Below are 56782 nucleotides of genomic sequence, written 5' to 3'. Positions count from 1 at the left end.
CGGGCCACCGTCTCCGCCGCGCGCGGTGTGGAGCGGTTCGCCTGCTACCAGTCGCCCTCGGCCACGGTGGAGTTCGCGCCGAACCGGTTCGCCGGGCTGCGCGAGGAGGACCTGGAGGCCAAACTCGCCTCCATCCACACGCACGGCTCGCAGGCCAGTAGGCGGGCGTACCCGCGGGAGGACCTGCTGCGGGCCACCGCGCGCTACTGGAGTCGTTTCACCCGGGAGCATTACGCGGAACCGCTGGAGCTGCTTCGGGTCAGCGGTGCGAGTTGACAGTACGTCAACCGCTACGTCGGGTTCGAGTACATCACCGCGCGGGCCGCCGCGCGGCGCTCGCAGAACGTCATCGGAGCCGTGGCCTGCCCGGCGGGCGGCGCCCAGCTGCTTCGCTGCTGTTCCCGCTGCTCACCGCAGCGGCCGCCCTCGGTTCGCCTGCCACGCGTTGTGGGTGCTCGGCCTGGCCGGTTGCCTGTTCACCACGCTGTCGGGCACGGCGGTCGACCGCCTCACGGCGCGGCGCTGCTGGCCGCCCGGCAGCTCTGGCTGGTCTGAGCCCGTGAGCGGGGAGTTCGTCGTGCTTTCCGGGCGCTCTCGCGCGTGCGGCGCGGATTCCAGCGCGCGGAGCCGCTTCGTGGGAAGCACACTGGGTCCTGTCAGGAGCTCGTCGGGAGAAGGGAACTCCGCTGAAGGGGCTGCTTTCGCTGCTGGCGGTGGCTTTGCTGGTGTGGTGGATCAAGGAATCACCCGCCGAAGCCGCCTCGGCGGTGCGACAGGGGTTGGAAATGCTGCGGCAGGCGGCCGAGTCGGTGAGGGTCTTCCTCGAACAGCTGCCGTCGCTGTCCTCGTTGACTTCCCAGCGGTAGGCGGTCGCCGCCCGACACCGGGGGTTCGCGGTGGAAGTCGGTAATCAGTCGGTGTAGAGCGCCTCGGCCAGCAGGGCCAGGCGGTTGGCGAGCACGAACTCGCGCAGCGGGGCCGGGCGCAGGTCGATCGTGGCCAGTGTCCCGCCGCGCATGTCGAAGCGTTCCGCCCGGTACTCCCCGCGACCGGGGTCGTCGAACTCCGGGCCGTGGCGCACGGATTCGTCCATGGCGGTCAGGCGTGCCACGAAGAAGTGCTGCACGGTGATGCCGCCGGAGCGGGCGGTGCTGCTCAGGAACACGCGCTTGGCGCCGGTGGCGGTGGCTCCCATCTCCTCGGCGATCTCGCGGTGCATGGCGGCCTCCAGCGAGGCGTCCCCGTGCTCCAGTCCGCCGCCGGGCGTGGTCCAGTAGGGGGCCGTGCCCGGTTTGGTGCGGCGCAGCAGCACCAGCTGCTCCTCGTCGTCGATCAGGATGGCCCGGGCGGACCGGCGTTGGATCCGTACCGCCGGCTGGGACGTGCGCTCTCGCGTCATGCCGGACAAGCCTACGTGCCGCGGGGTGTTCACCTCGTCGTGGCGGTGCGCGTGCGTTGCTTCCTCGTCGCTTCGCTTCACGGTGTGGTTACGCGTCGTGTCGTCCCATCCGGTGTGGTGCTCTTCCCGGCGGCGGGCGGCTTCGCCGCCGTGCTGCTCCGTGGCGTCGTCGTGTCTCGGTCGGGACGCCTCCTCGCGCGGATAACGCGGGTGTGTCCTCGTGATCACGGATCGGCAACTTCGTGAGGTGAATCTCCTGTAAAGCGACCCGACGGTCGGTTTCGTTACGCCGAACGGTCCTGTTCGCACTGCTCAAAGTGAGCATTGTTCGCGTTTCTGGCAGCATCGATGCTGTGTGCTGGTTTGTCTTGAACCGCCCGCCACCGGCGAGGCGGAGCAGCGCGTTGGAGGTAGTCGAGTGCGAACGTCCCGTCCGGGACGCCCGTTCAGATCACTGGGGGTAACTCTCCTGGTGTTCGCGGTACTGGGGTCTCCGTTGAGCCAATCGGCCGGTGCCACCGCACGGGCCGCCGCGGCCGAGCCTATTTCCTCGGAAAGGCCGGCGGCCGTGCACGGCGGTAATCTGTTGGCGGATCAGATCGCCCCCGATACGGCACCGATGGTTTCGTCACCGCTCTATCAAGCGGACAACAGTTGGCACGGTGGCACGGATGTGCCTGGTGAATTCACGTTCAGTGCCGCCGGAGTCGCCGATGTCGACCATTATTTCTACGGATTTCAGGAGCCGCCATCTACCAGGGTGGACGCGGACTCAGAAGGGGGTGATGCCACAGTCACGTTGACCCCGCCCACTGACGGTGCGGTGACTTTGTACGTGCAGAGCGCGGATGCGGCCGGCAACCGCAGTCCAGTCGCTGCTCACCACTTCTATGTTCGCTCGGGTGATGGCCCGGCGTCATACTGGCGACTCGACGGTGATGTGACCGACTCGTCCTCGCTCGGAGGACGGGACGGAACCGCACGCGAAGGGGTTTCATGGCAGCCCGGTGCGATGGAGAGAGCGGTGAGCCTGGACGGAACCGCCGACCATGTGACCGCACCGAACACCCTCCCGACCAACGCCAGTTTCACCGTCTCCGCATGGTTGAAGCCGGACGAAGTCGACGGTAGCCCCAGAACGGCGGTTTCCCAGGATGGTGAAGTGGTCAGTGGTTTCCGGCTACAAGTCACTTCCGAGGGGAACTGGTGTTTCCGGATGCCCGGTTCGGATGTTGCGGGCGGCGGAAGCGCTCAAGCCTCCGTCACTTCGAAGTCGCCAGTCGCTACGCAGCAGTGGACACACCTCGTAGGTGTCCACGATGGGGCTGCGAACGAGATCAGGCTTTATCTCAACGGTTCACTGGTTTCCACTCGGGCTTATACCGGCGATGTGGTGACCGAAGGTGAGCTGGCGATCGGACGTGCGCGGAACGACGGTGCCGCCGCTGAGTACTGGGAAGGCGCTGTCGACGAGGTACGGGCTTACGATCGCGTCTTGACCGGTGGCGAGATTCGTGCCCAGGTCGTCGCGGATGACGTACGTACCGGGTATTGGAAGTTCGATCAGGGCGATGATGCCACGACCGTGCCGAACAGCATCCCCGGTGGACAACCAGCCACAGTGCACGGTGGGGCCAACTACACCGAGGGCGCGCGGGGAGCGGCCTTACGGTTGGACGGAACCGATGATCATGTGGTCGCGGCGAAACGACCGGTACGCACTGACCTTTCGTACTCGGTCTCCTCATGGGTGAGACTTGACGAGAGAACTACTGACCCCGTCACGCTGGCCAGTCAGAACAGTCCGAGTAAGGCCGTGTTCGAGTTGGGGTACTCGGGGGCCGAACGGGACAGTTGGAACTGGACGTTGCGGGGAGCGAATGGTGACGACGATGCCCCGAGCGTCACCGTTTCCTCCGAGCGGCCACCGAGGCTCGGGGTGTGGACTCATCTGACCGGCGTCTATGATGCGGCGGCTGATGAGGCCCGGCTGTTCGTCAACGGTGAGCAGGCCGGGGTCGCCGAATTCGGAGCCGCTTGGCATCCGGACAAGGGGCGGTTCGAGGTCGGCCGAGCCAAGCATGCCGGTGCTTGGGACGGATATCTGCCGGGTGCCGTGGACGAGTTGTGCACCTACGGTCGTGTACTGCGGGGTGATGAGATCCGTGACATCGTCATGGCCGACGAAGTCACGGCTGGTTCCTGGGCGTTGGACGGAGACGTCACCGATCAATCCGTCCGTGGGCTCGATGGAACGATACACGGCGACCCTGAGTGGGAAAGCGGACGGAGCATCACACCGGAGCCGAATGATCAGGCCATTCGACTCGACGGGGTCTCGGAGTACGTCGGTGTTCCCAACGCGGTGGACACCACGAGGAGCTTCTCCGTGTCGGCCTGGGTCAAGCCGGAGCGGATCGGCGAACGTCGTGTAGTGCTCTCGCAGGATGGAGACAGCACCAGTGGGTTCCGTCTGGAACTGACCAGCGGGGGCTTGTGGAGCTTCACCATGGGCGGAGCAGGTGGTGAATCGAAGCGTGTCACGGACGACAAAGCCGCGCGACAGGGTGTGTGGACTCATCTGATCGGGATTCACGACGCACGGAGCGGTGAGATCAGCCTGCACGTCAACGGATCCTCAGCGGGGTCCGCATCGCACACCGCCGCATCGAGTATGCCGGGTGAAATGGCGATCGGACGTGGGCTGCTGGGAGGCGAGCAGACGGCTTTCTGGCAGGGAGCCGTCGATGACGTAGCGCTCTACAGCCGGGCGCTCTACGCGGGTGAGCCGGAGCGTATCGCCGCGCGTGAGCCGGATCTGGTGCACAAGCTGCGGATGAACGAGTCCGGCGGCGACACCGCCTCCGATTCCATCGGCGGTCGTGCTGGAACGCTGCACGGTGATGCCAGCTTCGTTCCGGGCCGTTCCGGTAATGCGGTCTCGCTGGACGGCGACAGTGACTACGTCTCGACCTCGGCGGTCGATCTGCGTACCGACGAGAGCTTCACAGTCTCGGCGTGGGTGTACCTCTCCAGCCAAGAGCAGGGGAGGTCGATCGCGGTGAGTCTGGACGGCGTCAACACCAGTAAGTTCCGTTTGGGGTACTTCCGGGACATCAACAGACCCTTGGGTGCGTGGTTCTTCGAGATGCCCGAATCGGACACCGAATCGGCGCGGGTGACTTCGGCCGCTGAGTCGGTTCGATCGCCTGAACTCGACACCTGGACTCATCTGATCGGGGTCTACGATGCTGATGCAGGAAAGTTGTGGCTCTACGTGGACGGCAGTCGGATAAGTGACGGAACGGTGAACAACACCTGGCAGGCAACCGGTGGGCTGCAGCTCGGTCGCGGTAGGACTTCTGGTTCCTATGGGGATTCCTGGACAGGAAGGGTGGACGACGTCCGGCTCTACTCCGCAAAGTTGTCCGGTGACCGCATCTATTCGCTGCACGACTCCTACGGGACGAACTGAGTTCTGAATCCAATTTCAGAAACGAATTCGCGTCAGCGGTGACCGGTGGGGCACGTGCCGTTCAGCGGTAGTGCTCCACCGGTTGCTATTCTTGACCAGGTTTTTGGTTTTAGTGGGGCGGTTCGTGAGAACACCTGTGTCGCAAGCAGTTGCCGGTACCTACGTCCGCCTCGGTGGTGATCCGCTCGGGTTGGACGAGGTCGGTCCTCCGGAGGAAGATTAAGACGAGAGTGGACAGGAGTGGCTCCCGGCCCCTCGACAACGGGAACCACCGCGCCCGGCCGACGATACGCACCTTCGAGGAAGCCCCGACCGCGTGCTGGAGAACCTGCTCACCGTGCTGCCCACCGGAACGTGGCACAGTCTCACCCGCCCCTGGCCGCTGTCGTCCGGGGCGGAAGTGGTGCTCCGCTGGTCACCGCGCCCGGACGGGCGCCGGGCCGTCATCGCCGATCCGCTGGTGCACGTCACCCAGGAAACACCGCGTCACTCGGCCACCGGGACCTCGCGGTGAGCCCCGAACGACGCTCCCGCACCGCGCCCTCTCCACTACCGCGCCGCCGTGCCGTCCAACAGTACCTTCCGGAACTCGGCCACCAGCGGCCGCAGGTCGATGTGGTGCCAGGAGGCCCACAGCCGCACCGAGGAGTCGCACCAGGGCAGCTCGCGCAGCACCACGTCCGGGGGAGTGCCGCGCAACACGCTGCGCTGCAGCAGCGCCATGCCCAGCCCCGAGGCCACCAGCCCCAGCGCCGCCAGCGGTTCGGGCGCCACCGTGCGCACGCTCGGGGTGAACCCCTCGGCGGCGCACGAGCTCAAGAACTCCCGGAACTCCTCGCCGGCGTCCTCGCGACCGATGGCGATCCAGGGCTGGTCATCCAGATCGGGCGGTTGGATTCGCTCGTGGCTCGCCAGCGGGTGGTCCGCGGGCAGCGCCAGTACCAGCGGGTCCCGCAGCACCAGTTCGGACTCCAGCACCGGGTCGTTCTCGGCCGGTGGCGCGTCCACCAGCGCGACGTCCAGGCTCCGCCTGCGCAGTGCCTCCAGCTGCTCCGCGCCGGTCTGGTTGTGCAGCGAGACGTGCACGTCCGGCCGGTCCCGGCGCAGTGAGCGCAGCGCGCCGGGCAGCACGTCGGCGTGGATGGCGTGTTCCACGTAGCCCAGGCACAGCCCACCCGTCTCGCCCCGACCGAGCCGCTGGCCGAGCGACTCGAGCCGTTCGGCGTGTCGCAGCAGCGCCCGCGCTTCGGACAGGAACACCTCGCCGTCGGCGGTCAACCGGACGCGTTGCCTGCTGCGTTCGAACAGCACGAGCCCCAGCCGTCGCTCCAGGTCGGCGATCCGGCGGCTCAACGGTGACTGCGAGATGCGCAGCCGCTCGGCGGCCCGCCCCACGTGCTCCGTCTCGGCCACGGCGACGAAGTACTCCAGCTGACGTAGCTCCAACATGTCAGACCCTCACCGCAACAACCTTCGCCAATCGAGTCTTGGACAGCTGTAACAGGTGCTTCTAGCGTCGGTGGCGAGGGGCCGGGACCGGCCCGCACCACGCACGACGAGGAGTACACGTGAGTATCCGATCGTTGTTGTCCGGCGAGACACTCGGTTTCGGCGCCGCCCCGGTGGGCAACATGTTCCGCGCGGTGCCGGAGGAGGACGCCGCCGCGACGATCCAGGCCGCCTGGGACAACGGCATCCGCTACTACGACACCGCCCCGATCTACGGAGCCGGGCTGTCCGAGATCCGGCTCGGCAGGGTGCTGTCGCGGTACGAGCGCTCCGAGTACGTGCTCAGCACCAAGGTCGGCCGCGTGGTCGAGTACGAGACCGAGGAGCCCGCCGATCCGGACGAGCGGGGCGGCATCTTCGCGCACGGGCGCCCCAACCGGGTCCGCAACGACTACGGCTACGACGGCACCATGCGCTCGATCGAGCAGAGCCTGCGGCGGTTGGGCACCGACCACATCGACATTGCCTGGGTGCACGACATCTCCCCGGACTTCTACGGCGACGACTGGCTCGACGCCTTCGCCGCCGCGCGCACCGGGGCGTTCCGCGCGTTGACGAGCCTGCGCGAGCAGGGCGTCGTCGGTGCCTGGGGCATCGGTGTCAACACCGTGGAGCCGTGCGAGCTGACCCTCGGGCTCGACGAGCACACCCCGGACGCGTTCCTGCTGGCGGGGCGCTACACCCTGTTCGACCACTCCTACTCGTTGCAACGGTTGCTGCCGCGCTGCGCCGAGCGCGACGTGGAGCTGGTCGTGGGCGGCCCGTTCAACTCGGGCGTGCTGGCCGGTGGGAAGCACTTCGAGTACCAGGAGGCCTCGCAGCGGGTGCTCGACGACGTCGACCGGCTGCGAAAGATCGCCGAGCGGCACGACATCGACATCCGGGCCGCCGCCCTGCGGTTCCCGCTGGCCCACCCCGCCGTGGCGGCGACGATACCGGGCATGTCCCGCCCCGAGCGCGTGAGCCAGAACCTGGAGCTCTCGCGCACCCCCGTCCCGACCGGGTTCTGGCAGGAGCTGCGCGACGAACGGCTGGTCGACCCCGCGGCGCCGCTGCCGGACGGCGTCTGAGCCGTCCGTGCCGGCCCGGCATGATCGCCGAGCACGCCGGGCGGCTCCGGCCCCACCTCTCCCGGTGCCCGAACCGGAGCATCGCTCGGCGCTCGGCACGGCCCGGTGAGCGCTGAGGTGAGGAGCTCCCGGCCGTGCGGTCCAGCCGAGCTGGGGTTCGCGGCGGTGTCCCGGGGCGTCGAGCGCTGCCGCCGCGAACGCGGTCCCGTCCCTCGGCGGGGGGACCGCCCCCGCCGGGACTACCGGCTGTGGTGTTCGCGGAGCTCGTCGACCAGGCTGTCGGCGACACCCCGCCTGGCCAGCAGGGGGATCTCGTCGGTTCCGCTCGCCGGTTCGGTGTCCACGTGCATCACCCGAACGGTGGTCCCGTTGCGTTCGAGCACTTTGGTCAGTCCCGGTTCGTCGAGCGGCTCGTCGGTGGCCAGCAGCACTCTGGTGACCGCCTTCGGGTGAGGTGCCGCGGCGCGCAGCGCCGTGTACACGGCGCCGCCGCCCGCCACCAGCTCGATTCCCGCGCCGCCGTCGAGCTGTCGTTCCAGCAGTGCGCGTACCTGCAGCAACCCGTCGTCGGCCACGGACAACGGGAACCAGTGCAGCGGCAGGGTTTCGGCGAGTCCGGACCACGGACCCGGCGGGCATCCCGCGCCCCGGCCGTCCGGATCCAGTACCAGCACCGCGTTCGTCTCCTGGCCCGAGCCGGTCGAATCGGTGGTGTCCATGCGGACCTCCTGTTCCTCTGCGGCCCGGATACCCGACATCGGCCGGTTCCATGCCCGATCGGCGTGTCCGATTTTTCGCTTCGGGATCGTCGCGGCGCACGCGCCCGCCGCGAGCGACCGCACCGTGGCCGGGGCTCAGGAGAGCTCCCGTCCCAGCAGCCACGCCTGCCTGCGCCGGTTCGCCTCGGCGCACCTGCGCGCGAGTCGTGTCGTGCGCCGCCGTTCCGGGCCCGCTCCCTCGCCGGGGGAAGTGTGCTCCCTTCCGCGGGCGCTCCCGGTCGGCCCGCCCGCTCGGTAACGCTTCTCCGTGCTCATCTCCACCGCCTCCTGCGTTTCACCCGTGAGCGCTCGCCCCGTGCGAGCAGTCTATATAGACAGGTCTGTACAGACAATTGGACCGACTCGGTCGGGACCGTCTTTCCCCGCTCACCGGCCGGAGAGTCGGCCACGGCCGAAGAGGTGTCCGAGCGCCTACGCCTGTTCACCAGCTCCTCGCCGCGTTCCACCGAGCTGGACGGCACTTGCCCGAGAGGGGTGCGCCGCCGTCCGGTCCGGGCCGTGCCGACTCGACGGGGCACACCCGCCCGGGGGCAAGCCGCACCCCGGATCGAGCCGGACGTCGCGGTGATCACCGCGCACGTACGGACCCTGCCGTAGCCTCTGCTGGCGTGAGCTCCTCCGCGATCCTGTGGTTCCGCCGCGACCTGCGACTCTACGACCACGCCGCACTGCTGGCCGCCGCACGCCGGGCCGACTCGGTGCTGGCGGTGTTCGTCCTGGACGACAACCTGCTGCGTCCAGCCGGGGCCAACCGACGCCACTTCCTCTACGGGTGTCTGCGCGAGCTGGACGAACGGCTAGGCGGCGCACTGCTGATCAGGCGCGGCGATCCCGCCGAGGTACTGCCCGAACTGGCCGAGCGTGTCGGGGCGGCAAGCGTGCACGCCTCCGCCGACACCAATCCCTACGGTAGCCGCCGCGACGAACGCGTGCGCGCCGCGCTGGAGGAGAGGGGAATCGACTGGGAAGTGACCGGATCACCCTACGCGGTGACACCGGGACGGATCACCAAGGCCGACGGCACCCCGTACCGGGTGTTCACCCCGTTCCGGCGGGCCTGGTCCGAGCACGGTTGGCCCGCCCCCGCCGAGACCGGCGTGGACACGGTGGACTGGCTACCGAGCGACGGACTCGGCGGGCTCCCCCTGCCCGACGGCGATCCGGAAGCCACACCGGAGCTGCCGCCACCCGGTGAGTCCGCCGCGCTGCGTCGCTGGCACGAGTTCGTCGAATCCGGTGGCCTGGCGGAGTACCACAGCCGGCGCGACCGCCCGGACACGGCGGGAACCAGCAGGATGTCGGCCTACCTGCGCTGGGGGTGCGTGCACCCGCGCACCCTGCTGCGCGAGCTGTCCCGGCTGGACCACCACGGCGCGGGCAGCTATCGCAACGAACTGGCCTTCCGCGAGTTCTACGCGGACGTGCTGTGGAACCGGCCGGACAGCGCCCGGCACAACTTCGACCCCCGTTTCGACCGGATGCCGCTGGACACCGGCGCCGAGGCGAGCACGCTGTTCGACGTGTGGTGCGAGGGGAGGACCGGGTTCCCGGTCGTGGACGCGGGGATGCGCCAGCTGCTGCACGAGGGGTGGATGCACAACCGCGTCCGGATGATCGTGGCCAGTTTCCTGGTCAAGGACCTGCACCTGCCCTGGTGGTGGGGAGCGCGCCATTTCATGCGCCACCTCGTGGACGGCGATCTCGCCTCCAACCAGCACGGCTGGCAGTGGGCGGCAGGCAGCGGCACCGACGCCGCGCCCTACTTCCGCGTCTTCAACCCCACCACGCAGGGCGAGAAGTTCGACCCGTCCGGCGAGTACGTGCGTCGGTACGTGCCGGAGCTGCGGGGACTGGCCGGAGCGCGGGCGCACCGGCCGTGGCGGTCCGACGCTTCACTGGCTCCGGACTACCCCGCTCCGCTCGTCGACCACGCCCACGAACGTCAGGAGGCGCTGGCGCGCTACGAGCGCATCAAGAACCCGTAGTCGGAAGCGGCCCCGCGACCGCGCACCGGTGGGTTCGCCGCACTGCCCGCCCGCCGGGGGCACGGTCGCCGAGCGTTCGGGTCACAGTTCCAGCGGGATGCGGTTGCCGGCCGCGCCGAGCATCGCGGCGATCGCGTCGGCGATGTCGGGGGTGTGGTCGCGGTTCTCGGCGTGGGCCACCCGCAGGTTGACCGAGTGGCGTTCCGCGTCGTGCCACTCGGGCCAGCCGCGCCGGGCCCGTTCCTCCAGCGCGGCGAAGTCGGGCAGCGCCTCGGTGGTGCTGTCGAGCAGCCAGCGCAGGTACTCGCGCTGCTGGGCCAGCGCGGAGTCGGCGTGGCTGACCACCGGCCCGTGGCCCGGCACGAGGGTCTCCGCCCGGAAGGACTCCAACCAGTCCAGCGCCTCGAGCCAGCCCGCGACACTACCGTGCAGCGCCAGCGGGGTAACGCCGTGGAACAGCAGGTCGCCGGTGAACACCACGCCGTCGTCGGGGTGATGGATCACGAGGTCACCGTCGGTGTGGGCACGGGTGGGCACCGGGTGGATCTCGGCGCGGGTGCCCCCCAGGTCCACCGTGGTACGCCCCGTCACGGGGGTGATGTGCTCCGGGGGATCGATCGAGCCCCAGTCGGCGTACTCGAACAACTCGGGGTAGGTGTGCGGGCCCGCGTGGATCTCCTCGACGGCGCTGTCCGCGGCGTAGACCGCGCCGTCCTGCTCCACCACCTGCCGGGCACCGTGGGAGTGGTCGCCGTGGGCGTGGGTGAGCACCGCGGTCAGTGATGTCTTCGGTTCGGGGCCGAGCGCCGCCTCCAGCAGGGCACGGCTGCGGCCCTCGGTCGCGCAGGTGTCGACGAGCAACGTGTGCCGTTCGCCGGTGATCCATCCCGCGTTGTTGTGGAACCAACCGCCCGGAAGCTGCAGGTAGGCGGTGCTGTGAGTACCGGTACGAGTGATCGCGGTAGCCGACACTGAGTGGGTTCCCCTTCCGGAAACGAAGATCAAGGATGCCGTTCGGCCATGCTATGCCGCACGGCCGCCGCGCCGTGCGCTGCTCCGTCCGAACTCGACCGATTCAGCGTGTCGTCGTACCGGAGCCACGCCGCGCCCTCGTACTCGGACGGAGCGTGTGTATCCGGCCATCTCGGTTGGGTTGTTACGTTTCGTAACCAGTGTTGTCTTCGAATTTTCAGTGTAAAACGAAATCAAACAGAACCGAAAAGCACGCACTTTCACCAACGGCCGTCCCTCGAACCAACGCTTAGGATGGCCGGATGGGACACCCCGAGACACCGGACGGGCGTTACCTCGTCGTACGAGGCCGGTTGTGGCGACGCGCGAACCCGGATCTCGATCCGGAGGAACGGGCCGAACTCGTGCGGGACCTGATGGCCGCCCGCAGGTGGAAGCGGGACGCGATGCGCCAGGGGGATGAGGCAGCCAGGGAGGAGGCCAGGGCCGCGGTGGAGACCGCGAAGCGCGCTCTCGGTGAGCGTGGCCCCGTCTGGTGGACCGACGGCGCCCCCGACCTCACCGGGCGCTCGGTCCGTGACACGCCCTACGCGGCGTGGTTCGCCGCGCTGTGGGATCACGACGAGCCCTCGGCCGAGTGAACCGGGATCGGTGAGGTCGAGCTCGACCGCCCTTCAGTGATCTCGTTCGAGGCATTACTTCGGCTGTGCTCTGCCTCTTTCTCGTCCGTGTCCGCAGCACGAGAACTTTCCAGGTTGTCGAGGCATACCGCGTGACACCGATCGTATCTCGTTCGGGCTCGGTCGAGCTCGCCATGTCGATGTCGTGGCTGTCGCCACCTCATTCTTACCGGCGGTTCGAGGGCGGCAGTGGAGGAGCTGTACGCATTCCTGCCGCGTTCTGCGTGTCACTGCTTTCCGGGCGAGCACGCGGTGCCCCCTACCCGGGCCGGGGCGCTGCTCGGAGAGGGGAGCGCGGTTTCCGCGCCCGTCCGATCCGCGCCGGTGTCGAGCCGCGTGCGGTTCTTTCCGGGGCCACGACAGCGCGAGCTGGACGCGGCACTGGACAGGATCGCCGAGGCCCGTCCGGGGTGGTGGGACGACTCGTCCCCGCTGGGATGAACGTTTCGGCCGTGCTGAGCGTGCGGGACGATGGGACGAGGCGAAGGAGGATCGTCCGTTTCCCCGACCGGTCTGGAACCACCAAGAAAACGAAAAGTATTTATTTCGTTGGGAATAGGTCGAACGTGTCAGTTAGGTCAGCTTGCTCCTTCGAATGACACGTAATGACACGTACGGATGTTGTAGCTTGGTGGAAAGGGGGTTCACGACTATCATGAATCCGATAGCGCTTCACGGGCATGGTGCCGAACCAATGGCGTCGTGACTCCGGCGTGTCGGAATCCCCCACCCCGGTTCCATCGACGCCGGTCAGGGCGATGCGAGGTCTTCCCGGGGCGGTAGTGAGTTCCGGACACCGTGCCGCTCGCAGTCTGGAGGAAAACCGTTATGTCCAGTTCCGTTCCTTCACCCGGTGACGACCTTTCCGGTGGCGAATCTCCCGACGGCCGGGGCTCGCCGACCGGACGTTACGTTCTGGTGCTCAGCGACGAGGCCTTCGCCAGGGAGAGCGACCAGGTCGAAGCGCTGCGCTCGCTGAGCGGCGCCGTCAACGTGGCCAGCACATCCGACTACGAGTGGCGTGCTCTCGACGTGGAGCAGGCCGAGGGGGCCGACGCCACGGTGTTCGCCGATCTCGGCATCGGCACCTTCGCCGCCGATCCGGACCGAGCGGCGTCCATCATGGCCGCCGCGGCCGACGATCCCCGTGTGACGGCCGTCGAGGCCGAGCAGTTCATGTACGCCCTGGGCGGGCCGGGGGAAACCCGGAGCGAGTCACCGACGGTTCAGCCACCGAGCACCGACACCGGCTGGGCAACGGTTCGGACCGCGCCGGTCGAATTCGTCGACACCGCAGAGGCGACGTGGGGACTGCAGGCCACCGGGGTCCTCGACTCCGAGCGGACCGGCCAGGGCATCGGCGTGGCGGTGCTGGACACCGGACTCGACCTCCGGCACCCGGACTTCGCCGAGCGCGAGCTCACGGCGCGCTCCTTCGTCTCCGGTGAGCGGGCCCAGGACGGAAACGGGCACGGCACCCACTGCGTGGGCACTTCCTGCGGTCCGTCGAACCCACCGGAACCACCGGGCAGTCGACGCTACGGCGTGGCGGGACAGGCCGAGATCCTGGTGGGCAAGGTGCTCGGCGACGACGGGTCCGGCACGGACACCAACATCCTCGCCGCGATCAACTGGGCGGTCAGCAACGACTGCCGGGTGATTTCCCTGTCACTGGGCGCCGACATCCGGAGGGTCTCCTGGCGTTACGAGATCGTGGGCAGACGTGCGCTGAACCGTGGTTCGCTGATCGTGGCCGCCGCGGGCAACAACGCCGACCGCGATTCCGGAGATCCCGGATTCGTGGGGGTGCCCGCCAACAGCCCCTCCATCATGGCGGTGGGCGCGTTGGACTCGCGGCTCGGCATCGCCGATTTCTCCGCGCGCAGCAATCCGGTGGACGGCGGGCAGGTGGACATCGCGGCACCAGGGGTGGATGTGTACTCTACCTGGCCCATGGACCGCAGGTACCGCGCCATTTCCGGTACGAGCATGGCCACTCCGCACGTCTCGGGCATCGCCGCGTTGTGGGCACAGCGCACCGACGCGCGGGGCCAGGCGTTGTGGTCGGAACTGGTGCGTGGCGCACAACGGCTCGAACTGCCCGGCGTCGACGTCGGCGCGGGCATCGCCAAGGCGCCGTCGTGATACCGGGCCGGTTCCCATGTCCGAAGAAGTGGTGGTCACGGTAGGCGACGAGTGGGTCGACCACATCGGAACCGTCGCCGAGCGACTGCGTCAGGCCGGGATGCGCGTCGAGCGGGTACTGGAGCTGGTCGGGGTGATCACAGGATCGCTGGACGCGGAACTTTTCGACGCGGCCAGCACGGTGCCGGGAGTGGTCTCGGTGGAACGAACCGGCACGATGTGGATACCACCCGGCGAGACCGGGGAGTGAACGGCCGGGTCCGGATCCCCGGGGATTCGCGCGCTGCCGGGCCGTCCCGCCTCATCGTTCCCGGCGCTGTCCCGGGTACCACCAGTCCGGCGGTGGGCTCGGGTCGGCATGGCCACTACCGCCGTCCCCGCCCGGTGAGGCTCCGGGGCGGAGTCCCGAGCCACCCGGCATCAGTTCGGAAACGACTCGCTGGATCTCCGAGGGCGGGACCAGCCCCACCGCCCGACCCTCGTCGAGCACCAGGATCGAACGCCGGGGATCGTCGTACCTAGCGAGTACGCTGGTCACGGTCTCCCGTGCTGCCGCGGTGGTGAACTCCGAGAGGGGATCGGCCAGTTCGCGCAGCGTCCTCCGGTCCCGCTCGTAACCAGCCGTGCCGTGCAGGCGTCGCGGGTCCAGCATCCCCCGCAGGGTGCCGTCGCGGTCCACCACGGCCAGCACGGAGCCGTCGTTTCCGAACTGGGACTCCAGGACCTGCCCCACCGAGAGGTCCGACCAGAGGGGAGTGGAACCGACCGTCACCAGATCGTCTATCCGAGTGTCGCCGAGCGCCATGCCCAGCCGGGCCTGCTGGCGTTCGGCAGCGGCCGCCTGCACCACGAACAGGCCGACCAGCATCGCCCAGATCCCCTCGAGGCCACGGGTGACCACGCTGACGAATCCGCCTGCTATGAGCAGGAAGCCCAGCCCCGCTCCCGTGCGCGTCGCCCACAGGGCCGCCTTGAAGCGCTGCCCGGTGCGGGACCAGATCACCGCGCGCAGGATACGACCACCGTCCAGCGGGGCGGCCGGAAGCAGGTTGAACACCATCACCGCGAGGTTCAGTACGCCGAGGTAGGCCGCCACGATGATCGCCAGCTGGCCGGCCTGCAACGTGGCCAGCACCCACGTCGCCAGCACGAACACTCCAGCCACCACGCCGCTCACCAGAGGCCCCACCCCGGCGATGAACAGTTCAGCCCTGGGCGTGGCGGCCTCGCCGCGCAGCCGGGCTACTCCTCCGAGCAGCCACAGGGTGATCTTGTCCACGCCGAGCCCGTGTCGCAGTGCCACGAGCGCGTGGGCCAGTTCGTGCAGCAGCACCGAGACGATCAGCAGCAGTGCGGCGGCGGTGCTCGCGATCCAGTAGAAGACCGTGGCGTGCCCGGGCAGCGTGGTGGGCAGCCAGTAGGCCCCCAGCATGAAAATGATCAACCCGATGATGCCCGCCACACTCCAGTGCAGCTGCAGGCGTATACCGGCCACCCGACCCAGCGGAATCGTTCCCGTCATCACCGTTCACCGCCTCCGGCGGGGCGTCTTGACCGCGTCCGGACAGCTTGTGCTCGCTGTGCGGTCCTCCCGAACCCAGAGTAGTCGTTTCGCCGGGTGGGGATCGAACACGCCGGGCCAGGGGTCCGAGCAGCGGAGCGGAAATGCTTCCGTCGCCGCGAACGTACGGCGAACCGGACCGTTCCCGGAGCGGTGTGGTGCACCTCGTGACCGGTTCCCCTCCGGAAAGTGGCGACGACTTCCGGCATCGACAGCTCGGTGGGGTCGGTCAGCCCGTGGTGTCCGGCCGCGGCGCGCGTTCGGCCCGTCATCTCGACCGGTCACTTTCAGGAGTGCTCTCGTGCATCGTCATCTCCGCTCGACCGGAGGAGGACGTGGATCGTGCCAGGTGTTACCGCTGGAGCGTGGGGCCGTCCGGGGCGGGATCGCTCGGAAGTGGTGGTCCCGGTCGACCGGTACCGTCCGCGGGTCGTTGGTGTCGCGAGTACCGTCGAGCTCGCGACGGCGAGGGAGGGAAGACCTGCTGATGAGTACCGGCACGGCGACACCAGAACCACGGTCGGGTTCCGCGCGGGAGCGGTTGCTCGACGCCGCTTCCGAGCTGTTCTACCGGCACGGCATTCGCGCCGTCGGTATCGACACGGTCATCGAGCGGGCCGGAGTCGCCAAGATGAGCCTGTACAACCACTTCCGGTCCAAGGATGAACTCGTGGTCGCCTATCTCGAACGCCGGGAACAGCGCTGGAGCGAGTTCTTCGACACCGAACTGCGTGCTGTGGGGGGCGCACCGGGGGATCGGGTCCTGGCGGTCTTCGACATCCTGGCGAGCTGGCTCGAACGGGAGTGTCCCCGAGGGTGTGCGTTCGTCAACGCCGAGGCCGAACTCGCCGACCCCCAGCACCCGGCACAGGCGGTGATCGAGGCGGACAAGGCGCGGTTGCGGGGTTGGTTGGCCGAACTGGTCGCCGAGACCGGAGCGGCGGATTCGGGACCGCTGGCCGAGCAGATCTTCCTGCTGCTGGAGGGAGCGCTCGTCACCACCGGAACCGGGCGGGTGCGTGATCCGGTCGGGGTAGCCAGACAGGCGGCCGCCCGGCTGCTGGCGTGATTCCGCGTTTCGTCCGGGGCTGGATAGCCGCGAGCGTTCGGGGGCGACTGGTTCGGTGTGATACGGATACGGGGAGGGGGTAATCTGGGTGGCGGTTCGTTCGCGTTGACTAGGGAGGTCGTATGCGTGGCTACACCCAGGACAAGGAGGAGTACCTCAAACGGCTGCGGCGCGTCGAGGGCCAGGTTCGTGGCCTGGCGCGGATGGTCGAGAACGACGAGTACTGCATCGACGTGCTCACGCAGGTATCGGCCGTGACACGGGGACTGCAGGCGGTTTCGCTGGGACTGCTGGACGAGCACCTCAAGCACTGCGTGGCCGAGGCGGTCTCGGAGGGTGGCGAGGACGCCGACGCCAAGATCCAGGAGGCCAGCGAGGCCATCGCCCGTCTGGTGCGTTCCTGAGTCATCCCCCGGCCGCGACCGCCCGGCTGGGACCGGTGGTTCGCCGTCCACGAAACGTGTGACAGTCCCCGGCGCGGGAGTCGGTTCCCGCGGACCGTCACGGCCCCCGCAGGGGAGTCGTGCTCACAGCCCCGTCGACGGACTCCTTCCGCTCGCCGCGATTCGGTTCGCGGCGGAGCGAGGCGCTCGGCGCACGTGGGGCTGGGCGCGCCACCGGGCGACTCCGGGGACGTGGCGGTGGGACCCGCTCGATGCGCCCAGCGGCGCGGTCCGGGCGTTCGCCTCGCGGGCGGGACCCGGGCATCGAGCGAGCCGTTCCGCACCGAGTCAGTCACTCACCACTTCCGGAGGTCGTCGCCACCGGCCCCACCGACTCGTCGACCTTGCCGAACAGCGACTCGGAGCGCAGCGCGGCATAGCCCGGCTTGATCACCTCGTTGATCAGCGCGAGTCGCTGGTTGAACGGCAGGAAGGACGACTTCATCGCGTTCACGGTGAACCACTGCAGGTCGTCCAGGGTGTATCCGAAGGTGTCGATGAGCTCCCTGAACTCCCTGCTCATGCTGGTCTGGCTCATCAGCCTGTTGTCGGTGTTGACCGTCACGCGAAAGTGCAGCTCGCGCAGCAGCGCGATCGGGTGTTCCGGCAGCGAGTTCACCGTTCCGGTGTGCACGTTCGACCTGGGGCACATCTCGAGCGGAATTCGCCGGTCCCGGACGAAGGAGGCGAGCCGTCCCAGGTGGGCGGTGCCGCTCTCGTCGAACGTGATGTCGTCGAGGATCCGGACCCCGTGGCCCAGCCGCGCCGCGCCGCAGTACTGGATGGCCTCCCATATGGAAGGAAGTCCGAATCCTTCACCGGCGTGGATGGTGAAGTGGAAGTTCTCCCGTCGCAGGTACTCGAACGCCTCCAGCGACTGGGTGGGCGGGTGGCCGGCTTCGGGGCCCGCGATGTCGAACCCGACCACGCCCTGGTCGCGGTAGCGCACCGCCAGTCTGGCGATCTCGGAGGACCGCGAGGCCTGCCGCATCGCGCACAGCAGCAGTCCGACACGGATGCGCCGCCCCTGCTCCGCCGCACGGTTGGCCCCGTCGCCGAAACCGGCCAGGATCGCCTCGACCACCTCGTCCAGTTCCATGCCCGTCTGCGTGCTCAGTTCGGGGGCATACCGGATCTCTGCGTAGACCACACCGTCGGCGGCCAGGTCCTCGGCGCACTCCGCTGCGACGCGCCGCAGCGCCTCGGGGGTTTGCAGTACCCCGACCGTGTGGGTGAAACGCTCCAGGTACTCCTCCAGCGAGCCTGCTTCGGCGGCGGCCGCGAACCAGTTCTCCAGCTCTCCCGGATCCGTGCTCGGTAGTTGTTCGTAGCCGTCGCGCGCGGCGAGCTCGGCGACGGTTCGGGGGCGCAGTCCGCCGTCGAGGTGATCGTGCAGCAGTACCTTCGGGGCTTGCCTGATCTGTTCGTCGGTGGGGCCGGTGGTCATTCCTCGCAACAGCGGTACCTCCTCGAACCGTGACGATGCTGTCAGACAAGTTTGATTTTTCGAGTGTGTACACGTCGGGGAGCGAACTTGTCAAACCTCTCTCGGGTTCGACGCCCTTCGGTGTGTTCGTTCGTCCTGGCGGTGTGGTGTGCCGGATTGACCGGATGAGGAAGTTCGAACTAGCTTGTCTGACAAAGTTTTGAGCGAGGTGAAGCGTGCCGGGCAGTCGTGGGTCACAGCGCAGACCGTCTGTGGAGCTCTACGAGCGGATCGTGAACGCCATCCGCGCAGGAGACTACCCGCCCGGTTCGGCGCTGCCGTCCGAACCCGAGCTGGCCGGTGAGCTGGGGGTGAGCCGTCCGGCGCTGCGTGAGGCGTTGATCCTGCTGCAGGAGGACGGTGTGATCACGGTTCGTCGGGGAGTGGGGCGCACGGTCAGCACCGGGACACCGCACCGGGGGTTCGAGCGCCTGAACTCCGTCGAGAAGCTTCTGGGAGGCGAGACCGCGGCGGTGCGGGTGCTCGCCCGTTCCACCGAGGAACCCACCGACCTGGTGCTACAGCACTTACCGGTCCCCGCGGCCAGCGAGATCCGGTTCTGGGAGAGCATCGTCGACGTCGACGGCTCACCGGCGTGCCTGGTGCAGGAATGGATTCTGCCGGACGACTCGCTGGCCGAACTCTCCTCTCAGCTCCCCGAAGCGCTGCGCGCCGCCTCGGAACAGCCCAGGACCATGCTGGACGTGTTGACCTCGCGTTTCTCCGAGCTGTCGCTGCGTGGTTCGAGCGCGATCACCGCGAGCGTGCTCGGAGGGCAGCGCGGCGCGGCGTTCCGACGTCCCTCCGACACGCCTGTGGTGCTGATCACCCAGGTGGTCCGCAGCGACAGCACACCGCTGTTGATCGGCAAGTACATGCTGCCCAGCGGAGCGCCCGCCGTGCCGCTGTTGCAGACGCGATAGGCCCGGGAAGTCCCGCCCGGCTGTGGGGGTAGGCACAGTCGTTCCTTCCGGCGAGCCGGTTTCCGCCCGGGAATCGCGGCGTGCTCCTCCCGTGTCCCGCCGGTGAGTGGCGCTCCAGCGGAAATCGCGAGTGTCGGGGACGGGCTCGACGGTGACCACTTCTTCCGTCTACCGGCAGCCGGTTTTCACCGTCTCCGGCTGTGACCGCACGGCGGAGCTGGTCACCGAAGGTGGCGGCGGTGTCGTCATGTACCCGGAGAACGCCGAAGGGGTGGGGCGCTCGGCCGTGTGTCTCGACCGGGCCGGTGCCGAGTTCGTGGTCCTGGGGCCGGAAAGTTGGCCAGGACCCTACCGCGCACCGCGGTGTTCTTCGAGCCGCTCCCGTGGCGAAGCGTGGCGGGACTCGTTCATCGGCGGGGTCGGATGGGAATCCTGCCGATTCGGAGAGAGCACTGCGCCGGAAGGGTGCTCCGGGGTGCCGCCGGAAGGACGCTGTGCGCCGGATTGTGTTGACCGTCACGTAACGCCGTCCTAGCTTGCTTTCGAACGGTGTTCGGTTCTTCGGACAGTCGGTTTCGGGACGATCGGCTACCGCGTTCGGGTGGCTCGCCGACCTCGGCCGGGTGACCCAGCGTGTCACGGCCGGGCGGCAGAACGCGCGATTCCTAGTGTGCCGAGCACGGACGACCTTTTGAGGAGCCCATGTTTACTTATCGAATTCCCCTTCGGATCGCGGGCGTGCTCGCGGCGTTGTTGACCACTCTCGGAATCGCCGCCCCCGGCGCGTCGGCGGCGGATTACCCGATGCCCGGCACCGTTACCGGCGACATCGCCGCACACGACCCGTCGATGGTGCGAACCGAATCCGGTTACCGACTGTTCTCCACCGGCGGCGGAATACAGATGCGCCATTCCACGGACCGAATCGATTTCACGCGCACCGGTTCGGTGTTCTCCAGCGTTCCGTCCTGGGTTTACGACTACAATTCCGCGGGAGACATCTGGGCGCCGGACGTCTCCCACCACGGCGGCAGGTACCTGCTCTACTACGCCGCCTCCTCGTTCGGGTCGAATCACTCGGCGATCGGCCTGGCCACCAGCGCGACCGGTGAGCCAGGTGACTGGCAGGACCAGGGCATCGTCCACAGCACGACCACCAGTGACAACCACAACGCCATCGATCCGAACCTGTTCGTCGACAGCTCCGGAAAGTGGTGGCTGACCTTCGGCTCCTTCTGGAGCGGTATCCGCATGATCAGGTTGGATCCATCGACCGGCAAGCAGCACGGTAGCGATCGCACCCTCTATCACCTGGCCAGCGGTCCCTCCTCGGACGAGGTCGAGGCTCCGGAGATCGTCGAGCGCGACGGCTACTTCTACCTCATCGTCTCCTTCGGGCAGTGCTGCGAGGGTACCGACAGCACGTACCGGGTCATGGTCGGACGTTCCACCTCTCCCACCGGACCTTATGTGGACCGTTCCGGCACACCGATGCTGCAGGGCGGGGGCACACGGATACTCGGAAGCCACGACAACGTCATCGGCCCGGGTGGACAGAGCGTGATGCACGACTCCGACGGCAGCCTGCTCGTCTACCACTACTACGACGCCAACGATTCCGGTGCGCACAAGCTGGGCATAAACCTGCTCGCTTGGGACGCCCAGGGATGGCCCTACGTGATTTGACGGACAGCTCGTCGAACGGGGCCCCTCGAACTCCCGGTTCGACGGAGACACCGGTGGAGCGGCCGGCCTGGCTCGGCAGAGCTCCGCCGGCCGCTCCGCGAACGTGCCGGGGTCACTCCCTGTCGGGATCGGAACCGCTCGTCCCCTCGCCGGACTCCCGGGCGGTTCCGCCGCCCGACTCACCGCTCGAAGTGGTGCGGGGGGTTCTGGCCGCGCTCTGTCGCAGACCGATCAGGGGGCTGGGCTCCTCGGGGCGGGTCAGTAAATGCCGCTCCTGGTTGAGTCCCCTGGTCAGTCCCACACACATCAGCAGCAGCACGATGCAGAACGGCAGCCCGGCCACGATCGAGGCGGTCTGCAGCGCGCTCAGCGCGTCCGCACCGGTGGCCGCTCCGGCGGCCAGCAGCACCGCGGCGATCACACCCTCCAGCACGGCCCAGAACAGTCGCTGCTGCCACCTCGGGCGCGGGTCACCACCGTTGGTGAGGATGTCGACAACCAGCGAACCGGAGTCCGAGGAGGTGGCGAAGAACAGCACCACCACGATGATCGCCAGCACCGAGGCGAGGGTACTGACGACCTCCACCACCGGCAGCTGGTTGAACAGCACGAACATCGCCGTTTCCGAACTCGCCTCGCCGAGGGGGTTGTTCGGGTTGGCGCGCAGCCGTTGCAGCGCGGCGTCGCCGAACACCGTCAGCCACACCATCGAGGCCCCGACGGGGGCGAACAGCGCGCCTCCGATGAACTGCCGGATCGTGCGTCCGAACGAGATCCTGGCCAGGAACATTCCGACGAAGGGGGACCAGGAGATCCACCAGCCCCAGTAGAACAGTGTCCAGTCGGCCTGCCATTCCCTCGCCTCGGCGTTGCCCGGGTAGGTCTCGAAGCTCGTCAGCGGCAGGTTCTGCAGGTAGGTGCCGATGTTGTTCGCCAGCGCGTTGACGATGTCGCGTGATGAGGCCACCACGAACACGAACACCATCAGGGCGAAGGCCAGCCACAGGTTGATCAGTGACAGGTTGCGGATGCCCTTGTCGATACCGAGCATCACCGACACGACCGCGATGGCGGTGATGGCCAGGATCAGGATCACCTGCAGCGTGGCGGTGTTCGGGATGCCGAACAGGGTCTCCAGTCCGGCCCCCACCTGCTGGCCTCCGATACCCAGCGAGGTGGCCAGCCCGAACAGCGTGCCGAACACGGCCAGGATGTCGATCACGTGCCCGATCCAGCCGTAGATGCGTTCCCCGATCAGTGGGTAGAACGCCGAAGCGGGGCGCAGTGGCATTCCCCGGCGGAAGGCGAAGTAGCCCAGCGACAGTCCCAGCACGATGTAGATCGCCCAGGGGTGCAGTCCCCAGTGGAAGAAGGTGATGTTCATCGCTTCGGACACGTCTTGTTCGGTGCCGCCCTGGCCGGTGGGCGGATTGAGGTAGTGCGAGACCGGTTCGCTGACCGCGAAGTAGACCAGCCCGATTCCCATGCCGGCGGTGAACAGCATGGCGAACCAGGCCGTCCGGCCGTACTCGGGTTTGGAGTCCGGCGGTCCGAGCCGGATGTTGCCGAACCGGCTGAGCATGATCACGACGACGAAGATGAGGAACAGGGTGGCCGAAAGGATGTAGAGCCAGCCGAAGTTCGTGGTGATGAAGCTGTTCACGTTGCCGGCGACGGTGCTGACGTTCGCCGGGGCCAGAACCCCCCACAACACGAAAGCCACGGCCACGATCCCCGAAATGATGAACACCGGGGGATTCGTGTGCGTTCTGACATAATCTCGAATCACTGTGGATCACCATCCCCGAGCGCTGCGGGGCGCCCGCGGTGAGTGCACCGGGGCGCTTGGGCCCGCGCACCATCGTCCTCCATCCGGCCGCGCCGCGCAGGGCAGGCGGTCGTGCGTGCCCCTCGGGGCCGTTTCGACTACCTCCTGTATCGATTCCGCGGCTCGTTCGGACGTGCGGCCGGGGTGCGGCTGGCTCGGGCGGTGAACGGGTGCGTTCGGTGGGGTAGCGTGGTGAGAGTCCACCCCCGTGTGAGGAGGCCGGAGTGGTTGAACCGACGGCGAGCGCGCATGTCGATGTCGCCGCCTCACCGGAGGCGGTCTACCGGATGCTCACCGATCTCGACGTTCTCGCTGAGATCTCCGAGGAACTCGAGAGCTGCGCCTGGTTGGACGCGTCGTCGCTACGGCCTGGGGCGCGGTTTCGCGGTTTCAACCGCAATGGTGACAAGTCCTGGTCGACAGTGGCCACGGTCCGTGTCGCCGAGGGCGGGCGGCGGTTCGCCTTCGACGTCGACGACGGGGACACGCCGGTCTCGCACTGGAGTTACGAGCTGGTTCCCACCGACGAGGGATGTCGCGTCGTGGAGAGCACCTGGGACCGGCGTCCGAGCTGGTACACCCCTGTGAGCGCCGAGACCACCGGCGAGTCCGACAGGGAAGGGGCCAACCAGCGCAACATCGAGCACACACTCCGTGCGCTGAAGAAGCTGGCCGAACGGGACTGAAGGACACTCCTTCTTTTTTGCCCCACTGTGGTCGAGGTGGCTCGTGTCGACGCGGGCCGGTGCTCTTCCCGGGTGCGTGACCCGTTCCCGTCACCTGTCGCTCGGATCGGGCTCGATCCGCGCGGAACACACCGACCGCACGGGCCGGAATTTTGAATCCAGAGTGGACAAATACACTTCCCTCCCACTCTAGTGGTAACTCTTTCGTGAGAGGCAGCGGCCACCGCGAGGAGTCCCCGCGGCGGATGCGTACGATCTTGCTCGCGACCACCTCACCGCACCGGAGTTGTGCCGGGCGAGTCCACCGTGGCCCGCGAGTCGCAGCGCGGGCGTGAACTCCGGCGACGGCGGTGTCGTCTCCGTGGCCGCCATGACGCATGGTGCCCCGCACGTTCGTTCACGAGGGACGCATGACAACACAACACTCAATGAGTTCGACCCCCCACCGGTGGAGTACCACGTCAGTGGTGCGATCGGTGGGTGCCGCCGGTTTGACAGCGCTGGCGGTAGCCGGTGCGGCGGCCATCGCTCGCCAGCGACAGCGAATAGTGGAACTCGTCAGGGAACGCGAGCAGTACCTCGCCGAACTCGAACACCTGCGGACCAAGCGATTGCCCGCGTTGGCGGAGTCCCTCAACGGGATGTCGACCGCTCCGGTACCGGGGCCGTTGCGGCAGGCCGACGGCACGGCGGTCTCCGAGTCCCTCGCCGAACTCGTCGACGGTATCGAGCGGGTCGTGCGCGCCACCCGTGAGCACACCGAACAGGCTTCGCGGCGGACCCTGACCGGGGTGCTGGACACCGTGCGGGGCCTGGCCGCCGAACAGCACATGGCCGTGTCGGACATGCAGCACCGCCACGACGACGCCGACGTGCTCGCCGACCTCTACACCATCGACCACGCGGGTTCGCAGCTCAGCAGGAGGCTGCGCGGCTTCGCCGTGCTGTTCGGGGCCTGGATCGGTCAGCAGCGCTCGGCCACGAGCCTGCAGGACATACTCCGGGGAGCGCAGTCGCAGATCAGGGACTACCAGCGTATCTCGGTCAGCGCCAACAACCCCAGCACCGAGGGCGAGTCCGTCGGTGACCTCGGAGTGATCACTCGCGTGGTGGAACCGCTCGTGCTGCTCGTCGCGGAGCTGTTGGACAACGCCGCGCGCTACTCGCCACCGTACGCGCAGGTCGCGGTCGGAGTGCAACCGGCGCACAACGGTGTCGCCATCACCATCGACGACGCCGGGGTCGGCATGCCGCTGGAGGAGCGGCGCCGCGCCGAACGACTGTTGTCGAAACAGGAGGTGGCCCTCGACGAGATCGGTGATCCGCCACGGGTCGGGTTCGCCGTCGTCGGGCTGTTGGCCGCGCGCTACGGAATGACCGTCTCGGTGGACGCCCCACCGCTCTACGGCGGGATGCGAGCCGTGGTGTTCGTGCCGAACGAGTTGCTGACCCACATCGAGACCCCCGAGGAGAGCCCGGTTCGGGAGAGTGCAGCTTCGGAGTCGGCCGACAGTGGCGAGGGAGAGGCCGCACGGTCCCGGCAACGTACCCCCGGTGGGCTGCCCAAGCGCAGCCGCAGGAGACGGGAGACCACCACCGAACAGACCGAGGCGGCACCGCGCGACAGTTCCGACAGCGCGGCGGGACTGGCCGCCTGGCAGCAGGCCAGCGAGTCCAGCAGCGCCGTCCCAGCCGGCGAGAACGAGGATGAGGACACCCACGCATGAGTACGAACACCGTTCGGCGCCCGGAACTACGTTGGATGCTCGACGACGTGTTGCTGCCGGAGGTGCGCAGCGCCGTGGTCTTAGCCAGAGACGGACTGGTGATCACCGCGACGGGGGAGATCAGCGAGGCCGACGCCGACCGGTTCGCCGCGTGCCTGGCCTCGCTGCGTGGTTCCTCGGCCGCCGCCACCGAGTTCTGTGGCGATTCGTCGGAGGCACAGCCCGCGTGGAACCAGACGCTCATCGAGTTCGACACCGGCTACATCTTCCTCATCGCGGCCGGACCACACGCCTACATGGGAGTCTCGACCACCAAGAGGGTGGATATGGGACCCGCTACGCAGCGGTTCCACGCGGTGGTGCAGAAATTGGGCACCGAGCTGGGAACCTTGCCCCGTTCCGGGGACAGTGACCGCTCATGAGTCCGCCACGGCGGCGGGACCGGGAGGCGTTGGTACGCCCCTACCTGATCACGGGAGGACGTGCTCACCCGACCAGGAACACTCTCGATCTCACCACGCTCATCCAGGCCACGCGGCACGCCGATCCGTCGCTGCTCTCACCGGAGCAACGCCGGACACTGCGGCTGTGCTCCGGTGGATCCCTGTCGATCGCCGAGATAGCCGCCCACCTCGAGTTACCCGCCAGCGTCACCAGGGTGATGGTGGCCGACCTGGTGGATCAGGGACATCTGGCCACACTGTCCACCGAGTGGCAGCAGCACGGGCCGGACCGCGAACTACTGCAGGAGGTGCTTGATGGGCTCAGAGCCCTCCGGTGAGGTGTACCTGCCGGACACCGTCCGTACCGCCGTGAAAGTGCTGGTCGTGGGGCCGTTCGCGGTGGGAAAGAGTACCTTCGTGAACACACTGTCCGAGATCGAACCGCTGCACACCGAGGAGACGATGACCCGGGACGGGGCAGTCGTCGACGACCTGCACGGGATCACGGACAAGACCACCACCACCGTGGCGCTGGACTTCGGCCGCCGAACGCTCAGTGACAGGGTGGTGCTCTACATGTTCGGGACGCCGGGACAGCAGCGTTTCCTGTCGATGTGGGAGGACCTCGCGCACGGAGCGCTGGGAGCACTGGTGCTGGCCGACGTGGCACGTCTCGAGGACTCCTTCGACGTGATCAGCGTGCTCGAGGACCGAGGGTTGCCCTACGGAGTGGCGATCAACGATTTCAACACCGTCGAGATACCACCTCACGAGGAGTTACGCGAGGCCTTCGACCTGTTGCCGGAGATCCCGCTGGTCACCTGCGACGCCCGTGACCGTTCCGCCACCGCGCGGGCGATGGTCTCCCTGGTCGAGCACGTGCTCGCCTCTCCTCTCCAGCACGCCCGGGAATCCGCTTGACCGCTCTCCGCGCCGGGGTTGCGGTTTTCCGTCGGGCTCTTGGCCCGGCGGTTCCCGCTTCGTCGCCGCCCCGTCCGGGAGGACTCCCGTTGAGCTCTGAGACCGGCTCCGCGGGCCGATACCGCCGACCCGACGACCTGGCTTTCCGCTCGCCCGGTCAGAGGGATTCCCCGGAGCGTTTCCCTCCGCTCGGCGATCGCGAGGTCGCGACGTGGTATCACCCGCCGCCTGTCGGTGACACCACGCGCGGGGCCTGATTCCGAGGGCGGGGTCAGGCGGCCTCGCCGGACGCGGCCGAGCGTGCGTCGTGGCGCGTGCCGTCACCCTCCGGCGGGGGAGCGGCACTCGTACGCGCCTGGCTCATCCGTGTCCGGCCCGTGCCGCACAGCGGCGATCTCGTTCGTGAATCCCGGTCTCGGGAAGTCACCGGACGTGACTCGGGGCCGGTTCCCGGCACGAACCCCCGGGGTTCCCGCCAGCCGAATCCACATAACCGAAAGGAATTCACATGGTAGAAACCGCCCACGGCGGAGCGGCGGCACCGTCCGGTTGTCCGATGCACGCCGCGCCCACCCCGATCCACGACCACGCCTTCGCCGCCGACCCGGACGGCGTCTACGCCGAGCTGCGCGAGCAGGGGCCGCTCGCCTCGGTCGAACTGGCCCCCGGGGTGCCGGCCACGCTCGTGCTCGACCACGAGACCGCCCTTTCGGTGCTGCGTGATCCCGACACCTTCCCCAAGGACTCCCGCGCCTGGCAGCGCGAGGCACCGGCGGACAGCCCGGTCGTGGCGATGATGATGTACCGGGACAACGTGCTGTTCCAGGACGGCCCCGCCCACGACCGGCTGCGCCAGGCCATCACCGACAGTCTCGGCAGGATCGATGCCTTCACGCTGCGCCGCTACGTCACCGAGAGCGCGGAAAGCCTCATCCGGGACTTCGGACCCGACGGGCGCGCCGACCTGCTCGCCGACTACGCGCGGGTGCTGCCGCTGCTGGTGCTCAACCGGCTGTTCGGCAGTCCACCGGAGCTGACCACACGCATGGTGGACGCGATCACCGCGCTGTGGGACGGGGTGGACACCGAGCGGGCCAACCTGGAGCTCGGCAAGTGCATCGCCGAATTGGTAGCGCTGCGTCGTGACCAGCCCTCGTCCGACATAACCACCTGGTTGCTGCGGCACGAGGCCGACCTCGACGACGAGGAGATGGTGCAGCAGCTCGTGGTGCTGATGGGAGCCGGTGCCGAACCGATGCAGAACCTGATCGCCAACGCGTTGCGGCTGTGGCTGTCCGACGACCGCTTCGCGGGTGACCTGTCCGGAGGGCGACTGCCGGTGGAGGACGCCATCGACGAGGTGCTGTGGAAGCAGCCGCCGTTGGCGAACTACGCGATCACCTTCCCCACCCGCGAGGTGGAACTCGCCGGAACTCAGCTCCCCGCTCACCAACCCGTGGTGATCGGAATCGCGGCGGCCAACACCGATCCCGCACTGCGGGACTCCCGCCGCGACGGCAACCGCGCCCACCTGGCCTGGAGCGCCGGGCCGCACACCTGCCCGGCACGAGGCACGGCTCGTTTGATCGCCTCTGTCGCGATCGAGACCATTTTGGATACGTTGCCCGATATGGACTTGGCTGTGCCCGCCGACGAGTTGGAGTGGCGACCCGGGCCCTTCCACCGTGCTCTGACCGCGCTGCCGGTGCACTTCCCGCCTGTCCAGGAACCTGACCGTCGTGACGAGACACCTGGAGAAAGCGGCCAATGGAGCACTCGTCCTGCCCGCACGTCCTGGATCCAGCCGGAGACGACATCCACACCGAGGCGCGCCGGCTCCGTGAGCAAGGCCCCGTCGCGCGCGTTGAGCTACCTGGGGGAGTGGTTGCTTGGTCGGTGACCAGTCATCGGCGATTACGTGAGCTGCTCGCGGACAACCGGGTTTCCAAGGATCCGCGACAGCACTGGCCGAGCTGGATCAACGGTGACGTGCCGGAGGACTGGGCGCTGGCGAGCTGGGTCGCGGTCCGCAACATGTTCACCGCGCACGGCCGGGAGCACCGCAGGCTCCGTTCGCTGGTGTCCACGGCGTTCACCCCGCGTCGGATCGCCGCGATGCGTCCCTACGTCGAGACGATCACCACCGAGCTGCTCGACGAGCTGGCCGCCTCGCCCGCGCGGGGCGGTGTCGACCTGCGCGAAAGCTTCGCCTATCCGCTCCCCATCGCGGTGATCTGCCATCTGTTCGGGGTTCCCGACGAGGCCAAACCCGGCCTGCGTCGCATCGTCGACGGGGTGTTCGACACCTCCGCCACACCGGAGCGGGTCCGGGCCACGCAGTACGAACTCTACTCGCTGCTCAACGACCTGGTGGCCGCCAAACGCGCCGATCCCGGCGACGACCTGACCAGCGTGCTGCTGAGGGCGCGCGACGAGAACGAGGGCAAACTCGACGAGCGTGAACTCGTCGACACGCTGATCCTGCTGATCGGTGCCGGGCACGAGACCACCGTCAACCTGCTCGACCACGCCATAACCGCCGTGCTGCGCCACCCCGAGCAGCTGGCCCTGGTCCGTGACGGTTCGGTCTCCTGGGAACAGGTGGTCACCGAAACGCTGCGGTGGCAGGCGCCGCTGGCCAACGTTCCGCTGCGCTACGCCGTCGAGGACATCGAGATCGACGGTGTCGTGATCCGCGCGGGAGAGCCCATTCTGGCGAGTTACGCCGCGGCCGGTCGTGATCCGGAGCGCTACGAACGCCCCGACGAGTTCGACGTCACCCGTTCGGACAACGGTGACCACCTGGCGTTCGGGCACGGTGCGCACTACTGTCTCGGGGCTCCGCTGGCGCGGCTGGAGGCGGAGATCGCACTACCGGCGCTGTTCGACCGATTCCCGGGGATGCGTCTCGCGGTCCCGGACTCCGAACTCCGCCCGGCCGGCGGGTTCATCGCCAACGGCCACGCCTCCCTCCCGGTGATGCTGGACGGGCTCCCGAATCCCAGGTGAGGAGCCACCACCCGATAGTGCCGCCGGGGCCACCCGGCGCCCACGCGGCCCGGGTGGGCACACCCGGTACCGTGTCCGGTTCGGACGCGGGGCGAGTTCTCGTGGCGGCGGACGGCCGCCGTCTCGCGATCGTCCGAACCGAATTTCGAACAAGTCCTCGAGAAGGGACGGATGGTTTGTTCGCACGGCGGAAACTGATGAACTGGGGTGCGGGACTGGCCGCCTCGGCGGGACTGGCTCGTTCCGCCCGCCCGGAGTCCGGGGGTGGCGGCAGGCCGAGGTTCGACCCGAGCGATATGCGGCTGGTCAGTCTCTCGCACGTCAACGATCCGGAAACCACCAACGTCTACCCGGGCGATCCGGAGTTCACCCTGAGCACGGTCGCCACCCTCGAGGAGGACGGCTTCTACCTGCAGTACGTGCGAGAAGGTGAGCACACCGGTACGCACTTCGGTGCCCCCTGCCACTTCAATGCCGGTGAGCCCAGCTCCGACGAGCTGCACCCCGAGGACCTGATGCTGCCTGCGGTCAAACTCGACATCCGGGACCGGGCCGAACGGGACCCCGACTACGCCGTGACCGTGGAGGACCTGTGGTGGTTCGAACGCGAGCACGGGCCCATCCCGGAGGGGGCGGCGGTGGTGTTGTGGACCGGGTGGCAGGAGAAATGGGGCACCCCGGACTTCCACAACTTCGACGAACAGGGGCGGATGCACCACCCGGGTTTCGCGCCGGAGGCGGTGAGCTGGCTGTTGGAGACCGGCCGGCTGGGCTACCGCGGAGCGCTCGGCACGGACACCTTCAGCCCCGACGTGGGAATCGACGACCGCTACCGGGTGTCGTTGATGCTGTACCGACGGCACCGCATCAGTCTGGAGGTGCTGGCCAATCTGGAGAGCCTGCCGGTCACCGGTGGATGGGTGCTGGCGGGCGGCCCGCTCCACCGTAACGGCTCGGGCGCCACGGCGACGGTGTTCGGGATGGTGCCGAGGCACTGAGCGAGGCGGGAGCCCCGGTCCGGCCCGGTGCCGAGGGTACGAGCGGTCCGCCCGCCCGTCGAATCCGGGCGGGCGGTCACGTCGAGCACGGCGTGGGGCGAGTACCGGGGCTTCCCGGAAGCGGTGCCTCGTGGGGAGGATGTCGGTGCCCGTGCGGGCCGCGAGGTCCGCGGTTCAGTTGTGCAGTGACACGCCGTCGTCGCGGAGCCGCGTGTCCCCGTGGTTCGAGGTGTCCTCGGGGGTCGTGAGTTGCTCCACGGGCGCCGGCGTGGCCTCCTGGGCGGAACTCTCGTGGGGCCCAGGTACCCGCGCTCGCCGCTTTCGCCGTTGTTTCGTGGTGTACATCGCCACGTCGGCGTGGTGCAGCAGGGTCTGCGCCGAGATCTCCCCGTCGGCGGGGCAGTGCACCACACCGAGGCTGCCGCCTATCGTGTGGCTGCGCCCCTCGACGTCGAAGGGACGTTGCAGTGCCGCGAGGACCCTGCCGCCGACCTGCTCGGAGTCCTGCCTGCGTTCCGTTTCCACCAGTACCGCGAACTCGTCCCCGCCGAGGCGGGCCACGGTGTCGGCCGCGCGCACGCACTCGCGGAGCCTGTCGGCGACATCGCGCAGCAACGCGTCCCCCGCGGCGTGGCCGAAGGTGTCGTTGACCATTTTGAAGCCGTCGAGATCCAAGTACAGCAACCCGAACGGGTAGTGCGTCTCGCGGTTGCGCCTTATGCTCTCGCTGAGCCTCTCGTAGAGCAACGTGCGATTCGCCAGTCCGGTCAGCGGATCGTGCGAAGCCTGGTGCGCCAGATCCTGCTGGGCGCTTCTCACCTTCTCCAGGAGCTTGGCGTTGTCGATGAGCGTGACCAGCTGCCGTATCACGACCAGCACGAACAGCAGGAACACTCCGACGACTTCCAGATCGTCGCTGCCGGAGCCGAGGACGGTCTTCACGGTCGTGAAACCGGCCGCGAGCATCAGCGGCAGGTAGGGCAGCATCAGGTGCGCCCAGTCGACCGCCCGGTCCCGGCGGGGGCGCTCCTCGCCGGTGTCGCGGTGGTCGGGAGCGAGCGCCGCCAGCGCGATCAGGGCCGGTCCCGCCACGAAACCCGCGTCGAACAGCGGGTTCATGCTGGGGGCGCCGCTGCTGACCAGGTAGGCGAAGATGCTGTCCGAGACCGACAGTGCGATCAGGCCGGACCCCAGCAGCAACAGGCGAAGGCTGCCGCCGGCACGCCGGAACGAGGCGAGCAGGATCACGATCACCACGAGCACGAGGTCGGTGACGGGGTAGGCCACCGCGACCACGAATCCCGGCACGGTGGGCGCTCCGGAACTCACCACGGCTCCCAGGGCGGTCGCCCAGGTCAGCAGGAACAGCGACCCCGTGACGATCAGACCGTCCAGCACCAGTACCGCCCGGGTGCGGGCCGTTCCGCGTGAGGAGCGCGCCGTGATCCCTTTCACCGGTGTGCTGTCCTCCGCGAACACCAGCAGGGCGGGCAGCGCGAACACCGGCAGCGTCAGGAAGCCGACATCGGCCAGTGAGGGGGAGGGCAGTGGTATGTCGGCGAAGGTTCGGAACCAGGCCCACACCGCCATGCCCGCGGTCCATCCCGCGGTACCGAGCCCCAGCAGCGACCGCCAGAGTCGTTGACTCCCCCGGGTGAACCGGGCCTGCCACCAGCACGCGATCGTCGCCGCGCTACCGCTGATCAGTTGTGCCACGTCGTCGACGATCAGTGCGGCCTTCGCGGTGAGCACCCCGCTTCCCAACACGGCGAGCACCGCCACGACGTAGCAGCACACCAGCGCCGACAACAGCGGAAAATGTCTGGTCATCGATCCTCCGCCGGCGGCGAACGGGAGTGGAGATCGCGGCCGGGTCATTTTACGCTCCGCCGCGATCATGGGACCAGCGGTGATCGTGGTAATTCACTCCGTCGTTACTGTGCGGAATATTCCGACAGAACGTGAATCCGGCCGGTTCGGGCGGCCCGGGGAACGGCGTGAACAATCGTTCCGTCCGTTTCGAGCGGGGTTTTCCCGGCCCGTTTCCTCGCGGCCGGTTCAGCGCTACCGTCGTTTCGCGGGAAAGGGACAGCCCCCTTCGGCCCGTCTCGCCCAGGTTGGACGAGCGTCTTTTCGAGCGGGGGACAGGCGGGCAATAGGATCCGGCGGGCCGTGTCGACAGTGCTAGGAGCGTTCATGTCCGTACCCGCCGATCGGGCACTCGGTCTCGGAGGAGTCCGGACCGGGTGGTCACCGAACGATCCGATGGCCTCCGTGGCGACGGCGTACCGGATCACGAACAACATCAAGGAAGGATTGAGCGGTCCGAAGGTCAGAAGCGCCGTGCGGGATCTGCGGAGACTGCTGCGGGCCGACGCGGTCGTGCTGAGCGGGCTGTCCGGGCAACGGGAACAGGTGGGACGTCCGGAAGATCCGGGGGAGGTCGGCAAGCTGGTCGAACGAGTGCTGCACACCGAGACCCGGCAGGGAAGGCCTCCGATGACCGCCGTTCCGCTCCGCTCCAGCGAGGAGCTGCTCGGGGTGCTGCTGGTGTGCGGTGACGTGCCGGTGTCGGCGGTGAACCGGGCCGCGGACTGGATCGAGGACTCCTTGGAGCGCGGCAGGCTGGAGAGCTCCGCGGAGCAGGCCGCGCGTTCGGAGCTCCGCGCCCTGCGGGCCGAGATCTCCCCCCACTTCGTCTACAACGCGTTGACCGTGATCGGATCACTCGTCCGCTCCGAGCCGGACCGGTGCCGCGAACTCGTGCTCGACTTCGCCGACTTCATCCGCTACGGGCTCGCGCGCAACCGCGAGTACGCCACCGTCTCCGACGAGTTCCACGCCATCGAGACCTACCTCGCGCTGCAGCGCGCGGTGCTCGGCGACCGCCTGCGGGTGCGGATCCGGGTGGCCCCCGACGTGCTGGCGGTCTCGGTGCCCTACCTGGTACTACAACCCCTCGTGGAGAACGCGGTGCGGCACGGCGTGCAGCCCGCCTTCGCCGGTCGCCCCGACGGGGCCGGTCTCGTGCAGGTCTCCGGCGAGGCGTCCGGTAACGACCTCGTGATCAGCGTGGAGGACGACGGAGTGGGCATGGACCCCGCGGAGGCGGAGGCGATACTGGCCGGTCGCGGCTCCGAGCACAGCGTCGGACTGGCCAACGTGGATCGCAGGCTCCGGTCGATCTACGGCGCCTGGTACGGACTGGTCGTCGAGACGGCCAGGGGGGCGGGCACGAAGGTGATCGTCCGGGTTCCGATGTTCCAACCCGGAGTGGTGCCGCGATGACGCGGAGACTGCGAGTGCTGGCCGTCGACGACGTTCGTCCCGCGCTGGACGAGCTGTGCGGGATGCTGGGGGACGCCCCCGAGGTCGACGAGGTGGTGGGAGCCGGTGAGGCGCTGGAAGCGTTGCGACTGATCCAGGGCGATCGGTTCGACGTGGTGTTCCTGGACATCTCCATGCCGGGGCTCGACGGCATCGAACTGGCGTCGCTGCTGGCTAGGTTGAGCACCCCACCGGTGCTCGTGTTCGTCACGGCCTACGACGGGCACGCCGTGACGGCCTACGACATCGGTGCCGTCGACTACGTGCTCAAGCCGGTACGCTCCGAACGCCTGTCGGCTGCCCTGGACAAGGTGAGCAGGATGGTGGCCGCCGGTGAGGTCGTCGACTCGCGGCAGTCCGTACCACCGACCGACGCCATGCCCGCCCTGCCGGTGGAGACGGCGGGGCGCACCAAGTACGTGCGGCGCGGCGACGTGCGTTTCGTCTCCGCCGACGGCGACTACGTCCGGTTGCACACTCCCTCGGGGGAGTACGTGGTGCGGATGCCCATCTCGCGACTGGAGGAGTACTGGTGTCGGGCCGGTTTCCAGCGGGTGCATCGTAGCTTCCTGGTAGCCCTGCACGCGGTGCTGGAGCTGCGCAGCGACTCCGCGGGCGGACTCGTGGCGCACACCGAGATCGGTGATGTTCCCGTCAGCAGGAGACACGCGCGTGACCTGCGAGAGCAGCTGTTGCGGCAGGCGCAGCGCGCCGAACTGGGCAGTCCGGTGCGGGGGAGCCGATGAGCGGGGGGAAACGGGTCCCGGTGATGAGTCCGCAGACCCGGATGGCTCGTGAACGGCGTACTTCCCGGCGGAACTGGAGCTTTCCCCCGCTGGATCCCACGGAGCACGAGCGGGCGAGCGCGCTCCACCGGGCACAACACCGCCAGGGCGTGGTCACGCTGTGCTGGCTGTTCGTGCTCGTGTTCGGGCTTCCCCTGCTGCAGGCCGTCGTGCCGATGCCCGTATCGCTACGCCTGGCCGGAATACCGGTGGCCTGGCTGGTTCCGGTACTCGTGCCCCTCCCGGCCATGGTGCTGCTGGCGTGGCGGCAGTTGTGGCGTGCCGAGCGGCTGGAGCGGCGCTGATGGTGGCGGTGCTGGCGGTCACGCCGGTGGTGCTGCTGACCCTGTTCGTCGGGGTGCGCGGTGTCGCGGCGATGCGTACGACCTCGGACTTCCTGGTCGCGTCCAGACAGGTATCGCCGCTGCTGAACTCGGCCGCCGTTTCCGGGGAGTACCTCTCGGCCGCGTCGTTCCTCGGGATCGCGGGCATGATGGTCAAGGACGGGGTCGGCGCCCTGTGGTACCCCGTCGGCTTCACCGCCGGTTACGTGGCGATGCTGGTGCTGGTGGCGGCGCCCATGCGCCGTTCCGGTGCGTTGACGGTTCCCGACTTCGCCGAGGCGAGGCTGTCCTCGGCGGTGCTCCGGAAACTGACCGCCGTGGTGGTGCTGCTGATCGCGGTGCTGTACCTGGTCCCCCAGTTCCGCACGGCGGGACTGGTGCTCAGCGCGGTCGGGGCCACCCCGTACTGGGTGGGCGTGGTCATCGCGGGCGCAGTCATCAGCGTGACCCTGGCTCTCGGTGGGATGCGGGCGGCCACCTACGTGCAGGCGGTGCAGTTCTGCCTGAAACTGCTGCTGTTCGCGGTGCCTGCGGTCTGGCTGGTCGTCTTCTCCGGAGCCGGCGTGCGGCAGCAGGCGCTGCACCCCGTGGAGTTCGACCGTTTCGAGCAGCGTACGCGGGTGGAGTTCCGGATCGGGGTCACCTTCCGGATCACCGAGCCGACGCGGATTCGACTGCCGGAAGGGGGAACCCGTGTGCTGCGACCCGGCGCCCACGACATCCGGGCGGGGGAGGTCCTCGTCTTCCCGGCGGGTGAGCCCGTTCCGCGGGTGGGGGCCGGCGGACTTCCGGGCGGGGAGCGGTGGCGGCTTCCGTTGCTGGACGTCGCCGACGCCGGGCACCCGTTGTTCGGCACGTGGGCGGTACTGGTCGCGACCATGTTCGGCACCATGGGACTTCCGCACGTGGTGGTGCGGTTCCACACCACGCCAGACGGGGCGAGTGCACGTCGAACCGCCGCGTTGACGGTGGGCCTGTTGAGCGTGTTCTACCTGTTCCCGGGGATCTACGGGGCGTTGGGCAGGGTGCTGCTGCCGAGACTGTACCTGTCGGGGGGTACCGACACGGTGGTGGTCGCGCTCCCGGCGCGGGTGGACTCCGGCTGGGTGGGCACCCTGTTCACCGTGCTGCTGACCGGTGGCGCCTTCGCCGCGTTCCTCGCCACTTCGCTGGGGCTACTGCTGGTGCTCGCCGGGGCACTCTCGCACGATCTCGTGCCCGGAGGTCTGGGACGGTTGCGCGGTACCGCTCCGCTCGCTGCGGGAGTGATCATCCTGCTCGCGCTGTCCGCGGCACCGCTGGAGACCAACATCCTGGTCACATGGGCGTTCACGCTGGCGGCGGCGACCTTCTGTCCCCTGCTGGTGCTGGGGATCTGGTGGTGGCGGCTCACGGCGACGGGGGCGATCAGCGGTGTGCTGGTCGGGCTGCTCGGATCATCGGCCGGGATCGTGGTGACCCTGTTCGGGCCGGAGCTGCACGGCTGGCTGGCCATTCTGCTGGCCCAACCGGCGCCGTGGTCGGTGCCGCTGGCCTTCGGCGCCATGGTGCTGGTCTCGTTGCGCGGGCGTTCTCCCTCGTGGGCGAGGTCCGCCATGCTGCGGCTGCATCTGGACCGGACCGCGAGGACCGAGTCCGGGTCGTGACAGCGGTGGAACCGGACTTCGCCCGGTCACGTTCGTCCGGATCGCCCTACCGCTCGTCCACCGCTCGTCGCACGGTTCGCCCATCGGTCGCAGCTGTCTCCCCAACACGACGTGATCTTCCTACTGTGCCTTGAGTCACTCGTTCGTGTTAGGAGGCGGTTGTGACAACCGAGGAATCCGAGTCCCGGGATCCCACGGCGGAACAGTGGACCGAGGCCCACGCCAGCGCGGACTTCGTGGCGCTGCGACGCAGGCTGCGCGGGTTCGTGTTTCCCGTGGCCGCGTTGTTCCTGGGCTGGTACCTGCTGTACGTGCTGCTCGCCGACTACGCCCACGGGTTCATGTCCGTCAAGCTTTTCGGCAACATCAACGTGGGCCTGGTACTGGGACTGCTGCAGTTCGTGTCCACCTTCGTCATCACCGGAATCTACGTGCGGTTCGCCAACCGGCGGCTCGACCCGGTGGCGGGCAGGATCCGCGAGGACATCGAGGGGAGGTCGGAATGACTCCGTTGGCGCAGAGCGGTGGACTGCAGGGTAGCAATCCGATCATCAACATCAGCATATTCGTCGCTTTCGTCGTCGTGACGCTGGTCGTGGTGCTGCGTGCCAGCCGCACCACCAAGACCGCCTCGGACTACTATGCCGCCGGACGCGCGTTCTCCGGCCCGCAGAACGGCATAGCCATCTCCGGTGACTACCTGTCCGCGGCCTCCTTCCTCGGCATCGTCGGCGCCATCGCGCTGTACGGTTACGACGGTTTCCTGTACTCGATCGGTTTTCTCGTGGCGTGGCTGGTCGCTCTGCTGCTGGTCGCCGAACTGCTGCGCAACACCGGCAAGTTCACCATGGGTGACGTGCTCGCCTTCCGGATGCGGCAACGTCCGGTGCGGGCGGCCGCGGCCACCTCCACCCTGGCGGTGAGCTTCTTCTACCTGCTGGCGCAGATGGCCGGAGCAGGCGTGCTGGTCTCGTTGCTGCTGGGGATCAACAACCCGGCGGGGGTCAGTCTGGTCATCGCGATCGTGGGCGTCATCATGATCGTCTACGTGCTGGTCGGCGGGATGAAGGGCACGACCTGGGTGCAGATCATCAAAGCGGCGCTGTTGATAACCGGTGCCGCCGCGATGACCCTCTGGGTGCTCGCCAAGTACGGTTTCGACTTCTCGGCCGTGCTGCAGGGAGCCGTGGACAAGGCGGGGGCCACGGGTGAGCGGCTGCTCGAACCGGGAGCCAAGTACGGCACCTCCGAGATCAGCAAGCTGGACTTCCTGTCACTGGGACTCGCGCTGGTGCTCGGGACCGCGGGGCTGCCGCACGTGCTCATGCGGTTCTACACCGTGCCGACCTCTCGTGAGGCACGTCGCTCCGTGGTGTGGGCGATCTTTCTGATCGGTCTGTTCTATCTGTTCTCTCTGGTGCTCGGCTACGGCGCGGCGGCCATGGTCGGGCCGGAGACGATCGGCCAGGCACCGGGAGGGTCCAACTCCGCGGCGCCGCTGCTGGCGCAGGCGCTGGGTGGACCGGTTCTGCTGGGATTCATCTCCGCCGTCGCGTTCGCCACCATCCTCGCCGTGGTGGCGGGGCTGACGATCACGGCCTCCGCGTCCTTCGCGCACGACATCTACGCCAACGTCATCAAGAGGGGCGAGGTGGCCGACAAGCAGGCGGAGGTCCGTGTCGCGCGGATAACCGCCGTGGTCATCGGTGCGGTGGCCATCGTCGGTGGCATCCTCGCGCGCAACCAGAACGTGGCGTTCCTGGTGGCACTGGCGTTCGCGGTAGCCGCCTCGGCGAACCTGCCGACGATCCTGTACTCGCTGTTCTGGCGACGGTTCAACACCACGGGCGCGTTGTGCAGTATCTACGGTGGCCTGTCCATCGCCGTGCTGCTCATCGTGTTCTCCCCGGCCGTGTCCGGCAGCGAGACCGCCATGCTCAGCGGGGTGGACTTCCACTGGTTCCCGTTGGAGAACCCGGGACTGGTGTCCATCCCCGCCTCGTTCTTCCTGGGCTGGCTCGGCACGGTGCTCTCCGGTGAGCACGACCAGGCCAAGTACGCCGAGATGGAGGTGCGCTCGCTGACCGGGGCGGGGGCGGAGAAGGCCTCCTCGCACTGAGGCCCCGTCTCGACGTCCCGGTCCGGGTGTCCGGGGAACGGGCAGTTCCCCGGACACCCGGTCACACCTTCCGCCCGAGGCATGTCGGTCGCACTGCGGTAGCCCGTGCTCCCGCCTCCGGTCCCGGAGGGGCGGATCAACCCTTCAGGAAGTTCAACAGGTCCTCGTTGAACTTTTCCTTGTCACCAGGCACATTGGCCAGACCGTGTCCGGCTCCCGGGTAGACCTTCAACGTGGCGTCCGGGATGATCTCGGCCGACTTCCTGGCCGAGGCCTCGATGGGCACTATCTGGTCGTCGTCGCCGTGCACCACCAGGGTGGGGATGTCGAACCGCCTGAGGTCCTCGGTGAAGTCGGTTTCCGAGAACTGCTTCACGCAGTCCAGACCCGCCTTGAGGCCCTGCCGCATGGCCATCAGCCAGAAGGCGTCCTTGTTGCCCTGGGTGACGTTGTTGCCCGGCCGGTTGCTGCCGAAGAAGGTCTCGGTGAGGTCCTGCCAGAACTGGGATCGTTCCCTGCGCATGCCCTCGCGGATACCGTCGAAGACGTCGATGGGCGTTCCCTCGGGGTTGGAGGCCGTCCGCAGCATCAGTGGTGGTACAGCCGCCAGCAGCACCGCCCTGTCCAGCCGTGAGGTGCCGTGCCTGCCGACGTAGCGGCTCAGCTCGCCCCCTCCCATCGAATGCGCGACCAGGGTGACACCGCGCAGGTCCAGCGTCTCGATGAGCCTGGAAAGGTCGTCGGCCCAGGTGTCGTTGTCGTTACCGTACCAGGTCTGCGTGGAGCGACCGTGTCCTCGCCGGTCGTGTGCGATCGCCCGGAAACCCCGCTCGGCCACCGCGTTCAGCTGGTCGTCCCACGCGTCGGCGTTCAGCGGCCAGCCGTGGATGAAGATCACCGGAGGTCCGTCCCCCCAGTCCTTGTAGAAGATCTCCGCTCCGTCGTGGGTCTCGAAAGTCGGCATCGCTCCCCCTCGATCAACGATCGACCCGGTTGCTCTGACGCGGCCGTCACGCCCCGGCAGGCTCCTCGTATCGGGGACACCGCGCCACTGGCGTGGTGGAGTGAGAGCCGAGAGCGGCGTGCTGTTCCGGTGGAAGTTGGCCGCTCCCGGTTTGTTACCCGGGGAGCCGACGGGCCAAACGGGTCGGTGCGGCGAGCACGGCGGGGTTCCGAGGTGAGGTGGACCCTCTGGGAATCGGGACCGAGCGGGACGCCCCGCAGGAACGTGAAGAACTGTTCGTGAAACGGTCGGGTCAACCGCCGCTCCCGTTCCCGGAGAGAGCCCGACGACGGCGCCACGGTCTTCTTCGGAGCTTCGTTCCGCCATGAACGCGAGGTAGGCGCTCACGACGGTGCGGAGGGCCGAATTGGACCACGAATTCGTGCGGTACTCGCTGCTGAGGGGCGGCTCGACCACGGATGGAACCAGGTGAGCGTGTTCCTTCGGTGGTGTCCACGTGGCCGGAGCCGCAGCTCCGTCGCGAACACGGCCAGCGGGAAGCGCCCGGCGGCGGACGGAGTGGTGAACGGGGTGAAACAGCGTTCCACCAGCCTGAGCCGGAGCTCCTTGTCCGGGGTGAGGTGCGGGTGCAGTCCCGAGTGCTGTTCCTGCCAGCGTCGGATCACCTCGATCTGGCGCGTGCCGTGGCCGTGGCAGATCAGGTGGACGTCTTAAGGTACCCGACTTCCGTTTCTCCAGCTGGTGCAGGAACCCCACGAGCTCTCCCGAACCGTCGCCGTTGGCCGGTCCGGACAGCTGCTCGGCCAGCTCCGCGCGCAGTAGCACGTCGTGCTCCCCCGTGGTGGGGAGAAGGACCCTGCCCGAGCCTCTGTCGGGATCATGGCTGTCGTCGACGGCCACGGCCGTCATCGACTCGGGAGGTGCGATGTGCAGCGCCGTGCAGGCCGATCCGGTGGTGGTGTCATCCGTCCGGCTGGCATGGGTGGTGCCGATGCCGAGCCGGTGCGGTATCCGTACCACTGAGGACGGCGAGACCCCCCGCTCGTTCGGCGAGGGTGCGCTTGGTCCAGCCGTTCCCGTGCGGTGGTGGCTCGGTCAGCACCGCTGCCACGATCGTCTGTACCCGCTCCTCGGAGATCGACCGCGGTGCGCCGGAGCGGGGGCGGTCCCGTCGGTCCTGGATCCTGGAAACGTACCCGTCACTTGCCGACCACCCGTTGCGGAAACGCCCAGAGCGCGCGACGGCGGCGTCCGACGAGCCGCGGGCGCACTCCAGCACGATGCGGCAGCGCAGCGCGACCGCCTGAGAGGTGGACGGCAGTCGGATCCAGCGCGACAGCCACTCCCGTTCCGCTTCCGACAGCGACAGCCGAGTTCTGGAACCGCTGGTGCCCAGCATCGGTGATGCTAGGGGAAGCAGCGGTTCACGAGAACGGCTCCGAGGGAGGCGCTACCCGGATACAGCAACCGGCGTCCTCCGGCAGCGCGATGGCGGGCGGAGGACGCCGGAAGGTTTCCGCCTCAGGGCCAGAGGCGTCGGCTCGCCAGTTCCGCCCCCTGGGCCAGCGCTTCCAGCTTCGCCCAGGCCAGCTGCGGATGGACGCGCCCGCCCAGTCCGCAGTCGGTCGAGGCCACGACCCGCTCACGTCCGACGCACTCGGCGAACCGCACGATGCGGTCGGCGACCAGTTCGGGGTGCTCGATCACGTTGGTCGCGTGGCTGACCACCCCGGGCAGGAGCAACTTGTCGTCCGGCAGCGCGACGTCCTGCCAGATCTTCCACTCGTGTTCGTGCCGGACGTTGCCTGCCTCGAAGGAGTAGGCCCGTACGTCGATGGAGAGCAGGATGTCCACGAGGTCCCGCATCGGCAGGTCCGTGGTGTGCGGACCGTGCCAACTGCCCCAGCACAGGTGGAACCGGATCCGGTCCTTCGGCAGCCCGCGGATCGCGTGGTTGAGCGCCTCCACCCGCCGCATGGTGAACCGCCTGTAGTCCTCGACGGACGGTTCGGGGTTGATCTGGTCCCAGTTCTCCGCGATGGCGGGGTCGTCGAGCTGCAGGATGAGTCCGGCGTCGATGATCGCCTTGTACTCCTCGCGCATCGCGTCCGCGCACGCGTAGAGGAACTCCTCCTGACTGTCGTAGTACTCGTTGCCGATCCGCGAACAACTGGCCGGGGCGATCGAGGTCATGAACCCCTCGTCGAGCCCGTTTGCATCCAGAGCCCGTTTGAATCGGGCGATGTCGGCGTTGATCGCCTCGTGACCCACGTACTTCAGTGGTCCCCGGCACACGGGGAAGCTCATCGGACTGGTGGAGACGTCCACCCCAGCGGAGGGGTCGGCGTACGCCTCGGCGAACCTGACCCGGTCACGCCGGTTGCCGAAGCTGGTCAGGACCACCTCCTCTCCTGACCTGGACGCGTCGTGGGTCAGTTCGAACAGCGAGGCGTCGGCGAGTTCCAGGCCGCCGAGCCGTTGGAACGAGTACGACCACCAGGCGCCGTAGTCCACCCGCTGGCTCATCGATTTGCCGAACTCCCCGTCGCCGACGAAGTCGAGTCCGACGTTTCGCTCCCGTTCGACCAGTTCGGTGACGGCCTTGTCCGCGCCCCGCTGGTACCGCTGCTCGTCGATGGTGCCTTCCGCGCGGGACCGGTTGAGCTCGATGAGTTCGTCGGGACGCGGCAGGCTCCCCGCCTGGGTGGTAAGGATGCGGTCGGTGCTCGCACGCATGGCCTCGTTCCTCTCCTCGAGGGCTACTGCGGAAGTCATGCTTACCCCGAGATCGTGAATTGGCAACCGTGCAGGTACGTCCCCGTCGGCGGACGCTTCGAGCGGTGCGGGAGCGCCTCGCCGCTCCGAACGGACTTGCGGTCCGGACCACAACCGGTGACGCGCCGTCGTTTCCGAGCGGCTCGATCACACGACCGGTGTCATCCTCGGACCGTGTCCGAGCATCCCACCGCCGACCGGCCGCGACCGTCCGCCGCCGAACTGCGCGCCTGGCGCAGGATGCTGGCCGACGAACGGGCAGAGGCCGCCGTCTACCGCCAGCTCGCCGAACGCAGGCACGGGGAGGAGCGGGAGATCCTGCTGCGACTGGCCGAGGCCGAACAACGTCACGCTGACCACTGGCGACGGCTGCTCGGTGAGCACGTGGGAGAGCCCCGCCGCGCCACGCTCCGGATGCGCCTGCTGGCCTTCCTGGCCCGTGGATTCGGGTGGATCTTCGTCCTGGCGCTGGTGCAGCACGCCGAGAACCGCTCCTACTACGAGTTCCGGGCCGACGCCACCGAGGCCATGGCCGCCGACGAACGCGTTCACGGTGAGGTGGTCCGCGCGCTGGCCGCGCAGGGGCGGGCACGGATGTCGGGAACGCTGCGTGCGGCCGTGTTCGGGATCAACGACGGTGTGGTCAGCAACCTGGCCCTGGTGCTGGGGGTGATCGGCGGTGGTGCGAGTCCGACGCTGGTGGTGCTGACCGGACTGTCCGGTCTGTTGGCGGGAGCGCTGTCCATGGCGGCGGGGGAGTACGTCTCCGTGAGTTCGCAGCGGGAGCTGATCGCGGCGGGCCGACCGGACGACACGGCCGGTGGGGTACTGCCACGACTGGACGTTGACGCCAACGAACTGGCGCTGGTCTACCGCGCCCGCGGGATGTCCGCCTCGGAGGCCGAGCGCCGTGCCGAGGCGATGTTGAGCCGATCCGTTGTCGAGCGGTCACCCGCTCGGGAGGAGTCCGACGGGGAAGAGGTGGTCGGCAGTGGCATCAAAGCCGCCGCCTCCAGCTTCGCCGCGTTCGCCGTCGGTGCTCTGCTGCCGGTGTTGCCCTTCCTCATGGGGCTCGACGGCGTCCCCGGTGTGCTGGTGGCCGGAGGGTTGAGTGGTGCGGCGCTCTCGTCCACCGGTGCGACGGTGGGGGTGCTCTCCGGCGTCTCCCCGCTGCCCCGAGCGCTGCGCCAACTCGGCATCGGGGCGGGCGCGGCCGGGTTGACCTTCCTGCTGGGGCTGCTTTTCGGAGTGACCGCCTCCTGAAACAGGACTGTCGCGGTGCCCGAGAGTACGTCCTCCGGAGCCCGTCCGGGCCGTCACAGCACCGGGACCTTCTCACAGCGGTGCGTTCGCGCCGCCGCTCAGGATCGGGAGAGGGCCTCGACGAGTTCTCCGACCCGTGGTTCCGGAACGCTCGTCGCCAGGTCGGCGACCGTGACCATGCCCACCAGGCGTTGTCCGTCGATCACGGGAAGCCGGCGGATCCGGTGCTCGCTCATGATACGCATCGCCTCGTCGGTGGAGTCGTTCGCGCCGATGGTGACCGCCTCCTGCTGGTTGAGGTCACCGGCCGGGAACGTTCCGGCGTCACGCCCCTCGGCCACGACCTTGACCACTATGTCCCGGTCGGTGACCATTCCCTTGATCCTGTCGTCCTTGCCGCAGATGGGCAGTGCTCCGACCCCGAGCCGTGCCATCATTCGCGCGGCGTCGGCGGCGGTCTCCCCGGTGCGCACGCAGTCGGCACCGGCGTGCATGATCTCCCGTACCGTGTTCATCGGCTTCCTCCCGTCATCTTCAGTGCCCGTTCTCGTCGGTGCCCCGGCTGTCCGGAGTGGTCCGTACCGTGGGAAGTCGCCCTCGTGGCGGGATTCGAGCCCTTCCTGCGCGCGTGCGTGCTCCCTCCCGGCGGAGCACCCCTCCCGTTGATGGGGTTTCCGATGGGATCGGTGGGCAAACCTCCGGGGTTCAGCCCGGCTCACCGCGTCGTTTGCGGTGCGCCACCCAGCCGAGATCGAACAGCGCGACGACCCCCAGCGCCACGAGAACCCAGCCGAACCAGGCCAGGGGAGGCAGGTAGACGAGCAGCGCCACACCCGCGCCGAGGCAGAAGATCGTGCCGAAACCGGCCAGCCACAACCGCGGGGTCAACGCGCTCAACCCGGAGGGCGCGCCGGTCAGCCGGGCGAACCAGTCGTGGTAACCGGGCAGCCCACGTGCGTAGTGGGCCCGTGTCCGCTCGTCGTGTCGCCGTGCGTCCATCCCTCTCGGGGTTCCCGGCGCCGAACCCCGCTGAAACAGCCGAGCGGGGTGAGGCGGGTGCGCGCGGCATCAGTCGCCTGCCCCCCGCACCGGACGTTCCGGTCGGTCGAGTCGGGAGCCGTCGGGCTGATCCGTTCTCCTGCCGGGGGCGGGTTCGCTTACCGCAGTTCGCGTGCGAAAAGCCCGGCTGCGGCTTTCGGGTCGAACCAGGTCGATTTGGGGGGCATGACCAGTCCCGAGTCCGACACCGCCATGACCTGTTCAACGGTGGGCGGGTGCGGGACCAGGCAGATCGCGTTCCGGTGGGAGCACCAGCACCGTCCCCCGCTCTCGTGGTTCTGGCCGTCCAGGCCGTCCGCGGCGACGATGTCCGATACGGCGGGCAGCAGCCACTCGTCGAGCAGCACCGCGTCCAGCCCCGCTCGTACCTGATCAGCATCGGTGGGAGCGCGTAGCCGCAGTCGGAAGCACCGGTCGTTGACGCGCAGCAGCACCACGCCCGGGGCCGGGTTGCTCGTGGTGGTCGAGGTGCATTCCTCGATCCGAGTGATCAGTGGCAGCGCCGCCAGCTGCTCCAGCACCCACGGCGTGGACAGTTCGCGATCGGCGGGAAGGCAGCGGTGGTAACCGAGGATGCGCATCTGGCTGCTGGGAAACAGTGCCGCCAGGGTGAACGCCCGTGTGTCGTCGCCGGGGGAGTGCGGTCGTGACTGTCCGTTCCGCTCGGCGACCGCCATCCGATGGTGGCCGTCCGCGATGTAGAGAGCGGGTACGTTCGCCAGTTCGTACTCCAGCGTTCGGGCCAGTTCGGCGTCCCGCCGGATCCACACGGTGTGTTCCACCCCACCGGCCGAGTCCGCGCGGATGTCCGGTTCCCGCGTGGTCGCCCGTTCGAGGAGATCACGCAGGCGAGGGCGGTCCCGGTGGGTGAGGGTGACCGGCATCTGCTCGACACCGCCCGCTTCGGTGAGCTGTTCGATGCGGCGCTCCCGCTCCGGACGGGTCGCCTCGTGGCGGCGGATTCTGCCCGCCCGGTAGTCGTCGAGCGAGACCTCGACCACCACGCCGGTCTGTTGATGCCTGCCCGCTCGCAGTCGGTAGACCACCACGGCAGGGAGCGGGGGATGGACGAAACCGCCGCTGTCCAGCAGGCGCCTCACCCGCTCGGGGGCGAGGGAGCCGTCCAGCGACTCGACCCACCGTTGGTCGATCACCAGCAGTCGTGGGGACCGCACCGTGATCCCGGTGGAGCGGTGTTGGTGATCCTGAGGGGCGGTGGTGACGTGCTGGGTACGCGGAGGACTCATGCGGCACCCCCGGAACGAGCCGACACCGCCACACTGCCGGGACGGTCGACGGAAAGGGAGTCCTCGTTGACGCAGTGCAGCACGGTGCCCGCGTCGAAGCTCTCGACCATGCGCACCACTTCGTCGGACACGGCCCGTTGCGCTTGTTCGGTGGAGGCGCCGATGTGGTGCGTGCCGTACACGTTGGGGTGAGCGGCCAATCGGGACTCGATGGTTCCCCTTCCGCTCTCGGGCTCTTCGGAAAAGACGTCGATACCCGCTCGCACTCCTTTGGTGTCCATGGCCTCGATCAACGCGTTCTCGTCGATCAGCTCGCTCCGGGAGGTGTTCAGCAGGATGGTTCCCGGGCGCGCCTGCGCCAGCAGCTCCCGGTCGACGATGTGGCGGGTGGTGTCGGTCAGCGGCAGGTGCAGCGACAACACGTCGCAGGTCCGCGCCAGTTCGTGCGGGTCGGCGACGAACTCGATACCGAGCTCCGTGGCCCGGTCCTTGGTCCGCGGGTCCCGTTCCGGGTTCTCCACCGCGTGGACGTGGGTACCGAAGGCCACCGCTCGTTCCGCGAAACGCAACCCGATCCGGCCGAGACCGAACACACCCACCCTGCGCCCGTATATCCCCCGGGCATGCGAGTAGTGCTGCTTGTTCCAGCGGCCGGCACGCAGGTCGGCGACGCCGTCGGGGATGCCGCGATCCAGGGCCAGCAGCAGTCCGAAGGTGAGCTCGGCCACCGCCACGGCGTTGCGGCCGGGGACGTTGCAGACGTGCACACCGATTCCCGATGCCGTCGCGCGATCGATTGTGTTGGTGCCGGAGCCGGCGCGGATCACCATCCGGAGCGCGTCGGCGCTCTCGAGTGCCGCTGAGGTGACCGGGGTGCTGCGAACGACGAGGATCTCGGTGCCGAGCAGTGCTTCCCGCAGCTGTTCGGAGTCGAGTTCGGGCCGGTAGTGGCATTCGTGGCCGAGTTCGGAGAGTTCGGTCAGGGAGTCTTCCGGGAAGGTGTCGGCGACGAGGATTCGCATCGATTGCTCCCTTGCGATCAGTGGACCGCCCCGGTGGTTCCCCGGATACGCCGAGGGCAACCGCACCAGTGGCCCCTCAACAGCGCAGTATCACGAACGATAGCACCTTGTTGCTTATTGCGCACCGAATTGCTTATAACGCAATGTTGGCCCGTCGGGGGGTTAACGTCAACACCTGCTCGCCGTACGGAGGGCGCAACTCGCCCGACAGCGTGAACATCACCCGTCCCGGCGGAGATCCCGCACGCGTGTTCTTCCCGTCACCGCGGTTCGGCGAGATCACTCCTGACCGACAGGTGCTCCGATGGTGGGCGCCGGCGGGCACGTATCCGGGAAGCACCGCCGGAGGATGCCACCGCCCCGGCCCGTGCGATCACGCGCTCTGCCGGGCATCCACGGGGGTGGGCGATTCCACCGAGCAGTTCGAGGAGACCGCCATGTCGGATACCGAGATCACCGTCGTGCCGGACAGGCAGGACATCGTGCTGAGCCGCGTGTTCGAGGCACCGCGCGACATCGTCTTCCGGGCCTGCACCGATCCGGCTCTGGTGCCCCGCTGGTGGGGGCCGGGCCACTACAACACCACTGTGGAGCGGGACGATGTCACAGCTGGGGGGATCTGGCGCTACACCAGTCGTGACGAGAACGGGGTCGAGTACCGCTTCCACGGCGTGTACCACGAGATCACCCCGCCCCACCGGATCGTGGCCACCTTCGAGTTCGAGGGAATGCCCGGTCACGTCTCGCTGGAGACCGTGACGCTCTGGGAGAACGGGGCGGACAGAACCCGTTACGTGGGCACCTCGGTGTTCCAGTCCGTGGCCGACCGGGACGGGATGGTCCAGGCCGGCATGGAAGAGGGAGCGAGAGAGGGGATGACCCGGCTGGCCGAGGTGATCCGGGTGCTGCGGGAGCGTTCCGGTCAGTGAGCGGATCCGGAGCCTGGTTCCCTCGGGCGTGGGAGGTACGTTCGGTCCCGCGCGCCGGTGCGGGTGTCGCGTGACCCCGGGCCGCTCGCCGGTGGCTCAGCCCTTCGTGGTGGGCTCCACGGTGAGCTCGTACCGTGCTTCGGTGCTGAACTCACCGCTGCTGCCGCGCAGCGTCAGCGTGTGCTTCCCCGGGGAGAGGGGCGGAACGCGTAGCCAGAGCCCACAGCCGAATCCCCGCACCGTTCCCGAGCGCGTCTCATAGGTGATGCCGGTCGGTTCGATCCGTCGCAACGTTATCTCGGTGCCGTCCACCGAGGCCGTGCCTTCGGCTTCGGCCAGGAAGTCCCCGCAAGCGGCGGCGGTGTCGGTGATCCGGTTGACAACCGGTCCCGCCAGCGGCGAGTCCGCCGGAACACGACAGGAGCGCCGCACGGTACCGCCGTAGGTTCCCGCCACGAACCAGACCAGTTCCGGCTGGTTGACGGCGCAGAATCGGCCGGTGGCGTCCCGTACGGGATCCTGTCCTTCCGGAGCCGATCTCGCCCAACTCCACCAACGTGACTGCAACTCGGCGTCGGTCATGGGCTGGTTTCGCGAGGTTCCCTCCGTCGTGGCGGCGGTGGAGGTCTCGGCCGTGGATTCCTCCCCCTCAGGGGACCGGCCTTCGGGGGACTGAGTCGAGCACCCGGTCACCACCAGGGCGAGCAGTACCGACAGGAACAGGGAACAGCGCCGCATCCTGGTGAACGTAGTCCGGTTCCGATCTCGCTCGGAAGTGTAAGAACGGCGAAGTTACTCGATCGTAGTTCCCAAGCGGAGAGCTCGGGGACGGCTTTCCGGTCCCGGAGACCGGTTCATGCCGGTGAGGGTTCACCCACGATCTCGGAACAGGCCAGGCCGTCACCCGCGGCGGGGTTGCCCCGTAGTCCGAGTGCCTGTTGTTGTCCGAGTTCCGCGCACCGCACCACTGAGTCGTTCACCAGCAGTGGGGCCATTTCCCGGATCGCCGCGGTGTAGGCGAGCACCCGATCGGGAGTCTGACCGTTCTCCAGCTCGATCGCGGTGGAATCGTGCAGCCGGACCAGCCGGTAGCGTTTCCCGCGACCTTCGCAGCGGTCGAGTACCCGGCGCTGTTCGGCCGTGGCGTACCAGACCGTGTGCTGCTCGGTGACTCCCGACGCCGCGGCGAGCACGGCGGGCCGCTGGCCGTCCCGGGGACGCAGCCCCGAGGACCACACCGCGGCCAGGCCGGAGCACTCCGCACGCAACACCACGGCCGGGCCGGTCAGGGCCAGGTTCTCGCGCAGCCACCCGATCTTCTCCGGGCACGCGTTGGAGCCGTAGGCCAGTACAGGCCGCCGTCGCCGCAGTGGTGCGGCGCCCTGCTCGACGAGCCACGCGTCCAGACAGAGGTCTGCTCCGTTGCCGGTGCGCACTCGCCACCCTGAGGGTGTCGTGGGGTCGGGCAGCAGTGGGTACCCGACACCGTCGAGGTGGACGAAGGAGCAGTCCGGGCGCGCACCGGGATAGGGATGTTCGGGATACTCGGCTTCGGCGAACGGTTCGACCGTGCGGGACCGCGTTCGCAACTCGGGAACGGCCATCGGCCGCCCACTCTTACAGTCGAGCACGTCGGCACGCTGCGACCGTCATCACATTCAGTGGGGTTCAGTGCGGTTGATGTGACGAGTTCTTCACTTCCGTGCCCCACCTGGAGAGCGCACACCGCCGTTCGGCCGAGCATCGTCGTGCGCTGTTCGGTGCCTTGCTGCGCCCCCGCCTCCGAGGGGCTCCGTCGGTGTCGTTCCCGTCGGTTCGGGAGATGCCCCTCCGGGGAGAGACGAGCGAGGCCCGCTCACCGCGCGGTGAGCGGGCCTCGTCGTATGTGTTCCGGGTTCGAAGCTCGGAGTCAGAGCGCCCGTACGGTGTCGGCCTGCGGGCCCTTGGCGCCCTGGCTGACCGTGTACTCCACTTCCTGCGCCTCGTCGAGCGTGCGGAAGCCCGGTGCGTCAATCGCGGAGTAGTGTACGAAGACGTCGGGGCCGCCGTCGTTGGGGGCGATGAAGCCGAAGCCCTTCTCCGAGCTGAACCACTTCACGGTTCCCTGCGGCATGGCTGTCTCCTTTCGGGAGCTGTTTAGGTCACCGGTGGCCGTCCCGTACGGCCACCCAACGGTCGTGGATCTCAGACGGCGCCTACTCCAGCTACACCAAAGACAGCTGCTCGCCCGCACCAACTATCTGCGAACGTGCTCTAACACGACTCCAGAAAACGACCGAGGCCAATCATACACACCTTCGTCGGCGGGTGCAGTACTCGCGCGGCAACAGATCGAAAAGCCCGTGCCCGCGCTCTCGGGCACAGTGGGTGAGCGCGTGTGGCAACGAACCGTCGTGAAGGTGGTACGGGCGTGAGAAGACGGAACGAGGACGACTCCGAGTCCCCCGAGGACGTCGACACCACCGCGGACCGGCCCTCGTCCGGTCGGTTCGCCGGCGAGATACGCGACGCCGTGTCGGGCCGGACGTTTCTGCTGATCGTCGGGGTGCTGCTGTTGCAGCTCGGCTTCATACTGTCCTACGTGGGGGCGTTCCACCAACCCGCTCCGCACCGGATCGCCGTGACCGTCGTCGGTCCCGCCCCCGCTGCCGAGCCCATGGCGGACCGGTTGGACGATCTGCCCGAGGAACCGCTGCGAGCTCGTACCGGCGTCGACCTGTCGAGCGCGCGGCAGCTGCTCACCGAAGGTGCCACCTCGGCGGTGTTCGTGCTCGAACCGGCCTCCTCGGCCGATCGGCTGCTGCTAGCCACGGCCGGTGGTTCGGCAAAGGCCGAGGCGGTGGAACGAATCGTCGGTCAGGTCCAGCGGGAGAGGCAGCGCTCGCTCTCGGTGCGCGACGTGGTTCCGGCCCAGCCGGGGGACTCCCGAGGGCTGACGGGGTTCTACCTGGTGGTGGGGTGGACCGTCGGCGGGTACCTTGTGGCCTCGTTGCTGGGGGTGTCGAGGGGGGCGCGTCCCGCAAATCCGACCCGTGCGTCGATCAGGTTGGCCGCCGTCGTGCTCTACGCGGTGGTTTCCGGGCTCGGTGGAGCGCTCGTGGTCGGGCCGTGGTTGGAGGCGCTGACCGGACACGTCGTCCCGCTCTGGTGGCTCGGCGCGTTGTTGGTGTTCGCGGCCGCGGCGGTGACCATGGCGTTTCAGGCGTTGTTCGGGGTGCTGGGCATCGGTTTGACGGTGTTGCTGTTCGTCGTGCTCGGGAACCCGAGCGCGGGAGGCGCCTATGCCCCCGAGATGCTGCCCGCCTTCTGGCGTGCGATCAGCGGGGCGCTGCCCAACGGCGCCGGGACCGAGGCCGTGCGTCACATCGTCTACTTCGGCTCCCACCACGTGACGGGCGACGTGCTCGTCATCGCTGCCTACGCCCTGGGAGGAGTGGTGGTGGCACTGCTGGGGGCGTTGCTACGGGCCCGTCGCGAAGACGGCGATCCCAGCGCGGGCGCCTTCTACTGATCGTTTCGGACCGCGGATCAGCGCGGGGTGTAGTACGCGACTCCTTCCACCAGTTCGGTGTCGAGGCGTCCCTGTTCGACGAGGAGCTTCAGGTGGACCGCGGTCTCGAGTACCGCCAGGGCGCGGTTGAACGTGTCGAGTTCGTCCAACGCGTATCCGTGTCGGGTCCAGGTCAGCGTCCGCGCCGCGTGGTAGGCGGTTTCCGCGCCCTCTGCGACCGTCGTGGCCATGGTCGTCAACCGTCGTTCGTGGTGTCGCAGCAGTTCGTCGACCCGGGAGTGCACGCTCGTCCCCGCCGGGCCGTGGGCGGGCAGCATTCGCGCGTCCGGCAGCGAGCGGACCATCCGCAGCGAGTCGAGGTAATCCCGTAACGGCAACGGGTTGGGGGCCTGTTCCAGCGCGATGGAGGGGGAGATGTGCGGCAGCACGTGGTCACCGGTGAACATCAGGCCCTCGGCCTCGTCGAGAAACACCACGTGGCCTCGGGTGTGGCCCGGTGTCGGGAGCACGCGCAGTGTTCGTTCCCCCAGGCACAGGTCCGTCGTTTCGTCGAGCCATTCGTCGGGCTCCTGCCAGGTGCCTTCCGGGGGAAGGGCTTCCGGGATGTCGAACTCGGCGGCCAGTGCGTCGACGAGGTTCTTGGCACCGCACTCCAGCAGTTGCTCGCGCTGGGTTCGCATCGGTACGTGATCGGAGGCCATGAGGCGTCGCAGGTTGGGCCGTTCCGCGGCTCCGAGTCCGATTCGGCATCCGGTCTCGTTCCGCAGTGTCACCGCCTGGGTGTAGTGGTCCCGGTGGACGTGGGTGACGAGTACACGGGTTATGTCGGTGAGCTCCGCCCCCAGCGTGGCCAGTGCTTCGGCCAGCCGGTCGCGGGACTCGGCAAGCGCCCAGCCGCCGTCGACCAGGGTGATGGCCGAGGTGTCACGAATCGCGTACACGTTCACCGCGCGCAATCCGTCCCCGGGCATCGGCAGCGGAATCCGATGCACCCCCGGGGCGACCTCGTGGGCTCCCGGTCGTGTCCAGTCCGCACCCGACATGCTCACCTCCACGGCGTCAACCTGTGATCGGCAGGCATACCACGCGGTCGGTATTCGATCGAGCGGGTGCGACACAGCTCACCAACCTCTTCGGATAGCGGGGTGCCGGGGACGACGCGAGTGGGGCCGCCTACGCGGTCGTGCCCGAACGGCACGTCTCGCGAGGAGCCGATGGTTCCCGCCGCCTCGGAGCTCTGCCGGAGCGGGACCGTCGGCGGGAGTCCCCGGCCGGTCTCTCACCGCGGTTGTGTGAAGCACTACCGCCGGGCGGTGGCACGAGGAAGGCTCATCAGGTCGTACCCCAGCGGACTGGAAGTTCCCGCAGGGAGCGGATGAAGCTGCCCGGCTTCCAGCGCGGCTCCTCGCCGTCCAGGGCCGTTTCCATGTGGGGGAAGCGACGCAGCAGACCCTCAAGCCCCACCTCGAGCTCGATCTTGGCCAGCTGGGCCCCCAGGCAGCGGTGCACTCCGCTGCCGAAGGCGAGGTGGTGGTTGTCCACGCGTTCGACGTCGAGGGTGTCGGGGGCGTCGAAGACATCGCCGTCACGGTTCGCCGAGGACAGCGCGACGAGCACGGTATCGCCCTCGCGCACGGTCACTCCGTTGAGGACGACCTCCTCGAGAGCCACCCGGGGAAAGGTCACGTCGAAACCGAACAGTGGCACGTAGCGCAGCAGTTCTTCGACCGCACCGGGGATCAGCTCGGGATTCTCGCGCAGGCGTCGCCATTGTTCCGGATAGTGGCGCAGCAGCACCAGGACCGAGTTGGCGAGCTGATTCTTGGTCGTCTCGTGACCGGCGGCGAGCAGCGTGAGCCCGAATTGCACGAGTTCCTGCTCGCTCAGTTTGTCGTCCTCGTCACGAGCCGAGACCAGGGCGCTGAGCAGGTCGTCGGTGGGATTCCGCCGTTTTTCGTTCACCAGGTCGGTCGTGTAGTCCTGCAGTTGTTCCCAGCCCGCCTGTACCTCCTCGAGAGGAGTTCCGGTCACACTGGCGATCTTCTCCGTCCAGTCGCGGAATTTGGACTGGTCCTTTTCGGGGACGCCGAGTATGGTGCATATGATTTTGATGGGAAGCGGGGCGGCGAAATTCTCGACCAGGTCCGCGGGGCTCCCGTGCCGCGTGAGCCGGTCGAGCAGTTCCTCGGAGGTCTGCCGCACGTAGGGGCGCAGTCGCTCGATGCGGCGAACCGTGAAGGCCTTGGCGGCCAGTTTGCGGATACGGGTGTGCTCGGGAGGGTCCGAAGCCAGGATCGACCCGGGTTGCGGCGCGAACGTGCCCAGTCTCGGAATGTCCTCGTCGAGACTTCTGGCCAGGCTGAAACGGTTGTCCGACAGGACGAACCTCACGTCCTCGTTCCGCGTCACCAGCCACACCGGCACGCCCGACAGCACGACCCTGCTCACCGGGTTTTCGGTTCTCAGTCGAGTGTAGATCTCGTCGACGTGGTTGGCCGAGGAGTTGGCGAAGGGGAAAACCGGTGTTTCCGTGTTGGGTGTCTGCACAACGTCCTCCCGGTGGGATTTTGCGCGGTTCTTCCCCGCGCACGGGGGCGGGACGATCTTTCTGATCGATGGTGATTTTTTCAGTGTATTCGGGAGCTTCGTTTCGCTACAAGATTCGGGTGATGGGATTTTCGGGTGAGTCCGCGCCGTGCGGGGGTGCTCGTCTTTCCGCTCGCGGACTCACGCCGCGACGGATGCGGCTCGGTTCGCCAGGAGCGGTTCTTCGAGTCGGGAACTCTCCGGCTCGGCTTCGGCGGAGCGGTACTCGCGCTTCGCCGAAGCCGGGCTCCGTGTGGTGTCGCCCGGCCGGTTCCGAGTGGGGACGGCGGAGGTCGGTTACGAAGTGGCCGAGGCTCTGGGCGACAATCGACGGTCGACGGTGATCCAGCCGTGGCGGCCTGGCCGTCGACAGCCGTGGCGTGGGAAGGGGCGCGATCGTGTCCGGGCATGTGCAGATCGGTGAGGTCGCCGAACGCACCGGTCTCTCACTGCGCACGATCCGCTACTACGAGGAAGTCGGCCTGGTGGCGCCGAGCACGCGCAGTCAGGGTGGTTTCCGGCTCTACACCGAGCCGGACATCGAGCGGCTGAACGTGATCAAGCGGATGAAGCCGCTGGGCTTCCAGCTCGAGGAGATGCGCGAACTGCTGGGGATCCTCGACGAGTCCGAAGGAGAGCAGGGCTTGTCGGAGGAGAGCAGGCACAGGCTGGAGGAGTTCCACGACGAGGTGCGTCAGCGCTGTGCCGACCTGCGGGAACGATTGCGGGTCGCCGAGGAGTTCGCGGCAACCCTGCGGCAGCGACTCTCCTGAGCGACTGGGCCCGGTCGATCGGAGGGTGGAGCTCGCCGGAACGGCTCATCGGGGACGGCGCGGGTTGCCCGTTCCGCCCCCGACGACGTGTGTGAGAGGTCTGCCGTGCGTTCGTTCGGCCGCTGACCGGCGGGGAGGCCCACCGGTCAGCTCGGGGCTTTTCCGCCGCCGAACCGCTCAGTGGCCGCCGAGTTGCCCCGCCAGTGCGGCGTGGCGTTGTTTGCTCGGTTCGTTCATGCCGGTGATCGAGACCGTGATGCCGCGCTGGTGGTATTTGGTTTCGATGGCGTCGAGTGAGGCCACGGTGGAGGCGTCCCAGATGTGTGCTCCGGAGAGGTCGATGACGACGTTGTCCGGGTCGCCCGCGTAGTCGAATTGGAAGACCAGGTCGTTGCTGGAGGCGAAGAAGAGCTGGCCGGTCACGCGGTAGATCTTCGTGCTGCCGTCCGGGTCGAGGACGCTGTCGACGTGGACCAGGTGTGCCACTCGGTGGGCGAACAGCACCAGGGCCACGACGACGCCGATCACGACTCCGATGGCGAGGTTGTGGGTGAACACGGTGACCGCGACGGTGGCCAGCATCACGGCTGTTTCGCTCTTGGGCATCATGCGCAGCGTTCTCGGGTGGAGGCTGTGCCAGTCGAAGGTGCCCACCGCGACCATGATCATGACCCCGACCAGGGCGGCCATGGGGATCATGGCCACGACCGGACCCAGTGTCACGACCAGGACCAGCAGGAACACCCCGGCGAGGAAAGTGGACAATCTGGTCCTCGCCCCGCTGGACTTCACGTTGATCATGGTTTGGCCGATCATGGCGCAGCCGCCCATGCCGCCGAAGAAGCCGGTGACGATGTTGGCCACGCCCTGACCCCAGGACTCGCGAGTCTTGTCGGAGTGCTCGTCGGTGATGTCGTCGACGAGTTTGGCGGTCATCAGTGACTCCATGAGTCCGACCAGGGCCAGTGCCAGCGCGTACGGGGCGATGATCCGCAGGGTCTCGAGGGTCATCGGCACGGCGGGGATGCCCAGCACCGGCAGGGTGCTCGGCAGTTCGCCCTGGTCGCCGACGGTGGGAACGGCGATGCCCGCCGCCACGGTGAACGCGGTGAGCGCGACGATGGACACCAGCGGGGCCGGGATCGCCGTGGTCAGCCGGGGCAGGCCGACCATGAGCGCCAGCCCCACCGCCACGAGCGCGTAGACGCTCCAGGGGACGTCGGTGAGGTAGGGCAGTTGTGCGGTGAAGATCAGGATGGCCAGCGCGTTGACGAATCCGACCATGACGCTGCGGGGCAGAAAGCGCATCAGTCGGGCCACGCCGAGCACACCCAGCGTCGCCTGGAACAGACCGCCGAGAATCACGGTGGCCACCAGGTACTCCACGCCGTGCTGCTGGGCCACGGGGGCGACGACCAGCGCGATCGCCCCGGTGGCCGCCGAGATCATGGCACGGCGCCCGCCGACCAGCGAGATAGTCACCGCCATGGTGAACGAGGCGAACAGTCCGACGCGCGGGTCGACCCCGGCGATGATGGAGAACGAGATCGCCTCGGGGATGAGCGCGAGCGCGACGACGAGTCCGGCCAGTACTTCGGTGCGCAGCACGCGCGGGGACAGCCATGACGGACGTGTTCG

Annotated in this window: 53 protein-coding genes (2 of these 53 cut by a window edge); 31 read left to right on the top strand and 22 right to left on the bottom strand. The window is 68.2% G+C overall.

The annotated features are described in order from the left end of the window. Together BLQ75_RS06145 and BLQ75_RS23360 are read left to right on the top strand one after the other, a co-directional pair. Positions 1-276: the 3' end of a PIG-L family deacetylase gene (locus BLQ75_RS06145; RefSeq protein WP_092599091.1), read on the top strand. 1005 nt of this gene lie to the left of the window's left edge; 276 of the gene's 1281 nt are visible here — the last part of the coding sequence; the start codon falls outside the window, past its left edge; the stop codon is at positions 274-276. A 437-nt stretch (positions 277-713) separates the two neighbouring features. Further along, positions 714-866, top strand: coding sequence for a hypothetical protein (locus BLQ75_RS23360; protein ID WP_170837353.1), 153 nt, complete (start codon positions 714-716; stop codon positions 864-866). Positions 867-910: 44 nt separating this feature from the next. Here the strand turns inward: BLQ75_RS23360 and BLQ75_RS06135 are convergent, their stop codons facing one another. Next, on the bottom strand, positions 911-1399 hold the full coding sequence (locus BLQ75_RS06135; RefSeq protein WP_092599677.1) for an NUDIX domain-containing protein: 489 nt from the start codon (positions 1397-1399) through the stop codon (positions 911-913). A 619-nt stretch (positions 1400-2018) separates the two neighbouring features. Between BLQ75_RS06135 and BLQ75_RS06130 the strand changes: the two genes are divergently transcribed. Together BLQ75_RS06130 and BLQ75_RS06125 are read left to right on the top strand one after the other, a co-directional pair. Further along, positions 2019-4874, top strand: coding sequence for a LamG domain-containing protein (locus BLQ75_RS06130; RefSeq protein ID WP_342028288.1), 2856 nt, complete (start codon positions 2019-2021; stop codon positions 4872-4874). A gap of 316 nt (positions 4875-5190) precedes the next feature. Continuing rightward, positions 5191-5388 carry a hypothetical protein gene (locus BLQ75_RS06125; protein WP_092599082.1) on the top strand — a complete coding sequence of 66 codons (198 nt, stop codon included), beginning with the start codon at positions 5191-5193 and terminating at the stop codon, positions 5386-5388. 35 nt (positions 5389-5423) lie between these two features. On the opposite strand, the gene BLQ75_RS06120 is transcribed toward BLQ75_RS06125, so the two are convergent. Further along, a complete protein-coding gene (locus BLQ75_RS06120; RefSeq protein ID WP_092599079.1) occupies positions 5424-6323 on the bottom strand; it encodes a LysR family transcriptional regulator in 900 nt (299 codons plus the stop codon). Positions 6324-6442: 119 nt separating this feature from the next. Between BLQ75_RS06120 and BLQ75_RS06115 the strand changes: the two genes are divergently transcribed. Then, positions 6443-7453: an aldo/keto reductase gene (locus BLQ75_RS06115; RefSeq protein WP_092599076.1), complete on the top strand. Its 1011-nt coding sequence runs from the start codon at positions 6443-6445 to the stop codon at positions 7451-7453. Positions 7454-7692: 239 nt separating this feature from the next. Here the strand turns inward: BLQ75_RS06115 and BLQ75_RS06110 are convergent, their stop codons facing one another. Further along, the gene (locus BLQ75_RS06110) at positions 7693-8172 is read right to left on the bottom strand and encodes a hypothetical protein (protein WP_139182924.1); all 480 of its coding nucleotides are present in this window, start codon (positions 8170-8172) and stop codon (positions 7693-7695) included. Between the two features lie 135 nt (positions 8173-8307). Further along, entirely contained in the window at positions 8308-8487 is a 180-nt protein-coding gene (locus BLQ75_RS06105) for a hypothetical protein (RefSeq protein ID WP_139182923.1), read from the bottom strand. Positions 8488-8840: 353 nt separating this feature from the next. Between BLQ75_RS06105 and BLQ75_RS06095 the strand changes: the two genes are divergently transcribed. After that, positions 8841-10217 (top strand): cryptochrome/photolyase family protein, encoded by a 1377-nt coding sequence (locus BLQ75_RS06095; RefSeq protein WP_211481193.1) that lies wholly within the window; start codon positions 8841-8843, stop codon positions 10215-10217. Between the two features lie 81 nt (positions 10218-10298). Here BLQ75_RS06095 and BLQ75_RS06090 read toward each other — a convergent pair whose 3' ends face one another. After that, positions 10299-11189, bottom strand: coding sequence for an MBL fold metallo-hydrolase (locus tag BLQ75_RS06090; RefSeq protein WP_092599065.1), 891 nt, complete (start codon positions 11187-11189; stop codon positions 10299-10301). A 302-nt stretch (positions 11190-11491) separates the two neighbouring features. On the opposite strand from BLQ75_RS06090, the gene BLQ75_RS06085 reads away from it, so the two are divergent. From BLQ75_RS06085 to BLQ75_RS06075, 3 genes are all read left to right on the top strand, one after another. Beyond that, a complete protein-coding gene (locus BLQ75_RS06085; RefSeq protein ID WP_092599062.1) occupies positions 11492-11830 on the top strand; it encodes a hypothetical protein in 339 nt (112 codons plus the stop codon). Between the two features lie 867 nt (positions 11831-12697). Beyond that, positions 12698-14014, top strand: a complete 1317-nt coding sequence (locus BLQ75_RS06080) for a S8 family serine peptidase (RefSeq protein WP_092599059.1) — start codon at positions 12698-12700, stop codon at positions 14012-14014. A gap of 16 nt (positions 14015-14030) precedes the next feature. Continuing rightward, positions 14031-14264 carry a hypothetical protein gene (locus BLQ75_RS06075; protein ID WP_092599056.1) on the top strand — a complete coding sequence of 78 codons (234 nt, stop codon included), beginning with the start codon at positions 14031-14033 and terminating at the stop codon, positions 14262-14264. Positions 14265-14315: 51 nt separating this feature from the next. Here BLQ75_RS06075 and BLQ75_RS06070 read toward each other — a convergent pair whose 3' ends face one another. Further along, positions 14316-15536, bottom strand: coding sequence for a site-2 protease family protein (locus BLQ75_RS06070; RefSeq protein WP_092599053.1), 1221 nt, complete (start codon positions 15534-15536; stop codon positions 14316-14318). Between the two features lie 526 nt (positions 15537-16062). Between BLQ75_RS06070 and BLQ75_RS06065 the strand changes: the two genes are divergently transcribed. Beyond that, entirely contained in the window at positions 16063-16644 is a 582-nt protein-coding gene (locus BLQ75_RS06065; RefSeq protein ID WP_092599050.1) for a TetR/AcrR family transcriptional regulator, read from the top strand. A 122-nt stretch (positions 16645-16766) separates the two neighbouring features. Continuing rightward, on the top strand, positions 16767-17048 hold the full coding sequence (locus tag BLQ75_RS06060) for a metal-sensitive transcriptional regulator (RefSeq protein WP_043573332.1): 282 nt from the start codon (positions 16767-16769) through the stop codon (positions 17046-17048). 331 nt (positions 17049-17379) lie between these two features. On the opposite strand, the gene BLQ75_RS06055 is transcribed toward BLQ75_RS06060, so the two are convergent. After that, a complete protein-coding gene (locus BLQ75_RS06055) occupies positions 17380-18534 on the bottom strand; it encodes an adenosine deaminase (RefSeq protein WP_092599047.1) in 1155 nt (384 codons plus the stop codon). A gap of 215 nt (positions 18535-18749) precedes the next feature. Between BLQ75_RS06055 and BLQ75_RS06050 the strand changes: the two genes are divergently transcribed. After that, positions 18750-19496 (top strand): GntR family transcriptional regulator, encoded by a 747-nt coding sequence (locus tag BLQ75_RS06050; protein ID WP_244515276.1) that lies wholly within the window; start codon positions 18750-18752, stop codon positions 19494-19496. Positions 19497-20198: 702 nt separating this feature from the next. After that, positions 20199-21182, top strand: a complete 984-nt coding sequence (locus BLQ75_RS06040) for an arabinan endo-1,5-alpha-L-arabinosidase (RefSeq protein ID WP_092599038.1) — start codon at positions 20199-20201, stop codon at positions 21180-21182. Between the two features lie 112 nt (positions 21183-21294). Here the strand turns inward: BLQ75_RS06040 and BLQ75_RS06035 are convergent, their stop codons facing one another. Then, positions 21295-22932 carry a BCCT family transporter gene (locus BLQ75_RS06035; RefSeq protein ID WP_211481192.1) on the bottom strand — a complete coding sequence of 546 codons (1638 nt, stop codon included), beginning with the start codon at positions 22930-22932 and terminating at the stop codon, positions 21295-21297. Between the two features lie 302 nt (positions 22933-23234). Here BLQ75_RS06035 and BLQ75_RS06030 point away from each other — a divergent pair, with 302 nt between their 5' ends. The 8 genes from BLQ75_RS06030 to BLQ75_RS05995 all read left to right on the top strand — a co-directional run bounded on the left by BLQ75_RS06030 (position 23235) and on the right by BLQ75_RS05995 (position 30794). After that, positions 23235-23696: an SRPBCC family protein gene (locus BLQ75_RS06030; protein WP_092599032.1), complete on the top strand. Its 462-nt coding sequence runs from the start codon at positions 23235-23237 to the stop codon at positions 23694-23696. A 491-nt stretch (positions 23697-24187) separates the two neighbouring features. After that, positions 24188-25423, top strand: a complete 1236-nt coding sequence (locus BLQ75_RS06025) for an ATP-binding protein (protein ID WP_244515275.1) — start codon at positions 24188-24190, stop codon at positions 25421-25423. Further along, positions 25420-25845, top strand: coding sequence for a roadblock/LC7 domain-containing protein (locus tag BLQ75_RS06020; protein ID WP_092599026.1), 426 nt, complete (start codon positions 25420-25422; stop codon positions 25843-25845). Before BLQ75_RS06025 ends, BLQ75_RS06020 begins: the two co-directional genes overlap by 4 nt. Further along, a complete protein-coding gene (locus tag BLQ75_RS06015) occupies positions 25842-26204 on the top strand; it encodes a DUF742 domain-containing protein (protein WP_092599023.1) in 363 nt (120 codons plus the stop codon). The genes BLQ75_RS06020 and BLQ75_RS06015 overlap by 4 nt, the downstream gene beginning before the upstream one ends. After that, entirely contained in the window at positions 26182-26787 is a 606-nt protein-coding gene (locus BLQ75_RS06010; RefSeq protein ID WP_092599020.1) for a GTP-binding protein, read from the top strand. Before BLQ75_RS06015 ends, BLQ75_RS06010 begins: the two co-directional genes overlap by 23 nt. A 508-nt stretch (positions 26788-27295) precedes the next feature. After that, complete coding sequence (locus BLQ75_RS24145) at positions 27296-28687, top strand: cytochrome P450 (protein ID WP_244515274.1); 1392 nt, start codon at positions 27296-27298, stop codon at positions 28685-28687. Then, positions 28684-29796 (top strand): cytochrome P450 family protein, encoded by a 1113-nt coding sequence (locus BLQ75_RS06000; protein WP_244515273.1) that lies wholly within the window; start codon positions 28684-28686, stop codon positions 29794-29796. The genes BLQ75_RS24145 and BLQ75_RS06000 overlap by 4 nt, the downstream gene beginning before the upstream one ends. Positions 29797-29993: 197 nt before the next feature. Continuing rightward, positions 29994-30794, top strand: coding sequence for a cyclase family protein (locus BLQ75_RS05995; protein WP_092599670.1), 801 nt, complete (start codon positions 29994-29996; stop codon positions 30792-30794). Between the two features lie 174 nt (positions 30795-30968). Here the strand turns inward: BLQ75_RS05995 and BLQ75_RS05990 are convergent, their stop codons facing one another. Next, a complete protein-coding gene (locus BLQ75_RS05990; RefSeq protein ID WP_170837351.1) occupies positions 30969-32624 on the bottom strand; it encodes a GGDEF domain-containing protein in 1656 nt (551 codons plus the stop codon). Positions 32625-32990: 366 nt separating this feature from the next. Between BLQ75_RS05990 and BLQ75_RS05985 the strand changes: the two genes are divergently transcribed. The 6 genes from BLQ75_RS05985 to BLQ75_RS05960 all read left to right on the top strand — a co-directional run bounded on the left by BLQ75_RS05985 (position 32991) and on the right by BLQ75_RS05960 (position 39015). After that, on the top strand, positions 32991-34082 hold the full coding sequence (locus tag BLQ75_RS05985; RefSeq protein WP_092599011.1) for a sensor histidine kinase: 1092 nt from the start codon (positions 32991-32993) through the stop codon (positions 34080-34082). Continuing rightward, positions 34079-34867 carry a LytR/AlgR family response regulator transcription factor gene (locus BLQ75_RS05980; RefSeq protein WP_092599008.1) on the top strand — a complete coding sequence of 263 codons (789 nt, stop codon included), beginning with the start codon at positions 34079-34081 and terminating at the stop codon, positions 34865-34867. The genes BLQ75_RS05985 and BLQ75_RS05980 overlap by 4 nt, the downstream gene beginning before the upstream one ends. 23 nt (positions 34868-34890) lie before the next feature. Further along, positions 34891-35211 carry a hypothetical protein gene (locus BLQ75_RS05975; RefSeq protein WP_244515272.1) on the top strand — a complete coding sequence of 107 codons (321 nt, stop codon included), beginning with the start codon at positions 34891-34893 and terminating at the stop codon, positions 35209-35211. Next, positions 35211-36896, top strand: a complete 1686-nt coding sequence (locus tag BLQ75_RS05970; RefSeq protein WP_092599002.1) for a sodium/solute symporter — start codon at positions 35211-35213, stop codon at positions 36894-36896. The genes BLQ75_RS05975 and BLQ75_RS05970 overlap by 1 nt, the downstream gene beginning before the upstream one ends. A gap of 161 nt (positions 36897-37057) precedes the next feature. Beyond that, positions 37058-37402 carry a DUF485 domain-containing protein gene (locus tag BLQ75_RS05965; RefSeq protein ID WP_092598999.1) on the top strand — a complete coding sequence of 115 codons (345 nt, stop codon included), beginning with the start codon at positions 37058-37060 and terminating at the stop codon, positions 37400-37402. Beyond that, a complete protein-coding gene (locus BLQ75_RS05960) occupies positions 37399-39015 on the top strand; it encodes a solute symporter family protein (protein WP_092598995.1) in 1617 nt (538 codons plus the stop codon). Before BLQ75_RS05965 ends, BLQ75_RS05960 begins: the two co-directional genes overlap by 4 nt. A 136-nt stretch (positions 39016-39151) precedes the next feature. Here the strand turns inward: BLQ75_RS05960 and BLQ75_RS05955 are convergent, their stop codons facing one another. From BLQ75_RS05955 to BLQ75_RS05945, 3 genes are all read right to left on the bottom strand, one after another. After that, positions 39152-39979 carry an alpha/beta fold hydrolase gene (locus tag BLQ75_RS05955; protein WP_092598992.1) on the bottom strand — a complete coding sequence of 276 codons (828 nt, stop codon included), beginning with the start codon at positions 39977-39979 and terminating at the stop codon, positions 39152-39154. Positions 39980-40940: 961 nt separating this feature from the next. Then, entirely contained in the window at positions 40941-41378 is a 438-nt protein-coding gene (locus BLQ75_RS05950; protein WP_092598989.1) for a COG3415 family protein, read from the bottom strand. A gap of 122 nt (positions 41379-41500) precedes the next feature. Continuing rightward, complete coding sequence (locus BLQ75_RS05945; RefSeq protein WP_092598987.1) at positions 41501-42715, bottom strand: cobalamin-independent methionine synthase II family protein; 1215 nt, start codon at positions 42713-42715, stop codon at positions 41501-41503. A gap of 213 nt (positions 42716-42928) precedes the next feature. Here BLQ75_RS05945 and BLQ75_RS05940 point away from each other — a divergent pair, with 213 nt between their 5' ends. After that, a complete protein-coding gene (locus tag BLQ75_RS05940) occupies positions 42929-44017 on the top strand; it encodes a VIT1/CCC1 transporter family protein (RefSeq protein ID WP_244515269.1) in 1089 nt (362 codons plus the stop codon). Between the two features lie 98 nt (positions 44018-44115). Here BLQ75_RS05940 and BLQ75_RS05935 read toward each other — a convergent pair whose 3' ends face one another. The 4 genes from BLQ75_RS05935 to BLQ75_RS05920 form a co-directional block, all read right to left on the bottom strand. Continuing rightward, positions 44116-44532: a CBS domain-containing protein gene (locus BLQ75_RS05935; protein WP_092598984.1), complete on the bottom strand. Its 417-nt coding sequence runs from the start codon at positions 44530-44532 to the stop codon at positions 44116-44118. Between the two features lie 190 nt (positions 44533-44722). Next, positions 44723-45016 (bottom strand): hypothetical protein, encoded by a 294-nt coding sequence (locus tag BLQ75_RS05930; protein WP_092598981.1) that lies wholly within the window; start codon positions 45014-45016, stop codon positions 44723-44725. A gap of 158 nt (positions 45017-45174) precedes the next feature. Further along, on the bottom strand, positions 45175-46323 hold the full coding sequence (locus BLQ75_RS05925; RefSeq protein WP_092598978.1) for a DUF1015 family protein: 1149 nt from the start codon (positions 46321-46323) through the stop codon (positions 45175-45177). Further along, positions 46320-47345 (bottom strand): NAD(P)-dependent oxidoreductase, encoded by a 1026-nt coding sequence (locus BLQ75_RS05920; RefSeq protein ID WP_092598975.1) that lies wholly within the window; start codon positions 47343-47345, stop codon positions 46320-46322. Before BLQ75_RS05920 ends, BLQ75_RS05925 begins: the two co-directional genes overlap by 4 nt. A 437-nt stretch (positions 47346-47782) precedes the next feature. Between BLQ75_RS05920 and BLQ75_RS05915 the strand changes: the two genes are divergently transcribed. Further along, positions 47783-48274 (top strand): SRPBCC family protein, encoded by a 492-nt coding sequence (locus BLQ75_RS05915; RefSeq protein WP_092599664.1) that lies wholly within the window; start codon positions 47783-47785, stop codon positions 48272-48274. A 96-nt stretch (positions 48275-48370) separates the two neighbouring features. Here the strand turns inward: BLQ75_RS05915 and BLQ75_RS05910 are convergent, their stop codons facing one another. The 3 genes from BLQ75_RS05910 to BLQ75_RS05900 all read right to left on the bottom strand — a co-directional run bounded on the left by BLQ75_RS05910 (position 48371) and on the right by BLQ75_RS05900 (position 50387). Next, positions 48371-49012 carry a hypothetical protein gene (locus tag BLQ75_RS05910; RefSeq protein WP_211481191.1) on the bottom strand — a complete coding sequence of 214 codons (642 nt, stop codon included), beginning with the start codon at positions 49010-49012 and terminating at the stop codon, positions 48371-48373. Between the two features lie 116 nt (positions 49013-49128). After that, entirely contained in the window at positions 49129-49905 is a 777-nt protein-coding gene (locus BLQ75_RS05905) for a hypothetical protein (RefSeq protein ID WP_244515268.1), read from the bottom strand. A 278-nt stretch (positions 49906-50183) separates the two neighbouring features. Further along, positions 50184-50387 carry a cold-shock protein gene (locus BLQ75_RS05900; protein WP_043573284.1) on the bottom strand — a complete coding sequence of 68 codons (204 nt, stop codon included), beginning with the start codon at positions 50385-50387 and terminating at the stop codon, positions 50184-50186. A gap of 297 nt (positions 50388-50684) precedes the next feature. Between BLQ75_RS05900 and BLQ75_RS05895 the strand changes: the two genes are divergently transcribed. Further along, the gene (locus BLQ75_RS05895) at positions 50685-51785 is read left to right on the top strand and encodes an ABC-2 transporter permease (RefSeq protein WP_244515267.1); all 1101 of its coding nucleotides are present in this window, start codon (positions 50685-50687) and stop codon (positions 51783-51785) included. A 17-nt stretch (positions 51786-51802) separates the two neighbouring features. Here the strand turns inward: BLQ75_RS05895 and BLQ75_RS05890 are convergent, their stop codons facing one another. After that, positions 51803-52828 carry an MBL fold metallo-hydrolase gene (locus BLQ75_RS05890; protein WP_170837350.1) on the bottom strand — a complete coding sequence of 342 codons (1026 nt, stop codon included), beginning with the start codon at positions 52826-52828 and terminating at the stop codon, positions 51803-51805. A gap of 289 nt (positions 52829-53117) precedes the next feature. Then, the gene (locus BLQ75_RS05885) at positions 53118-54332 is read right to left on the bottom strand and encodes a cytochrome P450 (RefSeq protein ID WP_092598966.1); all 1215 of its coding nucleotides are present in this window, start codon (positions 54330-54332) and stop codon (positions 53118-53120) included. Positions 54333-54769: 437 nt separating this feature from the next. Here BLQ75_RS05885 and BLQ75_RS05880 point away from each other — a divergent pair, with 437 nt between their 5' ends. After that, positions 54770-55144: a MerR family transcriptional regulator gene (locus BLQ75_RS05880; protein ID WP_092598963.1), complete on the top strand. Its 375-nt coding sequence runs from the start codon at positions 54770-54772 to the stop codon at positions 55142-55144. 177 nt (positions 55145-55321) lie between these two features. Here the strand turns inward: BLQ75_RS05880 and BLQ75_RS05875 are convergent, their stop codons facing one another. Further along, positions 55322-56782: the 3' portion of a SulP family inorganic anion transporter gene (locus tag BLQ75_RS05875; protein WP_211481211.1), read on the bottom strand. 24 nt of this gene lie beyond the right edge of the window; 1461 of the gene's 1485 nt are visible here — the last part of the coding sequence; its start codon lies beyond the right edge, outside the window — the gene reads right to left on this strand; it ends in the stop codon at positions 55322-55324.

Origin of the sequence: Actinopolyspora xinjiangensis, assembly GCF_900104475.1 — a bacterium.
Taxonomy (GTDB): domain Bacteria; phylum Actinomycetota; class Actinomycetes; order Mycobacteriales; family Pseudonocardiaceae; genus Actinopolyspora; species Actinopolyspora xinjiangensis.
The sequence above is the reverse complement of the archived record's forward strand: the minus strand, read 5'-3'. Positions and strand labels throughout refer to the sequence as shown.

Excerpts from the sequence above, each read along its gene's own strand:
- BLQ75_RS05890 (WP_170837350.1), bottom strand. The coding sequence starts at position 52,828 with ATGTCGGGTGCGGACTGGACACGACCGGGAGCCCACGAGGTCGCCCCG.
- BLQ75_RS06135 (WP_092599677.1), bottom strand. The coding sequence starts at position 1,399 with ATGACGCGAGAGCGCACGTCCCAGCCGGCGGTACGGATCCAACGCCGG.
- BLQ75_RS05980 (WP_092599008.1), top strand. The coding sequence starts at position 34,079 with ATGACGCGGAGACTGCGAGTGCTGGCCGTCGACGACGTTCGTCCCGCG.
- BLQ75_RS06075 (WP_092599056.1), top strand. The coding sequence starts at position 14,031 with ATGTCCGAAGAAGTGGTGGTCACGGTAGGCGACGAGTGGGTCGACCAC.
- BLQ75_RS06010 (WP_092599020.1), top strand. The coding sequence starts at position 26,182 with ATGGGCTCAGAGCCCTCCGGTGAGGTGTACCTGCCGGACACCGTCCGT.
- BLQ75_RS05990 (WP_170837351.1), bottom strand. The coding sequence starts at position 32,624 with ATGACCAGACATTTTCCGCTGTTGTCGGCGCTGGTGTGCTGCTACGTC.
- BLQ75_RS05970 (WP_092599002.1), top strand. The coding sequence starts at position 35,211 with ATGGTGGCGGTGCTGGCGGTCACGCCGGTGGTGCTGCTGACCCTGTTC.
- BLQ75_RS06065 (WP_092599050.1), top strand. The coding sequence starts at position 16,063 with ATGAGTACCGGCACGGCGACACCAGAACCACGGTCGGGTTCCGCGCGG.
- BLQ75_RS24145 (WP_244515274.1), top strand. The coding sequence starts at position 27,296 with ATGGTAGAAACCGCCCACGGCGGAGCGGCGGCACCGTCCGGTTGTCCG.
- BLQ75_RS05925 (WP_092598978.1), bottom strand. The coding sequence starts at position 46,323 with ATGAGTCCTCCGCGTACCCAGCACGTCACCACCGCCCCTCAGGATCAC.
- BLQ75_RS06040 (WP_092599038.1), top strand. The coding sequence starts at position 20,199 with ATGTTTACTTATCGAATTCCCCTTCGGATCGCGGGCGTGCTCGCGGCG.
- BLQ75_RS05930 (WP_092598981.1), bottom strand. The coding sequence starts at position 45,016 with ATGGACGCACGGCGACACGACGAGCGGACACGGGCCCACTACGCACGT.
- BLQ75_RS06055 (WP_092599047.1), bottom strand. The coding sequence starts at position 18,534 with ATGACCACCGGCCCCACCGACGAACAGATCAGGCAAGCCCCGAAGGTA.
- BLQ75_RS05920 (WP_092598975.1), bottom strand. The coding sequence starts at position 47,345 with ATGCGAATCCTCGTCGCCGACACCTTCCCGGAAGACTCCCTGACCGAA.
- BLQ75_RS06060 (WP_043573332.1), top strand. The coding sequence starts at position 16,767 with ATGCGTGGCTACACCCAGGACAAGGAGGAGTACCTCAAACGGCTGCGG.
- BLQ75_RS05945 (WP_092598987.1), bottom strand. The coding sequence starts at position 42,715 with ATGCGTGCGAGCACCGACCGCATCCTTACCACCCAGGCGGGGAGCCTG.
- BLQ75_RS05975 (WP_244515272.1), top strand. The coding sequence starts at position 34,891 with ATGAGTCCGCAGACCCGGATGGCTCGTGAACGGCGTACTTCCCGGCGG.
- BLQ75_RS06085 (WP_092599062.1), top strand. The coding sequence starts at position 11,492 with ATGGGACACCCCGAGACACCGGACGGGCGTTACCTCGTCGTACGAGGC.
- BLQ75_RS06015 (WP_092599023.1), top strand. The coding sequence starts at position 25,842 with ATGAGTCCGCCACGGCGGCGGGACCGGGAGGCGTTGGTACGCCCCTAC.
- BLQ75_RS06070 (WP_092599053.1), bottom strand. The coding sequence starts at position 15,536 with ATGACGGGAACGATTCCGCTGGGTCGGGTGGCCGGTATACGCCTGCAG.
- BLQ75_RS05910 (WP_211481191.1), bottom strand. The coding sequence starts at position 49,012 with ATGCGGCGCTGTTCCCTGTTCCTGTCGGTACTGCTCGCCCTGGTGGTG.
- BLQ75_RS05950 (WP_092598989.1), bottom strand. The coding sequence starts at position 41,378 with ATGCTGGGCACCAGCGGTTCCAGAACTCGGCTGTCGCTGTCGGAAGCG.
- BLQ75_RS05900 (WP_043573284.1), bottom strand. The coding sequence starts at position 50,387 with ATGCCGCAGGGAACCGTGAAGTGGTTCAGCTCGGAGAAGGGCTTCGGC.
- BLQ75_RS05915 (WP_092599664.1), top strand. The coding sequence starts at position 47,783 with ATGTCGGATACCGAGATCACCGTCGTGCCGGACAGGCAGGACATCGTG.
- BLQ75_RS06080 (WP_092599059.1), top strand. The coding sequence starts at position 12,698 with ATGTCCAGTTCCGTTCCTTCACCCGGTGACGACCTTTCCGGTGGCGAA.
- BLQ75_RS06130 (WP_342028288.1), top strand. The coding sequence starts at position 2,019 with ATGGTTTCGTCACCGCTCTATCAAGCGGACAACAGTTGGCACGGTGGC.
- BLQ75_RS06020 (WP_092599026.1), top strand. The coding sequence starts at position 25,420 with ATGAGTACGAACACCGTTCGGCGCCCGGAACTACGTTGGATGCTCGAC.
- BLQ75_RS05955 (WP_092598992.1), bottom strand. The coding sequence starts at position 39,979 with ATGCCGACTTTCGAGACCCACGACGGAGCGGAGATCTTCTACAAGGAC.
- BLQ75_RS05960 (WP_092598995.1), top strand. The coding sequence starts at position 37,399 with ATGACTCCGTTGGCGCAGAGCGGTGGACTGCAGGGTAGCAATCCGATC.
- BLQ75_RS05935 (WP_092598984.1), bottom strand. The coding sequence starts at position 44,532 with ATGAACACGGTACGGGAGATCATGCACGCCGGTGCCGACTGCGTGCGC.
- BLQ75_RS06120 (WP_092599079.1), bottom strand. The coding sequence starts at position 6,323 with ATGTTGGAGCTACGTCAGCTGGAGTACTTCGTCGCCGTGGCCGAGACG.
- BLQ75_RS05985 (WP_092599011.1), top strand. The coding sequence starts at position 32,991 with ATGTCCGTACCCGCCGATCGGGCACTCGGTCTCGGAGGAGTCCGGACC.
- BLQ75_RS05995 (WP_092599670.1), top strand. The coding sequence starts at position 29,994 with ATGAACTGGGGTGCGGGACTGGCCGCCTCGGCGGGACTGGCTCGTTCC.
- BLQ75_RS06110 (WP_139182924.1), bottom strand. The coding sequence starts at position 8,172 with ATGGACACCACCGATTCGACCGGCTCGGGCCAGGAGACGAACGCGGTG.
- BLQ75_RS06105 (WP_139182923.1), bottom strand. The coding sequence starts at position 8,487 with ATGAGCACGGAGAAGCGTTACCGAGCGGGCGGGCCGACCGGGAGCGCC.